General features: G+C 62.3%; 47 protein-coding genes and 1 pseudogene (1 of these 48 cut by a window edge). 17 read left to right on the top strand and 31 right to left on the bottom strand.

The features are described from left to right. Positions 1-145: 145 nt before the first annotated feature. Positions 146-787, bottom strand: a complete 642-nt coding sequence (locus tag ACFPOU_RS08465; RefSeq protein WP_379719450.1) for a DUF1780 domain-containing protein — start codon at positions 785-787, stop codon at positions 146-148. 41 nt (positions 788-828) lie between these two features. After that, positions 829-1,827 (bottom strand): hypothetical protein, encoded by a 999-nt coding sequence (locus ACFPOU_RS08460; RefSeq protein WP_379719444.1) that lies wholly within the window; start codon positions 1,825-1,827, stop codon positions 829-831. Positions 1,828-2,118: 291 nt separating this feature from the next. Here ACFPOU_RS08460 and ACFPOU_RS08455 point away from each other — a divergent pair, with 291 nt between their 5' ends. Further along, positions 2,119-2,832, top strand: a complete 714-nt coding sequence (locus ACFPOU_RS08455) for a hypothetical protein (RefSeq protein ID WP_379719442.1) — start codon at positions 2,119-2,121, stop codon at positions 2,830-2,832. A 13-nt stretch (positions 2,833-2,845) separates the two neighbouring features. Here ACFPOU_RS08455 and ACFPOU_RS08450 read toward each other — a convergent pair whose 3' ends face one another. Further along, positions 2,846-3,430: a hypothetical protein gene (locus ACFPOU_RS08450; RefSeq protein WP_379719440.1), complete on the bottom strand. Its 585-nt coding sequence runs from the start codon at positions 3,428-3,430 to the stop codon at positions 2,846-2,848. Between the two features lie 219 nt (positions 3,431-3,649). On the opposite strand from ACFPOU_RS08450, the pseudogene ACFPOU_RS08445 reads away from it, so the two are divergent. From ACFPOU_RS08445 to ACFPOU_RS08435, 3 genes and pseudogenes are all read left to right on the top strand, one after another. Further along, positions 3,650-3,871: pseudogene (locus ACFPOU_RS08445) on the top strand (site-specific DNA-methyltransferase); the annotation flags it as partial. An 85-nt stretch (positions 3,872-3,956) separates the two neighbouring features. Beyond that, a complete protein-coding gene (locus tag ACFPOU_RS08440) occupies positions 3,957-4,889 on the top strand; it encodes a DNA methyltransferase (protein ID WP_379719448.1) in 933 nt (310 codons plus the stop codon). Positions 4,890-4,984: 95 nt separating this feature from the next. Beyond that, entirely contained in the window at positions 4,985-7,561 is a 2,577-nt protein-coding gene (locus ACFPOU_RS08435) for a tetratricopeptide repeat protein (RefSeq protein WP_379719438.1), read from the top strand. 62 nt (positions 7,562-7,623) lie between these two features. On the opposite strand, the gene ACFPOU_RS08430 is transcribed toward ACFPOU_RS08435, so the two are convergent. The 6 genes from ACFPOU_RS08430 to ACFPOU_RS08405 all read right to left on the bottom strand — a co-directional run bounded on the left by ACFPOU_RS08430 (position 7,624) and on the right by ACFPOU_RS08405 (position 12,141). Then, positions 7,624-8,232 carry a hypothetical protein gene (locus ACFPOU_RS08430; protein WP_379719436.1) on the bottom strand — a complete coding sequence of 203 codons (609 nt, stop codon included), beginning with the start codon at positions 8,230-8,232 and terminating at the stop codon, positions 7,624-7,626. Between the two features lie 283 nt (positions 8,233-8,515). Next, a complete protein-coding gene (locus tag ACFPOU_RS08425) occupies positions 8,516-8,965 on the bottom strand; it encodes a hypothetical protein (protein WP_379719434.1) in 450 nt (149 codons plus the stop codon). 158 nt (positions 8,966-9,123) lie between these two features. Continuing rightward, on the bottom strand, positions 9,124-9,672 hold the full coding sequence (locus ACFPOU_RS08420) for a hypothetical protein (protein ID WP_379719432.1): 549 nt from the start codon (positions 9,670-9,672) through the stop codon (positions 9,124-9,126). A 13-nt stretch (positions 9,673-9,685) separates the two neighbouring features. After that, on the bottom strand, positions 9,686-10,093 hold the full coding sequence (locus tag ACFPOU_RS08415; RefSeq protein ID WP_379719430.1) for a hypothetical protein: 408 nt from the start codon (positions 10,091-10,093) through the stop codon (positions 9,686-9,688). Positions 10,094-10,138: 45 nt separating this feature from the next. Beyond that, the gene (locus ACFPOU_RS08410; protein WP_379719428.1) at positions 10,139-11,059 is read right to left on the bottom strand and encodes a DUF551 domain-containing protein; all 921 of its coding nucleotides are present in this window, start codon (positions 11,057-11,059) and stop codon (positions 10,139-10,141) included. 92 nt (positions 11,060-11,151) lie between these two features. Continuing rightward, entirely contained in the window at positions 11,152-12,141 is a 990-nt protein-coding gene (locus ACFPOU_RS08405) for a DUF6685 family protein (protein ID WP_379719426.1), read from the bottom strand. An 868-nt stretch (positions 12,142-13,009) separates the two neighbouring features. Between ACFPOU_RS08405 and ACFPOU_RS08400 the strand changes: the two genes are divergently transcribed. The 8 genes from ACFPOU_RS08400 (at position 13,010) to ACFPOU_RS08365 (ending at position 18,043) form a co-directional block, all read left to right on the top strand. Further along, positions 13,010-13,729: a YkgJ family cysteine cluster protein gene (locus ACFPOU_RS08400; RefSeq protein ID WP_379719424.1), complete on the top strand. Its 720-nt coding sequence runs from the start codon at positions 13,010-13,012 to the stop codon at positions 13,727-13,729. Positions 13,730-13,942: 213 nt separating this feature from the next. Then, on the top strand, positions 13,943-15,517 hold the full coding sequence (locus tag ACFPOU_RS08395) for a Fic family protein (RefSeq protein WP_379719422.1): 1,575 nt from the start codon (positions 13,943-13,945) through the stop codon (positions 15,515-15,517). Positions 15,518-15,627: 110 nt separating this feature from the next. After that, positions 15,628-15,909 carry a hypothetical protein gene (locus tag ACFPOU_RS08390; protein ID WP_379719420.1) on the top strand — a complete coding sequence of 94 codons (282 nt, stop codon included), beginning with the start codon at positions 15,628-15,630 and terminating at the stop codon, positions 15,907-15,909. A gap of 22 nt (positions 15,910-15,931) precedes the next feature. After that, a complete protein-coding gene (locus ACFPOU_RS08385; RefSeq protein WP_379719418.1) occupies positions 15,932-16,252 on the top strand; it encodes a hypothetical protein in 321 nt (106 codons plus the stop codon). Positions 16,253-16,261: 9 nt separating this feature from the next. Next, the gene (locus ACFPOU_RS08380) at positions 16,262-16,501 is read left to right on the top strand and encodes a hypothetical protein (protein ID WP_379719416.1); all 240 of its coding nucleotides are present in this window, start codon (positions 16,262-16,264) and stop codon (positions 16,499-16,501) included. Beyond that, entirely contained in the window at positions 16,498-16,869 is a 372-nt protein-coding gene (locus tag ACFPOU_RS08375) for a hypothetical protein (protein WP_379719414.1), read from the top strand. The genes ACFPOU_RS08380 and ACFPOU_RS08375 overlap by 4 nt, the downstream gene beginning before the upstream one ends. Before the next feature lie 145 nt (positions 16,870-17,014). After that, complete coding sequence (gene imuA, locus ACFPOU_RS08370; protein ID WP_379719412.1) at positions 17,015-17,734, top strand: translesion DNA synthesis-associated protein ImuA; 720 nt, start codon at positions 17,015-17,017, stop codon at positions 17,732-17,734. Positions 17,735-17,899: 165 nt separating this feature from the next. Next, entirely contained in the window at positions 17,900-18,043 is a 144-nt protein-coding gene (locus ACFPOU_RS08365) for a hypothetical protein (RefSeq protein ID WP_379719410.1), read from the top strand. A 136-nt stretch (positions 18,044-18,179) separates the two neighbouring features. On the opposite strand, the gene ACFPOU_RS08360 is transcribed toward ACFPOU_RS08365, so the two are convergent. The 6 genes from ACFPOU_RS08360 to ACFPOU_RS08335 form a co-directional block, all read right to left on the bottom strand. After that, on the bottom strand, positions 18,180-18,917 hold the full coding sequence (locus ACFPOU_RS08360) for a hypothetical protein (protein ID WP_379719408.1): 738 nt from the start codon (positions 18,915-18,917) through the stop codon (positions 18,180-18,182). A 79-nt stretch (positions 18,918-18,996) separates the two neighbouring features. Further along, entirely contained in the window at positions 18,997-19,479 is a 483-nt protein-coding gene (locus ACFPOU_RS08355) for a thermonuclease family protein (protein WP_379719406.1), read from the bottom strand. Positions 19,480-19,483: 4 nt separating this feature from the next. After that, entirely contained in the window at positions 19,484-19,906 is a 423-nt protein-coding gene (locus tag ACFPOU_RS08350) for a hypothetical protein (protein ID WP_379719404.1), read from the bottom strand. Between the two features lie 37 nt (positions 19,907-19,943). Then, the gene (locus ACFPOU_RS08345) at positions 19,944-20,174 is read right to left on the bottom strand and encodes a hypothetical protein (RefSeq protein ID WP_379719402.1); all 231 of its coding nucleotides are present in this window, start codon (positions 20,172-20,174) and stop codon (positions 19,944-19,946) included. A gap of 122 nt (positions 20,175-20,296) precedes the next feature. Next, positions 20,297-20,977, bottom strand: a complete 681-nt coding sequence (locus tag ACFPOU_RS08340) for a hypothetical protein (protein WP_379719400.1) — start codon at positions 20,975-20,977, stop codon at positions 20,297-20,299. 11 nt (positions 20,978-20,988) lie between these two features. Continuing rightward, positions 20,989-22,188 (bottom strand): hypothetical protein, encoded by a 1,200-nt coding sequence (locus tag ACFPOU_RS08335; protein WP_379719398.1) that lies wholly within the window; start codon positions 22,186-22,188, stop codon positions 20,989-20,991. Between the two features lie 143 nt (positions 22,189-22,331). On the opposite strand from ACFPOU_RS08335, the gene ACFPOU_RS08330 reads away from it, so the two are divergent. The 3 genes from ACFPOU_RS08330 to ACFPOU_RS08320 all read left to right on the top strand — a co-directional run bounded on the left by ACFPOU_RS08330 (position 22,332) and on the right by ACFPOU_RS08320 (position 24,232). Continuing rightward, positions 22,332-23,012, top strand: a complete 681-nt coding sequence (locus tag ACFPOU_RS08330) for a hypothetical protein (protein ID WP_379719396.1) — start codon at positions 22,332-22,334, stop codon at positions 23,010-23,012. Positions 23,013-23,129: 117 nt separating this feature from the next. Then, the gene (locus ACFPOU_RS08325) at positions 23,130-23,513 is read left to right on the top strand and encodes a DUF6283 family protein (protein ID WP_379719394.1); all 384 of its coding nucleotides are present in this window, start codon (positions 23,130-23,132) and stop codon (positions 23,511-23,513) included. An 11-nt stretch (positions 23,514-23,524) separates the two neighbouring features. Beyond that, on the top strand, positions 23,525-24,232 hold the full coding sequence (locus tag ACFPOU_RS08320) for a hypothetical protein (RefSeq protein ID WP_379719392.1): 708 nt from the start codon (positions 23,525-23,527) through the stop codon (positions 24,230-24,232). Between the two features lie 240 nt (positions 24,233-24,472). Here ACFPOU_RS08320 and ACFPOU_RS08315 read toward each other — a convergent pair whose 3' ends face one another. The 6 genes from ACFPOU_RS08315 to ACFPOU_RS08290 all read right to left on the bottom strand — a co-directional run bounded on the left by ACFPOU_RS08315 (position 24,473) and on the right by ACFPOU_RS08290 (position 29,351). Beyond that, positions 24,473-24,967: a hypothetical protein gene (locus ACFPOU_RS08315; protein ID WP_379719390.1), complete on the bottom strand. Its 495-nt coding sequence runs from the start codon at positions 24,965-24,967 to the stop codon at positions 24,473-24,475. Beyond that, complete coding sequence (locus ACFPOU_RS08310) at positions 24,942-26,084, bottom strand: hypothetical protein (protein ID WP_379719388.1); 1,143 nt, start codon at positions 26,082-26,084, stop codon at positions 24,942-24,944. Before ACFPOU_RS08310 ends, ACFPOU_RS08315 begins: the two co-directional genes overlap by 26 nt. A 420-nt stretch (positions 26,085-26,504) precedes the next feature. Further along, positions 26,505-27,074, bottom strand: coding sequence for an SLOG family protein (locus ACFPOU_RS08305; RefSeq protein ID WP_379719386.1), 570 nt, complete (start codon positions 27,072-27,074; stop codon positions 26,505-26,507). A 74-nt stretch (positions 27,075-27,148) separates the two neighbouring features. Continuing rightward, positions 27,149-27,508, bottom strand: a complete 360-nt coding sequence (locus ACFPOU_RS08300) for a hypothetical protein (RefSeq protein ID WP_379719384.1) — start codon at positions 27,506-27,508, stop codon at positions 27,149-27,151. Positions 27,509-27,570: 62 nt separating this feature from the next. Next, positions 27,571-28,641: a tyrosine-type recombinase/integrase gene (locus tag ACFPOU_RS08295; protein ID WP_379719382.1), complete on the bottom strand. Its 1,071-nt coding sequence runs from the start codon at positions 28,639-28,641 to the stop codon at positions 27,571-27,573. Next, complete coding sequence (locus ACFPOU_RS08290) at positions 28,638-29,351, bottom strand: metallophosphoesterase family protein (RefSeq protein WP_379719380.1); 714 nt, start codon at positions 29,349-29,351, stop codon at positions 28,638-28,640. Before ACFPOU_RS08290 ends, ACFPOU_RS08295 begins: the two co-directional genes overlap by 4 nt. 184 nt (positions 29,352-29,535) lie before the next feature. On the opposite strand from ACFPOU_RS08290, the gene ACFPOU_RS08285 reads away from it, so the two are divergent. Beyond that, entirely contained in the window at positions 29,536-30,291 is a 756-nt protein-coding gene (locus tag ACFPOU_RS08285) for an exonuclease domain-containing protein (protein WP_379719378.1), read from the top strand. Between the two features lie 123 nt (positions 30,292-30,414). After that, on the top strand, positions 30,415-30,840 hold the full coding sequence (locus ACFPOU_RS08280; protein ID WP_379719376.1) for a hypothetical protein: 426 nt from the start codon (positions 30,415-30,417) through the stop codon (positions 30,838-30,840). 51 nt (positions 30,841-30,891) lie between these two features. Here the strand turns inward: ACFPOU_RS08280 and ACFPOU_RS08275 are convergent, their stop codons facing one another. The 10 genes from ACFPOU_RS08275 to ACFPOU_RS08230 all read right to left on the bottom strand — a co-directional run. Beyond that, the gene (locus tag ACFPOU_RS08275; protein WP_379719374.1) at positions 30,892-33,171 is read right to left on the bottom strand and encodes a DotA/TraY family protein; all 2,280 of its coding nucleotides are present in this window, start codon (positions 33,169-33,171) and stop codon (positions 30,892-30,894) included. A gap of 105 nt (positions 33,172-33,276) precedes the next feature. Then, on the bottom strand, positions 33,277-33,903 hold the full coding sequence (locus ACFPOU_RS08270; protein WP_379719372.1) for a hypothetical protein: 627 nt from the start codon (positions 33,901-33,903) through the stop codon (positions 33,277-33,279). A 1-nt stretch (position 33,904) separates the two neighbouring features. Next, positions 33,905-34,945 carry a hypothetical protein gene (locus ACFPOU_RS08265; RefSeq protein ID WP_379719370.1) on the bottom strand — a complete coding sequence of 347 codons (1,041 nt, stop codon included), beginning with the start codon at positions 34,943-34,945 and terminating at the stop codon, positions 33,905-33,907. A 109-nt stretch (positions 34,946-35,054) separates the two neighbouring features. Further along, positions 35,055-35,756, bottom strand: a complete 702-nt coding sequence (locus tag ACFPOU_RS08260; protein ID WP_379719368.1) for an EAL domain-containing protein — start codon at positions 35,754-35,756, stop codon at positions 35,055-35,057. Between the two features lie 68 nt (positions 35,757-35,824). Then, the gene (locus tag ACFPOU_RS08255) at positions 35,825-36,475 is read right to left on the bottom strand and encodes a hypothetical protein (RefSeq protein ID WP_379719366.1); all 651 of its coding nucleotides are present in this window, start codon (positions 36,473-36,475) and stop codon (positions 35,825-35,827) included. Further along, on the bottom strand, positions 36,468-37,073 hold the full coding sequence (locus ACFPOU_RS08250; protein WP_379719364.1) for a hypothetical protein: 606 nt from the start codon (positions 37,071-37,073) through the stop codon (positions 36,468-36,470). Before ACFPOU_RS08250 ends, ACFPOU_RS08255 begins: the two co-directional genes overlap by 8 nt. 61 nt (positions 37,074-37,134) lie before the next feature. After that, positions 37,135-38,508 carry a hypothetical protein gene (locus ACFPOU_RS08245; RefSeq protein WP_379719362.1) on the bottom strand — a complete coding sequence of 458 codons (1,374 nt, stop codon included), beginning with the start codon at positions 38,506-38,508 and terminating at the stop codon, positions 37,135-37,137. Positions 38,509-38,519: 11 nt separating this feature from the next. Next, positions 38,520-41,645, bottom strand: coding sequence for a TraM recognition domain-containing protein (locus tag ACFPOU_RS08240; RefSeq protein WP_379719360.1), 3,126 nt, complete (start codon positions 41,643-41,645; stop codon positions 38,520-38,522). After that, a complete protein-coding gene (locus ACFPOU_RS08235) occupies positions 41,642-42,364 on the bottom strand; it encodes a hypothetical protein (protein WP_379719358.1) in 723 nt (240 codons plus the stop codon). The genes ACFPOU_RS08240 and ACFPOU_RS08235 overlap by 4 nt, the downstream gene beginning before the upstream one ends. Positions 42,365-42,375: 11 nt before the next feature. Beyond that, positions 42,376-43,152, bottom strand: the 3' portion of a protein-coding gene (locus ACFPOU_RS08230; protein WP_379719356.1) for a thioredoxin fold domain-containing protein. Its footprint extends 186 nt past the window's final position; only the last 777 of its 963 coding nucleotides appear in the window; the start codon falls outside the window, past its right edge — the gene reads right to left on this strand; the stop codon is at positions 42,376-42,378.

The following is a 43,152-nucleotide window of genomic DNA, read 5'->3' as shown; positions in this document are numbered from 1 at the left end:
TTGTTAAGCGCTCTTAAGACCTGCCCTCTGATCAATGGAGGTAAAACGGAGTAGCAAGAACCTAATATAGGTTAAACACACATCATGTAAAAATAATCTTTTTTTAAATATTTCTTTTAATCAACTAAAGCGGCAAGTCGATCCACTAGCTGGAGCCGCTGGGGATAAATAAACCAGAATTGTGAACGAGGTAATTCGGCGCATCCGGCGCTGTGTGAAGGACGATAGCACCGCTATTCAAGAGCACGCTGATCGAGCACCACCCATGCGTTGTAAATTGCGCCAGCTCGGGTAGCTGGCCCGGCGTGAAGAAACGGTTCGTAAGGTTGACGTAGAAGAGCAAGTTAGTCTTGCTCTGATCTGCTGACGCATACTTGGTATCCAACTTCTTAACTTGTTCAAGGACTAGGTAACAGACCTCAGCCAGCATGAGATCCTTTGGAATGAACGAAGAGAGAAGTTCATCCGCTCTTACTGCTACCCGCGCGTTAGCGAGCTGTTGCGCATACTCTCTCTGTCGGTGGCGGCCGGGATCGAGAATCTCTTTGCATTGAAATGCGGCGCCACCGAAGAATACGTCAGCAGGCTCCTGCTCGGGTGTCGCAGAACGAATGTCTCCGTCATTGAATGTCACTCCTAGCGTAGCAAGGAACGTTTCGACATCCCAACGCTCGCGCTCTGGTTTCTTCGGATTTGAAAAATATTCAACAGATTCTTCCAGCGCTTCAATGCGATCTTGGATGAATATTTTCTCGTCCATTCCGTTCATTTCGTCCATTTCGTTCATTTCGTTCACGACCTTATCCTTTCAAGTGCTTCATGGTGACGCTATTGCGCTGTCAACCGGTTGTTGGGTTGCGCAAACCAGTTGACAGCATAGTGAGCGACGTCTGGGTCTACTGTTGTCGGCGTAAAGACGATACCGCCTAACGGCTTGAACCATGTCATCTTGTTCGGTGACACAGCAATCTCATCAGCGCGGTACTCTTTGCTGATACCGTTGAGTGCCCCGTAGTTTACGCCAAGTAGAATCTCGCCGGATTCTCGGGCGCTTTTCAAGTTGACCCGCATCTCCTTTGTCTCCAGATGCCCATCCGCGGTGAGGAAGACACCGGGTTGGGTTCCAAGTATGCCGGGCTTGTAGTCTACAGATAACCGCACGCGGCCTTCTTTTTTGAGGCGCTTGAATAGGTTGAGCACTCGGTTACTGAATGTTGCTTCTGCCAGAGCCGAGCCGAAGCGGTGGATTGCTGAGTGTCGTTTATCTTGGAAGTAAGTTTTATTTTCGTTCAAATGAATGGTTGGCCGATTGACGAAGCTGACCGTGCAGTATGTCGACTTGCTCATACGAACAAGGTTGAGCGAGTTAGTACTGGCGCTGCATTTGACTGAGGATACATCTGATAGCTCGACATGCTCCTCGCCAATTCGCAGATGGTCGGAATAAAGCTGGAACTCATCTATAGCTGCAATCCCCACTGATCGAGCAACTGGCTTCCGCTCGACCGGAGGGTTGTATCTGCTCACGAACTCAGTCGGCGTAATAACTCCTCGCGCCAACGCATAGTCCAGCTCTTTGAGTTCCTGCTCGGAGAGCCTCGTGCTTTCCGACAAAGGCATGTCCGTAAAGGATTGTCTTTTTAGTAGCAGCGCCGACTGTATGAACTGAGCAGTCTTGATGACACCACTGGCTTTGCCAGCTTCCAATACTTGCATCGGTGTTTTTGCCGCGCCACCGGGGAGCTGACAAATCAAGTCTTCCAGCGATTTGAAGTCTCGCCCGAAATCATCAAGTTGTGCATCGCCACGTTTCTGATTGTCGCCCATTCTCTGGTCTCCCGTTTGAAATTGCTTTGTCTATATAGGCCAGTGAGTTTTCACCGTAAACACGGTTCACATTGCCGAAGATGATCGATGCCCGCTTTTGGCCGATTGCGGAAGTTGGTCGCTGCCAGTGTAACTCAGTAAAAAGGGGTGGACTTCGCTACTTCACGCAAGGTAGTCGCAGTAATTCTAAAACGTCGCATCTATTTCGGAGCGTTACAGTGCGCACGCGAGCTGCAACCACGCTCGGCGTCCTGCGGTAGCCTGCAGTTCTACTCATTCAGGAGCCAAGCCATGTTCGATAGCACCGTCACCCCTGCCGAATACCAGTACTTCACCGTAAGCCGCGCCAAGCTGGTTCGCCAGCTCCTGGTCGAGGCGCTGCAGGATCACGTGCCGCCGGGGTATACGCTGTCGACCGACCCGAAACTGATGTACGGAAACGCGCTGCTGGCAATGCGACCGGTGAACGCTACGCCTGGCACGAAGATGGTGTGCTTCATGCACGCAATCAACTACCGCTCGCAACGCGAAGGCGACAAGATCATATACCGGCTGACACTGGAGGAGGTACGGGCGTGCGGCGACGTCAAGGGTGTAACGATGTGGGGCTCCGACAAGACGTTTGGTACCGAAGGCCGGATTGCCGTAACCAGCGCCGACGCCGGCCACCTGGCTGCGATGGTTCGGAAAGTCGCGGCCGAGGTGTGCGCATCAGAGCCCATGACGACCTTCGAGTGGCGCCGGTGTGCGCACGATGATGGCGGGAAGTGGGAGCTTCTCAGCGGCGAGCGCCGCCTGCAGACGGTTTGGAAGTCTGGTAGCCGCTACGGCACCCTGATGAGCACCTGCCCGACATCGCTAGGCGCGGCGAAATCGGAGGCGGAAGCCGCTGCGCGCTTTACCCTCAACAGCGAACACCAGGAGCGCCTTGCTGGCTTGGGCGAGCCGCTGGCCCATACAAGCGCCGACGACGAAGGCGAGGAGTCGGACGCCCCCGCAATGTAATCGCGGTCGTGCCCTACTTCTCCTTGGGGGCCTCGGCTACCATCGTCAAGAACCCGCTGTTGTCGACATCCTGCCAGCGGGTCGACTGCTCCCAGATCTCCAGGTCGCTCAACCGACCCATCTCCTCGATCGCCGCCAGTTCGTCGATCCGTGGCGCTTGCAGCATCCCCTGTCGGGCCATATCCAGCAGCCGCGGCGGCAACCCGATGGTGCGCTGCGCCCGGATGATCTGGGTACCGGCGTCGACCAGCACCACGAGCGCGTCATTGGTCTCAACCTCCGCGTTCGCCCAGGCCCGCATTCGCGCCGCATCGTCGAGGAACGGCACGCCAATAGACCAAACCTCCGTCTCGCTGACCTTCAGCACCAGCAGCAGGGTGCCCGAAGGGAGAGCGGCCGAGCGGCGCAGCGCGACCGCGTGTGGCGGCGCCATGATGTTGGCGATGTCGTCGTCCGCCACCTCCGGCAGGCTGACGATGATGACGGGGATCGGATGGGCCAGCGACATCGCGACCGTCAGCTGGTCGGCTGGTAGCGGCGGGAATGGCGACATTTCGCCGACTGTAATCGCGAGAAAGCTCGTGGGCGTGGGAGGCATGTTCTCTCTAGTCCGTTCAGTTGTAGTCGTCATGACTACTGTTTCAGGCTCAAGAAGGACGCTGCGCAGTGCAGTGTCCTTCCTTGGTGTCGAACCGGTTACCGGCATACGGTCAGAAGATAGCGAATTCTACATCCTTGCTATAGAACATCACACCTTTCGTTGCGAGATCAGCGTGCCGATCCATACAATGGCCCATCGAAATCTTCGCTCCTTACCATGAATCAGCTCGACCTCTTCACCCACATTGCCGGCGCATATGCGAGCGCCCACGACGGCGAGCTCACGAACCAGTCGCTCTACCAGGACGTTGCCAACCGTGCTGGGCTCACGATCGATCAGCTAGACGCGACGGTGCCTATCGGGAAGGCCGGGACAAAACGCAGTCCAATCAAGCGCGCAATTCGCTGGTACCAGCAGGATCTCAAGGCCATGGGGGTGATCGAGAAGGCCTCCGACGCGCGCAGCGTGTGGCGCTTGACGGAGGAAGCCGGCCGCAAACTCAATCAGCCAAGCCAGTGTGAAGATGGTCGCCTTCTCGACAAAGCTGGGCGTCGCGATCTGGGGCTCGAACGAAGCCGTGTTCCCGCACCTGGGCGAACCGATCATGCTGGCGCTGACCAGCCCGCCCTACCCTCTACGCTGCGCTCGCGCATATGGGAACGTCGACGAGCAGGAATATGTGGACTTCGTGATCCGCTCCTTGGGGCCAATCGTCAAGAACCTGGCGCCCGAGGGCTCGGTCGTCCTCAACGTGAGCCAGGACATTTTTATGAATTGGAGCCCCGCCCGCTCGACCTACAACGAGCGCTTGGTGCTGGCCATCACCGATCGCCTGGGCCTGCACCTGATGGATCGTTTCGTCTGGTACAACGCCTCGAAGCCGCCCGGCCCGATCCAGTGGGCGAGCAAAAAGCGCGTCCAGCTCAATGTCGCCTACGAGCCGGTGTACTGGTTCGCGGCCGACCCGCTGCGTGTGAATGCCGATAACCGGCGCGTTCTGCAGCCGCACTCGGAAAGGCATGCAGCCCTGATCGCTCGCGGCGGCGAGCAGCGCCAGGCGGTGTTCGGCGATAGGGCGTATCGCATCAATCACGGCAGCTTCGGCAACCCGACTGCCGGCGCCATCCCGAGAAACGTGCTGGCCTATGGCCACCAATGCGCAGACTCGGCCGCGCACCGACGCCACGCCCGCGAGCTGGGCTTCACGACCCACGGGGCACCATTCCCGCACTCGATCCCGAGTTTCTTCATCCGCTTCCTTACCGAAGTGGGGCAGCTGGTCGTGGATCACTTCGGCGGCACGCTCAAGACCGCCCTGGCTGCCGAGCGTCTCGGCCGGCGCTGGCTTACGACCGAGAACATCCTCGACTACATCCGGCCCAGCGCGGAACTCTTCCGTGACGCCCCAGGCTTCGAGATCAGCCCAGGATTCGACGCGGTGCGCGGCCGCGCCTAACGTCGCACGATTCCCGCCGCCGGCATTCGCCCGCGGCCGCCGGATACGGGGTACCATTTCGCGACGCCCCTGTTGAGTGCAACAACCCCATCACCATGACCCCACAAGAGATCGAGCCCGCCCTCCTCGCCGACATCCTCGGCGGGGCTTATGTGCCTCCGGTACCGCCCGTCGATGCGCCTGCGCGCCTGGCGTGCGAGCTCGCTGGTGACGCCGCGCTTGTCCAGCGCCAGTATGAGGACGCCTTACAGGCATACAAGGCCGCCAGGGGCACCTCGTGGCGCGTGCGCAGCAAGATGGGCCTATGCTGCTACCAGCTCGATCAGTGGGCTGCGGCAGCACGCTACCTGGAGGACGCACCGCGGCGCGGGGAGGCGCCGGCGCTGGCTATGCTCATTCACAGCCTGGCCGAGCAAAACGGCCGAACGGGAGAGTACGACGAGCAGCTCGACGCTCATGTCCGGGCGCTGCTTGAACTACCCCACCCGCAGCCTTACTTCTACGAGCTGGCCGACAGCTACCTGATCGACCCCGAGCTGCGGCTGCGGGCCGTGCGTTCGGGGTATGAACGATTCCCCGGCCAGGCCGATCTGCGTCGACGGTACACCCGCGCGCTGTGGGCGGCCGAGCATCAGGAGGACGAACTGCTCGCCCTGGTGCGCGAGGCGGCCGACGCCGAGGGCGCGGCACCGGAAGACCTGTGGCAAGGCGCGGAGATCCTGCAGCACGCGTCCCGGCATGGCGAAGCGCTGGCGCTGGTGCGCCGCTTGGGCGCCGTGAGCAGCGTTGAGACGCAGCGCGCGCTCACCCTGGTCGAGGCGGACATGCAATTCCGGGCTGGTGAGCTCGACGCCGCTGCGTGCACGTTCAGGAAGTTGCTCGGCACGGTCGACCTGGATGACGGCGAGGCGCGCGAGCAGGCGCTGCACGCTGCGAAAGGGCTCCTACAGGTCACGCTGGCGCAGAACGATCCAGGAGCGATCGAAGCCGCGGCTGACTCGGTAGCGACCGTCCACTGCCACTACGGCATCATGGCCCTGGTCGACCAGTCGTCGCCCCTCGACCCGGATTGCTTCCGCTTCCACGTCGGCGCTCAAACCATTGCGTATAGCCCACTGGCCGACCTGACGGGGCTGCAGGAGCGGATCATCGGCGCCATCGCAGATCCGGACGTCCGCGCCCTGTTCCGGGTCTTCTACGGCACCCATGAAGGCCCCTACGCCACCATCTCCCCCGAAAATGCATCCGCTCAGATCATGACCGCCGGCCGCGAGAGCAAAAGCCCCTACATCCAGCACCATGTCGCCTGGGCGATGATGGAAGCGGGGGAGTTCGAGGAAGCGGGCCGGTCGTTCGCCCGCTTCGACCTGGCGCGAGCAATCGAGGCGCCTGCCACCTGGTCGGCCTATAGCGACGACACGATCTTCGACGACTCCCCTTTTAACGATGAGACGGTCGTTGACCAATTCGCGAGAGGCATGATCAACGAGCTTGTGACGGCAGCGCGCGGTAGCGAGGAAGAGATGGGCGACCACCTCTACGAGATTGGCGCCACGTACCTGCGCGCACCGCTGCTCCATTACCAGCTGCACACGCGCTTCCACTCGCTGATGAGCGGGATTGTCGATGTCTACCGCGCGGCCGGCTTCAGTCCGACCGAAACAGTCTGGTTCGATTACGGCCTTGCTTGCTATTACGCCTCCCGCCCGAACGAGGCGATCGCAGCATATAAGGCGTGTCTGGCCAAGAATCCAAAGCATTCGGCCGCGCGTTCCAACCTGCTGGCGCTGCTGCCGGCGCCAGAGCGCACGGCCGCCATCATTGGACAGGCGATTCAGGGCTTCGGCGGCGCGGAGCCACCCGCGTCGATCGGCGAGATCACGCTCAAGCAGGCGGTCTACCTGCTGGCGTTGTACAGAGCTTGTGGTGGCGCGGAGCAGGATCTGGTGCTGCTCCCCTTCGGACTGACGGAACAGCCGTTTGCGCCCACTCCCGAGCTGCTGCAGCCCTTGTTCTCGCTCTTGAGGGCGGGCTTGGTGCGGATCTCGCCGAGAAGCCCGGCGGAAGCGTTCACGATCGAGCAGGCGCCCGCGCGGGTGACGGCCTATTCGCCTCCCCTGCTGTACTGGGAGTTGCCGGCGCAGACCTTGGACAGGATTCGAGAGACCGAGGAGGCTTGCCTGACCGGGCGCTGGCCGGAAGCATGGCGCGAGCAGGCGCCCGACCTGGCACGCGAGATGGCGCGCCACGAGTGCCTGGCGTACCTGCGCTTCTTGGCGGAAGAGCGCGGCCTGCCGATGACCACCGGGGGGAAGACCTTCCTGATGATCGACAACGCCCTGACGACGTACTCGGTTGGCCAGACCTATGCGTTCTGCTGGCAAGGCGCCAAGGCCGCGGTGGATTTCCGGGCGCGCAAGAACGTCTCGGCCCTGCACGCGGCCAACACGATTGTGGGAAGCTGCCAGCGCAGCATCGACGTGGCCCGCACCAAGCAGTGGGCGGTGGAGAACTACACCCGCCCGAGCCAGGTGAGACGATCGCACCTAAGCTATGTGCTCTACGACGCGTTCCTGGGCTTTGGTGACCGCTCGTTCACGGTACCGCTGGCGCAGCTATTCGACGAGGCGCGGGAAAGCGGAAGCCTATGGGGCACTGGGGAGACCATTTAACACCAGCTCAAACGGCCCGCCACGCCACGCGCCCTCTTCTTCATATAGCTTGTCGACGGCGCCTAGAAATTGTTGAGAAGCAGGTGGCATCGATTCCCACCGCTCGTTATACATATCGCAAGAGAGTTCGACGCCTCGATGCTCACGATGCCTGCGGTAGCATGCATGGCGTAAAGGTCGACCTCCCGACCTTCGCTTCGATACATCAACGATTCAACGCAACGCTCAAGCTGTTTGAGCGCATGCACGCCCGCCGAGAATCCAGAGGGTAGCTCACCGATGCGTAGTGCAGTGTTCCGAATTGCAAATGTCAGGTCTTCCCTATAAGTCTGATCCTTCAGCGCAATAGCGGGGACGTTTAGAACCAGCGGCACACCTCTCATCGGGTGCAGCGCTTTTTTAGACCATGCACGTGCCAGGAAGCCGATCAGATCCTTTTCGCTATCCTGCTCGTGATACTCGCCGTAGACGGAACCGGTATCGACGTCGAGCACTGCCAATCGAGTGAGAATTCGTTTGGCCCCTGCTAGGCGAGCGTCGATCGCCTTTTCTTGCCGGCGCAAATAGCCGGCTTTTGTCAAATAGAGGTGCTTCGACTGGCTAATAAACAGGTTCTGCTCGCGTCCTGGCCCGCGCCCGTTTTGGTAGTGATTGAAAAACACGTTATTCATCGCGTCCTCAAAAAGCCGTCTGTGATTCCAGCATTGTAAGCTCGGCGAACGGGGTCACGGAAAAGCCCTTGATCGCTGCACGCGACAAACCTGGGATTCGGCGATGGCAGGAAAAGCTCTTGGCGCCGTCGACGATCAGGGGCGAACCAGACCGATCCATTCACGACGCCATTGGCGCAACTATTCGCGGAAGCACAGGCAGGTCAGCAGCCCGAGACGGCGCCCTGACCAGCTGGGTGGCACTTGGCCAGCGGCCGGGCATCACCGCCGGCCGCTGGCTGCGTCATGCCGCGATGGCCTGGAGGATGGTGGCCACCACCACGAACGCCAGCGCAGCCAAGCCTACCGTAGCAGCATCCTGGTCGAAACGCGAAGCCTCGTCCATAGCCTGTGTGGCCACGTCCCTCCGCTCGTCCAGGCGCGTCAGCTCGTCCGCAATCGCGGCCGTGCGCGGCCCGGCCGCAAGCCGGTTGGAGACTTCGGTGCAGGTCACAATCTCGCGCTGCGCCAGGAAGAGCTTTCGCCTGTTCTTTTTGCCCCAATTGATACTATAGGCGCCCAGCGCCACCGCTGAGAGAGCGACAGCTGCACTGGCGCGGACAATGATGCGCTTTGTTTCCGGCGACACCTTCAGCTCGGGGTTGATGATGCACAGGAAGGCAATGACCAGCAGCGTCAGGACGATGGCGTAGGCAATGTGCGAACCAGCTTTCGGGACTTTCGGATATTTCATTCGTGCTCCATGGGTAGGTTGAAATCGTGCTTTTAGTATAGGCACGCGTAGTGGCACATCAGGGCCGTAGGCAGGCCCGATACACCACTTATTTGAGGGTAGAAACGGAAAGTTATATTTCGGCGGCACCAGCGAGAAAAAATTCGCCAGGCGCGCTCTTACGGGGCTGGGTGCTGCGCTTCGTCGTCGACGAGCGAATCGGTAGAAGGCTGTGCATGTGGCCAGCCTGGTGTGTAAGAGGCGAGGCGCGCCTCCAGATAGCGCTCCATGGCAGCGCCGTGGTGCTGGCCACACTCCTGCCAGATGCCCAGGACGGTTTTGTGCCGGGTTGCCGACGCCGCGAGCTGGGCCGCTGCCTCCCCTGGCACGCCGATGGCCTGCATGTCGCGCACCATGTCGTCACGGAAGAGTCCTACTGCGTGGATCCATGCCAGCTGGCCAAGCGTGTATCGAGGAGCGTCTGGCCGGGCTGCACATGGCTGCAAGGCGATCACGGAATCGAGGTATCGCTCCAGCTGCGGGCCGTAGGCGCCACCATAGTCCCAGTACAGGCGAACGATGTCCCCGGCTCGGGTCGCCTCGGACGAGCAGAGGGCATAGATCGCATCCTCGCCGATTTCCAGGGCTCTCATGGCGCGGATCATCGGCAAGCGCTCAAGCCCATTCAGGACGACAGAAACCAGCTGGTCGAGGGTGTACGTGCGCATGGCCGTCGCAGAATCAGGCGCTGACCATGTCGGTCAGCTCGCGGGCAGCGTGCTCGGCTTCCACCTTCGCGGTGACGCCCAGCACGGCCGCGTAGCGAAATGCCGCGGCGTCGTCCTTATGCTCGGCCAGCGGCACCGCTATGCGCTCACCAAAGCCATCAGCAGCCGTCCAGCGCGCCACCATGACATCGGCGCCCTCGGACGTCACTTCGGCCGCCACAAAGCAGCGGTGGGCCAGCATCAGTTTCAAGCAGTCCTCGCTGCAGCGCGCCCAGGCGGGGATATGGGTGCGCTCGGTGCTGCCAGGCGCCACGCCCTGGGCACGCCCGCTGCGGGTGCCGTCCAGGCCAGAATAGTCGGTGCCCGTCCAGGTGAGCGCGATCGCCAGCTTGTGTTCGGCGTTGATATAGCGAGTGTCCATTTCAGTATCCCTTATGTGTGCCGGCGTGGGCCGGCAGGTCTGTTTTCAGTCTTGTGGGCCGGCTGGGGCCGCAATCGAGCCGCCGGCACCATCAGCGCCCGGCCCCGCCTGCGGGAGCTCCATCCAGTGTGTCACCGGCTTCGGTACCGGCTGGCCACCGTGCGTGTAGCGCCACACCCTCGCTTCATCCTCGGCAGTGGCGCCGGAGCGCCCGGCCATGAAGCCGCGACCGAAGAAGCAGTCGTTCCCGGTGTCGTTTCCACCAGTCGAGGCCCAGACGCGCTCACGGTCATCCGGCATCGCGCTGGCCACGCTTGTCCACCGGCCAGCAAACGCCGGCGCCGGCGGCAGGATCAGCGGGCCGAAGGCCACCAGCTGCTCCACGGCGCCCAGGAGCTTGCGCAGTTCCGCCTGCAGATCAGGATGGATTCCACCCCAGTGCGGCATCTCCGAAGCGACGACCTGGGCTTCCTGGGCGTCCAGCAGCGCCAGGCGCGCCTTCTCGACTGCCACGAGGCGCGCTCGCGCGCGCTCGACATCCGGCAGCCCGGCCGCAGCCCGAAAAGCGGCGTCGGCCTCGCGCAGGTGCTCGACCGTCAGCTCGTGTTCCACCATCTCGCCGTCGGCGCCCAGACGTGGCCAGGAGACGATCAGCCCCGTGGTCGGCACATTCGCGCGACGCTTCTCGGGCGCGAACAGGTGCGCCAGCTTGGCGAACGGCTCCAGGGCGGCCACGGCGCGCGAAACCGCCGCGGCGTCGGGGGACTCCATTGCGGAGAGGGCTTTTGCGAGCTGCCAGGCGAAGTCGCCAGCCAGTTCCTCGCGGATGTGGGCCGAGAACGTCCGGTCGGATGGGAAGTGCTCACGCATCCATTGCACGAGGTACTCGCGCGCGCTGTCGGTGTCGGTGATCACCACTGCTTTCTGGGTTTCCATCGCTGCTGGCTCGCTTCCTTGTTGGGTCATGGAAGCATTGTAGAGAGCCGCCCACCGCTCTCACAAGGAAACGGCGGGCTTTTTGAAGCAACCGGCGCCAGGCCGGCTGCTGGCGCTGCCTATCAGCCGCGTGGGGCCTCGTGCTCTTCTTCAGCGTCGACGTCGGCCTCGCCATGCGACGGTGCCAGGTACTTGCTGATGACCTCGGGCACGTCGCGGTTGGCTATCTCTTCCAGGTGCGCGCCCAGCTCCTCGAAGCCGGCCGCCTGGAAGGCCTGGGACACCTTCAGCGACGTCGGCTCAGCGCGCGGCAGGAAGATGGCCCGCTCGCCCCAGTATGGCTCGGGCAGGTCGCGCCAGAACCAGGTGGCGCCGTCGTCCTCCATTGCGGAGAAGAAGATGTTCGACACCTCGGCCTCGTGGCTGACGACGTAGATGTCGTATTCGGCGCGCAGCGCCGCTACAGCGTCAGGGTCGATCGAGTGGTAGTGCAGTGGCGCCATGAGCTCCACGGGCGCCTGGATGCGCGCGGCGATGTACTTGGCGGCGGCCAGGTGGTGCGAGCCGCCGTCGTTGACCAGGTACATGCGGCCGTCCCATTGATGCACGTGCAGCCAGTCGGAGCCGGCGCGCCAGCCGGTGACGCTGATCTGGTCGTGGGCCAGGTTCGTCTGCAGGCCGGCCAGCGAGACGTCCTCGATCATTTCCTGGGAGTTGGCCACGACCATGTCGTCGGTGCTGACGAAGGTGCGCAGGTCGGACTTCGAGTTGGAAAAGCCATGCAAGTCCTGCAGGTCGCATTTCCAGTCGTCGACGACGACCTTCTTCACCAGGTTGTTCAGGGCCGGGCCGGCGACGCGGTAGTCGCTGTAGCGGCCGTTTTGCAGGCGCCAGCCCATGAGGATGGCTTGGCGCGCCTTCGCGGGCCCGGTGCCGCCGCCCGTCTCGCCGAAGGTCTCCCACTTGGGCACGCTGTCGAAGTCGATGCTGTTGGAGCTGCGCACGGCAGGCACACGGAAGTCCGGCCGGCTGGCCAGGAAGCGTTCGACGTGGACGGGATGGCCAAGCGTGCTGCGCACGGTGTCGGTGATGGCTTGGATGATTTTGTTCATGGGTACGGAGGGGAGGAGAGATGTGGTTGTTGGTAGGAGACATGTTGCGGCAGGGCAACGCAAGAGTTATTTGCAACCACGCCTCCCCTGTATCCGTACCATCACACCAGCGCCAGAAAGCCGCGCGCCTTCTCTCTTGGACGTGCGAAGCACGTCCCCTCTTGCTGCCTTGGGTCTTCGATGACCACGCAAGGTGATAATGAAACTGCAATTAACGGTCGGATAAATACTGCTCAACAGGCAGTACGACTTGCCGAGGCCACGGATTCCTGCCGAGCCATGGGTTGGACGAATCCTGGCTCCCCACAAAACCATGGTTCCCTACAATCCAAAAGGCTCGCCGCACCCGGCCCAAGGATTGGCCCGATCATGGATTGGACAAAAACTGGTTCTCCCCAAAACCATGGTTTCCCCCGAATCCATCCTCCCCCCAAACCAGTTCCGGACAAGCCATGGCTCCGCAGGACACCAGGATCCCGGCGGAGGGCGGCCAGCAGGACGGCTACGGTAGAGCTCGCCACTGGTTGAGCTAGGTAGACCGACCGTTAATTGCAGTTTTACCGCTGTGCTGGCGCTGGTGGCGGCCATTAAGACCAGGTGCCGGCACAGCGCCGGCCGGCAGGACACAATCACCAACGTCGGCGCGAATTAAGGGCGGTTCAGCCCTGACGGCCGGCCCGGATCTTTCAACTGACCGTTAATTGCAGTTTCAAAGCTCTGCCTGCATCGCCCTGGGTTGGTGCTTCATAGCGTTACCGCACGACGGCGTGGTGCTCTTTACGACCAAGCGATCTCTAGCGCTTCGCTCCCACCCCGTCCCTGAGTTGTGAGAAAGTACGTTCTGTGGCGACAATTCAAGGAAAAGAAAATGGTGCGCATGAAATATTCAGGTGATCTGTCGAGGGACGCATCGAGCCTGTTGAACGAGCTGGAGCCAACCGTCCGCGTTGCGTTCAACGGCCTGGGCAGAGGACCGGTAACGCCACAGGTGGTGCGGTTCTTTCGAGCGTTTGACGAGATGACTGCGCTGTCACCGGGGGCCACGAGTTGCCAGGCGGGATGCACGTATTGCTGCCATTACCACGTGATGGTCTCTGCTACTGAAGTTTTCGGTGTCGCCGAAGCGATTGGTAAGCTGCCTCCGGCAACACGCGCTGTCATCGCAGCACGCGTTCATGAAACAGCTGCTCGTACAAAGAGCATGGGCCGCGAAGTCTATATCCGTACGAATGTCGAATGCGCGATGCTGCTCGATGGGAAATGCTCTGTGTATGCAGCGCGACCAATCGCGTGCAGAGGCCACCATTCAGCCGATGTCGCAGTGTGCAAGGAAACCCACGACAATGTCCATTCCAATGCCCTGGCTCCCAAAGACTATCAGCGTGAGGTTACGTTTCGAGCATTCGACAACGCGCAATTGGGCGCTAACTATCAGGCTGGCGTCGACGCCACTAAGTATGAGCTTCACGCGGCACTGGCCACTGCTATGAGCAACCCAACAGCCTTCAAGCGGTGGAAGGCAGGCAAAAGCGCCTTCCCGGATGTCGCTGACAAAGTGACGCTTGCCGAAATGATGCAGTCGGGTTGAGGCAAAATCCCCCATCAAGGGCTAGACGGTGCCTCGAAACAACTGAATCTGCCGGCCTACTCGCTGCAGCGAGCGGGCGGCAGTGCTCGCACCGATGCAAGGGTCATGCATATGATGCAAAAAGTCAGATAATTCACCCAAGAAACTTTGTAATCGTTTTTCTTTGTGCGACACTTCTTTTTAAGTGAAAAAAAAGAGGGTTAAATCGAAAAAATGACGGATTACATCGGTTTTAAGTGGCTTGCGCAGCACTTGGACATCAGACCTGTCCAGCCCCTCGTCGTGGAAAGCCGCGTTGGTTCTGCGCGCCGAACGGTCATCAATCCGACCAGGGAAGAGACCTACCCCATGGCCGCCCGGCCGGAGCCGACGATCGTCGGCCACCTCATGTTCGGGCTCCGGCACGAGCTGATCAACCTGGAGTTCCTTGCGCGCCTCTTTAGCGTGATCGATGCGCGCGTGCTTGAAGAATGGATCCGCAGCGAGCCGACGGGCGCCTACGCGCGCCGGGCCGGCTTCTTCTTTGAGTGGCTGACCGGCCGCCGCCTTGATGTCGCCGACACCCTGACCGGAAACTACGTCGACGCGCTCGACCCCGAGCAGTACCTGGTGGCGCCTCGGCCGCCCAACGTCCAGCGCTGGCGCGTGCGCGACAACCTGCCGGGGACACGCGATTTCTGCCCGACCATCCGACGCACCGACGCCGTGCGTGCTATCGAGCGCTATGACTGCGCGGCCGCGCTGGAATCCCTTGAGGTCGAGTTCGGCGCCGACGTGCTCATGCGCAGCGCCGTCTGGCTCTCGATCAAGGAAAGCCGGGCCTCGTTCGCGATCGAGCACGAAGAGAAGCAGGTCGACCGCGTCAAGCGCTTCGCTGCCGTCATGGAGCGCAGGTGCGGGCATAACGCCGATCCGCTGGCGCTGACCGCCCTGAACGAGCTACAGGCCGAAATTCTGGGCACGGCGACCCGCTACGGCATCAGGAAGTCCCCCGTCATCGTCGGGCATACCCATGGGTTCGACAACGCCGTCGACTACATCGGCCCGCCCTGGGAGCGCGCCGGCGAGCTGCTCGATGGGCTGCGGGGAAGCATGGCACGGACTGTCGGCGCCGCGCCGATTCTGCGCGCCTCGCTCGCCTCCTTCGGCTTCGTCTACATTCACCCGATGAGCGACGGCAACGGCCGGATCTCGCGCTTCCTGGTGAACGACGTGCTGCGCCGGGATGGCGCCGTGCCGGCGCCTTTCATCCTGCCGATCTCGGCCACGATCACGAACAAGGCAAAGGAGCGGGCCGGTTACGACCGCGCCCTGGAGGTGCTGTCGCGGCCCCTGATGGACAAGTACAAGGACGATTACAACTTCGGCATGCAATACCTGTGCGACGACGGTGTACGCTCGAACTTCTTCTTTGTCTCGTACGACGACGCCCTGCTCGCCTGGCGCTACCCTGACCTGACACAGCAGAGCGAGTACATCGGAGACGTGGTGCGCCTGACCATCGAGGTCGAAATGAGCAAGGAAGCGAGCGTGCTGCGCGACATGGAGCTCGCCCGCGAGGCCGTCAAGAACCACCTGGAAGGCCCCAATTCCGACATCGACCAGATCATCCGATCGGTGCGCGAAAGCGGCTGGCGAGTATCCAACAAACTCGTAAAGGCCTTCCCGCCTCTCGCCGACGCGAGCCTGGCCGCCGCGGTGGTATCGGCCGTGCGTGACGTGTTCGAGCCGCCGCAGGAATGGGTTCCCGACGAGGACACGCTTGAACCCGACACGCCGACCGGATAGCAGTGCGCACGCGCTGCGCGAGTAAAATATCTTACTCGGCCCAGTGAGATTTCTTACTCGCGGCATGCGCCGTCCTCGCCCAGAATTTCACCGATCGGAAGGCTCGACCCATGACCGACACACCAAAGTACCCCGACCGCTGGGAGTGCGTGCACCTGGCAAAGGTCATGGAAGGTCGCGCCGACTGCCAGGTGTCCGGCCGCTGGCTGCAGTTCCCCGAGGCTGCCTTGGAGAACCCGAACGGCGCCGGCACGCACGCGCTGATGACCGTCGACGTCATGACGGCCGACATCGACGGCAAGGTGCGCAAGCTCTGCGAGCTGGTGCTGGCGCGCGAGGATCTGCTGCTGATCCTGAACCGCATGCCCGTAGTGCCGCTGGGCTCCCCCTAACCCCCAAAAACAAGACCACCACATGAGTAAGAACGTCATTTTTATTTATTCCGGCATCTCCGGCCTGTTCTGCCAATGCGGCAATGCCGAAGTCATCGTCATGAACAACCCGCTGTATCACCGCTATCGCCACTTCTCGACCGGCCGTGATACCTCTGGCGGGCCTGGCCAGATGCTGGCGGCTTGCCAGAAATGCGACAGCAACATGCACAATCCCGAAGTGCGGCCGCAACCGGCTGACCTCCGAGAGCGTCTGCAGGCAGCCTACCCCGGCGTGGACGTCGACGATCTGCTGGCCCAGTGCAGGTACGACCAGGCGCCGGGCACGGCCACCCCGGCTTAGGCAACGACGATGACAAGCAAGCTCGACCCCAAGGAAATCGACGCGCTGCGCGCCGCTGGCTATCACGTGGAGGCTGTTGCCGGCCAGGGCGATGAACGGTACGCCTGGGGCAATTCCCAGTCCGGAGCGAGCCAAAAGGACACCCAGCAACCTCCACGCCGCAGCAGGGATCAGGCCTGGCGCGACTGCCAGGATTACGTCGACGGCGAAGGCGCAGCGCCAGCGCAGCCGGACTGGCTGGACAAGTGAGCACTGGGCACGCACCTGGCCTGGCCGCGCCGCGCGCCGGGGGCGACATGCCCGAGCTCGACATCGACGAGCTGGCGCTAACGCCCGAGCACCGCGCCGACCCGCTGGTCGTTCGATTCGCCCAGCTGTGCGATCGCACCACGCGCGCCGAGAAGGTCAGCGACCCGAAGGAGTGGACGCCGGCCGAGCGCGCCGCTGACCAGAGCGAAGACTGGGAGACGTTCTCGCGCCTGCGCGGCTATTCCAAAGAGGATATTGCGGACTTCCGGGCGTACTTGGAGGCGGCCGCCGACGTCGCGACCAAGTACGGCATCGACGTCGCCTGCTCGATCGACTACTTGGTGCACCGACACTTCGGATCGTCCTAAGCGTCCGGCCCGGCTGCGGTACCACGGCCAGGCAGCCTCAACAGCGCCTAGCGCCCACAAACCGTGGCAGAAGCACAACCGAAGCACCCTTGCTACGTTGGCTACGATAGGATACTGTACATATATACAGTACACTATCGGCCCCATGCCACACGACAACAAACCGGCGCTTGAAGAGCTCCATCCCTCACTTTGGCGCGCCTCCCAGCTGGCCCGCGGCAGCTCGCGCTGCATCGACAGCGGACATCCCGTGTTGGCCAGCCAACTGCCGGGCGGCGGCTGGCCGGTAGGAGAGTTGACGGAGCTGCTCGTCAGCCAGCCGGGTCTCGGCGAGATCCGACTTTTAGGCCCGGCGCTGGTCGCTGTAGCCTCACGCGGGATCATGCTAGTGCAGCCGCCCCACCCGCCCCAGGCCATCGCTTTTGCAGCCCTCGGGGTCGCGCCATCACAGCTCACCTGGGTGTGCCCGACCAAGACCGCCGATGCCCTCTGGGCTACGGAGCAAATCTTGAAATCCGGCTCCGCGGGGTGTGTTCTATTTTGGGCGGCACATTGCCGAAATGACAGCCTCAGGCGTCTCCATCTCGCGGCGCAAAGTAGCGAGACGCTTTTCTTCTTGCTCCGTCCCCTGCAGTCAGCCCAGGACTCTTCGCCCGCGCCGCTGCGCCTCTCGCTTCAGCCTGCAGCCGATGGCATCAATATCGGGTTCGTAAAAAGGCGCGGCCCAGCGCGTGAGGCACCCCTGTTTTTGCCGCTCACCTTACCTGGGATCATCAAGCGCCCTACTACGCCCGGCCGCGTGCCAGCGCCAGCACCAGTTATCGAGGCACCGCGCGCCTGGGAAAGCTATGCGGAGCTTCCGTGAGTCCGCCGGTCACGCTGGCGTGGTTGCTCGGCTGGCGCTTGACGATGCCCGTTGTCACGTGGAAACTCTGTGTGCTGCCAATCCTGCCGCGCCCCCTCACCCTATGATCGAGAGGAATTCATTGTGCTGAAGTCGTCACTCAAGTATGCCAAACGCGTGATCCGAATGACGTCCATGCTTCGCAGCGGTACCGTGCGGTGGTCGAGCTACAAGATGGGCCTTCGGCCGGGCCAGATGGCCGTCTTGGCTGCCGGTGGTGGCTTCGTCTTTTGCGACGAGGCGACGGAAGACATGGCGTTCCCGGAATAACCTCTGCACTCAACACCGATGACCACAAGCCCTACCTTCCCTATCGTCCGATCGCCGATCAAGTCGCTGCCGCACGTGCTGGCGAGTAGGCAGGCGAGACCGAGGAGCAACGCCTTCAGCGCTGCATTCCTTCTAATCACGCACCCGCGGTGCGCGCGGTCCGGTAGCCGGCGACTTCGATACCTCGGCCCTGCGCGACACGATGCCATTCCCGCCCCATTGGTGTGATCAACAGCAGCATCCCGTCGAGTCGGGTTTTCGTGATCGAGACTAGTTCAATCTCGACGGCGGGGAACGTCGTACGGAGCACTTCGCCCAGCTGCTCCAGCGTCGCACCATGGCGGCCGTGACCGAACCACGGGCTGGCCAGGGTCAAGGTGGAGACCTGCGTCGGCAGCTGCCGGGACAACTCTAGCGCGCGACGAATCTCCTGCATCCCTTGGCGAACAAGGCGCGCTCGCCGCCGCTTGCCAGTAAACAGGTGCGAAAACATCACCGGGCCGCGCACGTTCACATGCAGGCTAACCTCGCCCGCGCGCTCCCATCGGAAGACGAACGTGAAGTTCTGGGTGAGGAACGAGACGCAGCGCTGGGAAATGAGCCAGATCAGGGCGAAGACGATGGCGAAAAGGACAGCCGTTGCTGCGGCCCATGGGCCGCCCGAGTTTTGGCTTCCGGCCATCACGAAACTCGTCACAAGCAAGGCGGTTGCCGACCAGATAAAGCTCCACATGCGCCCGAAAGACAGACTGCTGAGAATCGGCCGCCGGCCGATCATGCGGTGGCTCATCAGGCGGTGGCGCAGGGTGGCGCCGACGAAAAACATGGAGATGGCGGCGCCAGCGAATAAGATATGGGGAAGCAGGTCGTACATGTGAAGCCTTAGAGTGGTGGAGACTTCATCATACGAAGTGCAGACCAAGTCTCGCAATAGTAGGGCCAGGCGGCGGCGCTCAGCGGTAATTTACTGCTTTCTCATTGCGTCGGAACGACCAGGGTGGCGTCGGGTTGGAATCCGACCACAGCCCCAGGCGCTGCTGTCGCGCGGCGCTTTCGGCCTGGCTGTACGCAGCATCATGCGAATAGCGTTTGTAGTGCCATGCCATGCCTCGCTGCAGCTGCAGCTTATTGATGTCGACGCCGTTCAGGAAAATGCGGCAGACTGACCGACCATGTTGATCCTGGTCGAGAATGTCCACGCTCACCATTTTCTGGAAGATCGCGTCGGACAGTGCGGCTTTCGACCGTTGGCCATAATCTTGGCTCGATTCCGGGGCGTCAATTCCAAACATGCGGCACTTGATCTGTTGGCGATCGCCGCTCGAGACGCGGATCGTGTCGCCGTCACTTACCCCGACCACGCGGTACTGCTGTGACTGCGCGTGCACCGTGCCCAAGGCCAGGGCCAACGTAAAAGCGAGTTTAATGTTCTTCATGTAATTAGCCCGCCGGCTGCGGCTGCCCTGCGCGCACCGCATCTTGATCCGCCTCGTAGAAGCGCAGCATAAGATGGCAGGCGACGTCATTGATGAGCTCAATGATCGGACGAGGCCCGTCCGGCTCCTTGTCCGGCATGTGCCCGACGTTCTGGAGGTACCAACGGTTTAGCCCCTCGCGGCCGTCGACCTCGATCGAGCCGAGCGTTTCCTCGATCGCCTCGTCGAAAATGGCGATCGTCAGATCGTCGGTCTCGGGCGCCGGGGGAATCGTCAGGCCTTGGCCATCGGAGATCAGTGCGAACAGGCCGGGCGCATCGGGCTCGGTCACGCGCCAGGCGCTGGTGGTTTCGCTGGGTCTGTAGACCGAAAGCTGCGCTGCTTCGCGCGGGTGCTGCGGCGTATTGCCGTCATTCGTCAGGGGCATTCTGCCTCGCCTTTTTTATCGTTGACCGGCTCGGTGCTTAGGCCGGTACCGCAGCCGCCGCATTCATTGCGCTGGCCACTTTATCCGCACTGACCGTTGCCAGCGTTTCGGAGCATTCATCGCAGCCGAGGAAGAAAATGCACTCGACATCGTTGGTGTTGAGCCGGCCTTGTACGACGTTCGAGCGGTTGATGATGGAGGTCTGCCACGTCAGGGCCGTGCTGCCGCATTCTTTGCAGGACGTGATTGGTGATGCGGTAATGTTCATGTTTTTTCTCGACTGTTAGCCGGACTGGGGTGAGACCGGCACCGCGCCGACCTGCTGAAATCATGATACAAAGCGACAGCCCGGTCTCGCAACGAAAAACGTGAACTTCACGCGCGCCGTCCTTACCCGCCAGGAGCCGGCGAGAGCGGCTCTTCCTCGTCCTCGTCTGCCACGACTTCACCCTCACCCTGCAGATCACCAAGCTGCGATAGGTTCATGGCTGGAGTCCACACCCCGGCATAGGGCCGACCACGGCAAGCCGCCAGCTCGGTCAGGTTGCGCACGATCGGATCCTCGCGGTCGCCCATGCGCCCTGGGCACAGCCGATCGAGCGCGTACACGACAGCATTGCCGTTGGCGATGTCGCGCGTCAGCAAGTGCCAACCAGACGCGGTGCTGTAGCTGATATTTTTCAGCGTGTGGCCGGCGCGTACGCGCAGCTCGTAGTTGGACAGCTCGCGGACTTCCCAGTCGATCTCGTTCGTCGTGAGCTTAACCACGCCCAGCCGGCGCGCCAGCTCAGGCACGATTCCCCAGATGAGGCGGGCGTCGTACGTGCATTCGCCGGGCGCGCGCTCGGGCGTGGCTGCTTGCGCCTCCCTCGCCGCGGCCAGCAGCGCCGCCGCCAGCCAGGCATTACCAAGGCCATACAGGCGCAGCGCCTCGCGACGATCATGCTCCATGCGCGCCCGCGCCTCGGCCGAGAACGGGAAGACGAAGCCCTTCCTGGTCGGGCGGACGCCCGGCCCGGCCCCGGCGCCGCGCGAGACGATGTCAATTTCTTCTTCAGTGAGTTCGTGCATCGCTCCGCTCCTCAGCAGCCGGCCATGCCGACAGCTTCTTCCTCGGTCTCGTCGTCCTGTGCCGGCTCATAGTCGGGACCAAGGGCGATTGCTTCGAGCGGCAGGCAGGCGTCGGCCGACTTGTACTTTAGCTGCGAGACCACGCAGTGCTCCAGCTGGCGATCGTTGCGAACGCCCTTGTACCGCGGCTGGGCCAGGCCGCCGGTTGCATGGGCGTACAGGTACTCGACGTCGACGATGGCGCCCACCGGCGGGATGTCGTAGTTCGCAGGGATCGTGACCTTCTTCAAGGGCATCGACTTTCCATCGGCATCCAGCACCGCGATATGTACGCTTCGCTTCGAGCCGTCGTGGCTTTCGACATACACGGTCGCGCGTTCGAGGTACGGGAACTTGAACTGGTCTTCGCTGACACCTGGCGTGTACGGCGCGTCCTTCCGCTTCCCGACCAGGCCTTCGCCGCCGGCGTGAAAGACAGCCTTGTTCATCGCCTTCGCGGCCGCCGGCGTGAATGCCGTCGCGACCGCAACCCAATACGGCGACGGAGCCGCGCGCAGCAGCGAATGCAGCGCCAGGTAGCGATCCTCGCAGCGACGCTGGCCGGCCGGGTCATCGGGCGTGGCCACCAGGTCGAAAGCGGCATAGCGCCCTTGCCCCATGTCCTCGCCATCGAGTACACAGAACGGCAACGGCAGCGCCGCTACAGCGTCGGCCAGCTCTTTCGGGATTGGCACGATCAGGCCATCCCGGTTGGTGCCGATCACCGTCACCTTGGCGGCGGCGCCCTCGCCTTCGGTCGTCTTACGGATCATGCGGCGCTCGCCGTCTTTTTTCTCCTGCCACATCCAGGCGGAATCGGCCATGCGCTGGTGCACCAGGTCAGTCGAGATGGTCTTGAGCAGCTGTGGCTCGATGCCCGAGACGCGATCGGCCGGCACCACATCCTGGTATGCCACGCCGGCGCCCTGGGGCATGTATCCGCCCGATTTCATCTTGTCCTTTACCGACGCATCGAAAGCGGCCTTCGCCTGCTCGTAAGGCACGGAGCCCTCGATCTTCTCCTTGCGCTTGAGCGCGGCGCCATGTTTGCCGTTCTCGTAGATGAGGCGCCACTGCCCTTGGCCATCCGGCTCCAGGTGCAGGTTGTAATCTTTGTCAGCACCGTTTTTCGTCGAGTGCATGTACACGTGTTCTTCGCGCGGGTCGGCCATGATTAAATCCGTTAGGTAGGTAAAGACCCAATGGTATTGACCCGGCCCGCACGTGGTTGCAGAACATCGAGGCTACCCATCAGCTTGCAACCACGGGACAAAGGCGGCTATACACTCGGCGCTTCATCGACAACGGAGGAACCATGCAACCTGCTGTATTTGACCCAGAGCACGCCACAGGCACGCTTAAATTCGCCGATCGTGCCCGCCTGACAGCGGTGATCAAGGCCCTCTTGGGCGCGCTGGCATACGATGCGGCTGGCATCTCGGACGCGAGCCCAAACCTTGCGTTCTCGGGCGAACGCAGCGCTACCTGGGGCGACGTCCTCAAGCACCTGACGGAGCAGGGCCGCGAGCTGGGCGTCACGCTGCCGGCTGGCGCGCAACAGGACGAGCTCCTGTTCGAGTGGATCTACGCGCTCGCAGACCATATCGGCAAACACGACTTCGACATCGTGCCCGTGCTCGCCCTGGGCAACTTCGCCCTGGCGGAGCGCGCGCCGGTCGACGTCCTCGTGACCCTGGCCAAGCTGCTCGACGATGACCACGGCTTGAGTTCGTACAGGGTCGAGGAATACAGCGTCAACGTAACCGTCGGCGAGTGCTGGCCCTGGAACCCCTTCGAGGCGAATTTCCCATCGCACGCGGCTGCGCAGGAAGCCGGCGAGCAGTACCTGCAGGAGAACCTGGACTGCACGGAAGCGATCATCGGTCGCGTGGTCATCGAAGACAACCAGATCTGCAGCGAAGACGCCGACGACGAGCTGGAGCGGATTCGTCGCGACGAAATCGAACCGCAAGACGCCCCGGCGGCCGGCGCCTGACTTCTCGGTCCACCTGATGTGTGCTGATCACGTCAGGTGTCTTTTTGACGGCGAACCGTGTTGCGCTCAACACTCCGATGCTTATAATGATCAGGTTCGCCCGACGTAGGCCGCCCAGTGTCCATCCAGCCCCTCCCCACCCTTCCCCAGCCCTGCCCCTCGTGCCCATGGCGCGTGTCGACCGCCGCTACCGATATTCCCCACTTCGACATCGAGCTGGCCGAAGACCTGGCCGAATGCTGCCCCGACGAGGATGGGCATGGTCCGGATCTGGACGCCTCCATGTTCGCCTGCCACCAGTCTCGCCCTGGAGGTGAGTTTGCGTGCGCGGGCTGGCTCGCAGTTGTCGGGCACAAGCATCCGCTCGTCCGCCTGGCGGTAAGGGATAAGCGACTGCCGGCGACGGCACTGCTGCCGGGCCGGGACTGGCCGCCGCTGCATGCGACCTACCCGGAAGTGATCGACAAGCTGCATGCAACCCTGCCCGCAGACGCCGACTGATCAGAGAAACCATGAAACAAGAAGAACATACGTGGGATGGCGCCAGCGCCAGCGGCGAGGATCCGTCCGGCGACGCACCAGAGGTCCGTAGAGGCCGCAAGGATGCTGGCGCCGCCAAGTCCTCAACGGAGCGCGGCGCAGCCGCTGACAAGGCCCTGATCGACGCTGGTGGCACCATCGTGAGCCGGCTGCGTCTTCGCCCAATCGCAGCACGCGCGCTGGCGCTGCTGATAGAGCGAGAAGACCAGACACACGGAAAACAGCGCGCGGCGATCGAGCGCGCGCTGATCGAGGCTGCCGGCGGCGTGGAGGCACTGGAGCAGATGGCTGCGGCCGAGGAAGCAGCTGCGCAAGCGGCGGCAGAAGCAGGTGCTCTGGCCCAGGCCAAAGCCCAGGCGGCAGCGCTGGCACAGGCCCAACGCCCGCGGCTTTCGGCTATCGAAACAGAATTGGTGGCGCTGCTGGAAGTGAAGGGGCCAATACACGGCACCGCGCAGGTCGGGTATGCGCTGTGGCCCGATCGCGAAATGCAGCCGCAGGGCGCCGCCATCGCGGCCGGCGGCATCCTTCGCCGCCTGCTCGACCGTGCCTATATCGCATCCGCACTGGCGGACAATCGTCGCTCGTATAGCGTTACCGCGAGCGGAATCGAGGCGCGTGAGCAGGATCGGATCGATGCCATTGATCCACGACAGCTGACACTACTACCCGCGCCTTAACAACTGGAGAGCTAAAAATGAACAGACAGCGGGAAAAGAAGAAGCGGAAGAAAGAGCAGGCAAAAGAGCAGCAGGTTGACTCGCGTCTCAGAAAAGCGGGAAGGCACGCCGAAGCGCAAGCGCGCAAGCTGGAGCGGGCTATGCGGCCTGGCATTGCGGGCGGGTGGAACGCTCCGTGAGGACAACTTAGGAAATACTTGTGGCCTGCGGCCCTGCCGCTGGCGTGAGGCCCCGGACAGGTTACCGCGGGGCCCCGTGCGGATCTAATTCATCATCTGGATCGTGCCGTTCTCCGCTGGCTTCGGAATCGCAGTCAGCCACCGCCGCCTGCCCCAGCCTCCCTGGACGCTCGACCACACGGCAACCGGCGCGGCGCCCCTCGCCATATGTGTGCACGAGCTGCGTCCCATCTCCTGTCGTACCTGTCGAGAGCGTAAAGTGGTCGGCACCAGTCTCCATGAAAGCGAAATCGAGCAGCTGACTGGCCACCGCTCGGCCCCGGTAGATGTCTTGCACGCCGATCCCCGAAATATCGAACCGGCCGTCGACCTCGCGATAGAGAAGCAGCCGGCCGATCTGCCGACCATCAACGTGCGCAGTGAATTCCTTCTTTACCGTGCCTGGAGGCCCGACAGCTGACACCCACTCAGGCGAGATGATCGCCACCTCCAGTCGCGGGCGCCGCGGCGTGCCGTCTGGCCGGCGGTGGTCAACCACGTGGGCAAGAGCTGTCATCGTCGCTTTCCGTATCGGCGGCATCGTCATGCTGGCCAGGCTCGCTGGCCACGCAGAATATGCTGTGCATGCGCTCCTCAGACGGCTGCTTCATACGGCTGCCATCGGCAAGCGTGACGTCGTGAAAGGTGAGGGGAAATCGTGCGAAAAGCTTTCCGCGTGTGCTGTTCGCGTAGACCACGTTGTTATCGACCAGGAATCGGGAGCCGTCGCTGAACTCGATTGCGAGCATCCCGCTCAGGCGCCCGACCTGAATCGTGTTGCCGATCTCGCGCATGCCGGCCAAGTTGCCCTTTGCCTCGACGATCGGCGCGAGCTTGCTAACGACCTTGTAAATGAAGCTGTCGCGCAGCTCGATCGCATCCTTCTGCGCCAGGGCGACAAGCGCATCCTCGAAGTCGGTGCGCAGAATGTATTCCTCGTGCGGGGACGTGCGCGGCACCGTCGCGGCGTCGACCGCGGCGCGGTTCTCGTAGTGGCGGAGCAGCTTTTGACGCGATGCTGGGCCAAACGACATAAACAGGTCGACCCGCTTGGCGTGCTCGCGGGTCAGGTGCTCGACCAGCTGCTGGTGGTTGCGCTCGGTGACCTTGGTGAGCACTTCCCACACGTGCCTGGTAGCGGCCGGCGTCGCCCGTGTAGGCACGAAGCGCTGTTCGGCCTCCCGCTCCTCTGGGGATTTCACGACTCGCTTGACGATACATTCCTTCAGGTGCGTGACGCGCTGCGCCACCGGCACGAATTCGGCTAGCACCCGCCGCATCGCGTCGACCGCCGGGTGCTCGACCTTACAGGCGCTCACCTTGCGCAAGTTGCCTTCGACTCGGTGAAGTGCTGCCATGCTGCCGTAGTAGAAGTCCCATAGCTCTTCGGGTATGTCGGCGCTGCCGCCCTGGCCATGGAAGAATGGTGCCGCAACGTGTTTGTCCCATAGGCGTTCGAGCAGTCGATTGGAGTGCTGCTTGATCTCACCGTGATCCACGTTCGCCAGGGCGCCCTTGGCAACGCTTTCGTTGAGCAGATGCAGGAAGCGCGGGTAGGCGACCGAGGTGGCGGCCATCGCGGAGGTGAGGGGAAGGTCTGCGGCCGTCAAGACCGGATAGGCTGGAGTAGTCATGCGGCGATGCTACCTGGAGGCCACAGGCGTGGTAGCAAAGCGCTGTCGTGATCTGTATAGGGATCACGGGTGAGCTAAGAGGGATCACAGGTTGAGCTACGAGGGATCATCTGTGATCCCTATACAGATCATTTGGCACGCGGCGCACCCTCTACCAGGCCGAGCGGCAAGTACTCCAGTCCTTCGCCCACTTCCGCAGGTTTTCCCGTATTTTCTGCTCAGTTATGTCAACGGTCGCTGCTTCAGCAATAGCTCGATCCACGACGGGAAGCGAAGTCTCATCAAGCAACACCATCAGGTGTGCATGAAATTGCTCAGGCGCTTCTCCGGAACGAAGCATTGCCGCTAACAGTTCCGCGGTGACCACGTTCCTATAGCTCGTGCTGATACTGCGCGCGGCCAATGCCAAGGCACTCATTCTCATGTTTGACGGGCCTTCCAAGGGTGGTCTTCTTCGGCCTCCGCGCAGGCCTGCTGGGGTGTGAACGCATACCGCTCCCAGGCACCCCACAGATTCACAATCTCGACCTGGCGCGTGCGCGCGTACTCAATGCAGTTGCCAGTACCGCCGCCGCTGCCGTTCCAGAGCGCCAGCACGCCCGTCGCGCGGTCGATCATCCACTCGTTCCGAGTCTGCATCTTCCAGACCGCATACCCGCCTGGGCTGACGATGGCGACGGTAGTGGCCAGCGCCAGGATTGCCCGGAACTGCTCCTGCTGCTCCGGCCGCCACTTGCGCTCCTGCCCCTCGAAGGGCACGGCGGCGGTCAGCGGGATGCCAAGCTCGATAGCGGCCAGCGCCAGCGCGGTATCCCAGCCCAGGGCCATGCCCGAAATGACCTCGTCCGGCTGATGCTTCACCAAGGCCGCGCGCGCCAGGTCGACCAGGCGGGCAGAAACCCCAGCGCCGTAGCCCCCGAGCTTGTCAGGGCGGTGGCCGGTACCGGCCAGAACTTTGCGTGCCGGCGCGGCCGGCGGCGAATGACTCATGGATTAACCCCAAATCGGCGCGTGCGCGCCCCGTAAACTATGGCAATACCGTGGATGCAGCGACACGAGGCTGCTCAAACGCCCAGCTTCGACTGGATCTCTTTACCCTGCATGCACCAGGACTTCGGCGGCTCCGCCTTCGAGGCCGGGTGGACCGCCTTCAGGCTGAACTCCCCGACGTCGCGCTCGCACACGGATTTCGATTCGCTCCAGATCACCAGTGGCTTCGCACTGCCTGGCGCGCTCACAACCATATACCAATCGCTTTTCTTGATCGCACCGAGCACGGTGGCGTTCGTGTTCTTCGGCGGAGCGTAGGCCTCGATCACTGGTGCGGCCTGCGGGGCGGGAGCCGCCGCCTGCTTCCCGCAACCCGACATCGAAGCGCCTAGCGCCAGCACCGCAGGGACAATGAATTTTCCGTAATGCTTCATGCTCTTTCCTATCGAGCCGCCTGTCGCGCCCTCTTGCGCGGCCGTGCGGCCCTTGTTTGTTATCAGGTCTCAGCTGGCGCTGCTTGTGCCGTGTGCAGCTGCGCGGCTCGCTGGCCAAGGTAGCGCTCCACCGAGCGGCGCTCGTGCAGCCCGAGATACTCGCCGAGCTCATCCAGCGACGTGCCTGCCTCCAGCTCGCGCTGGGCGAAGGTATTGCGCAGCGTCCGGCCGCCCTCGCGATTCAGGGTGATCTTCGCGGCGGCGAATGTGGCGCGCACCTGGCGATACAGCGTGGCCGCTGCTACCTTGCCGCCGGTGCGCGTGGCCGGGAACAGAAGGTCGCCTTTCACTACCATCGTTGCCCGTTCCTCCAGCCAGCGGGTAACTTCTGGCACGGCGAAAGGGCGTAGCATCGTCACGTGCTTCCGGCTGAACTCACCACCTGGTGTCGGCCAGATCGTGACCGGTACCGACCCCGACTCGGCCGCCTCGCCGATGTTCTCGATGTAGAGCTCGATCACCTCGGTCACCGTCAGGCCGGCGCCGATCATCAGGGCCATCATGGCGCGATCGCGCCGGCGGCGCCATGCTTTGGCAGATTCCTCGGCCGCTGCCGACTCGCGCGCCGGCAGCGCTTCCATGAAGGCAGCCTGTTGCTCGACGGTTAGCCACTCTTTCGGCAGATCGCGGCCGCGGCCGCCCGGTACCGACGTCAGCGAATAGGCAGCCAGGCGGGCCGGATTCGGGTTGGCGCGCAGGTGGTCGTAGACCCGCTCCAGCAAACGCACGTAGCGCGCGCGGATCTCGCTGTTGAGATCCTTCGCGCGCCCTTTCTTCTGCGGCTCCATAGCCGCGTCCAGGAAGCGAAGTACGTGCTCGTGGGTGACGCGCGCCATGTCCAGGTTCTCGTCCTTCATCCACCGGACAAATTTCGAGAACATCGCGGTGTAGCCCTGAACCGAGCGGCGCCCGAGGGGCTGCGGCTCGGAAACAGCGCCATCGGCTGTGATGCGTTTCGGACGCTTGCCCAGCTCAACGAACTGCAGGCTCGTGACGAAGCCGCCGAACGCCGTCATCGGCTGAATGATCCAGTCGGGCTTCTTGTCAAACAAGTGGGTTTCAGCAGTGGTCATGGGTGCGCTACCTCTCGGCCTTGAACTAACTTCAATGGGGCCATCATATCCGCGGCCACGTGCAAAAACGGCCCTGGTGTTACCGCGATCGTGTTCGCATGGCGATGCGTCAATTCCCACTCGGGCGTGTAGCAGCTGAACACGTGATCCACGCCTTCGACCTCGATGTCGCCGCCCGTGCCGCGCAAGGCGGCCAGAAGGCAGCTTTCGTCACCGCGCTGCAGGCCGCGCAGGAACTCGCCCCAGGTCGTCGTGCCAGGCAGCCCGCCGTGGACATAGCCAACGCTCGGCCCGCCGTCGCCGACTGAGATCGCCACCGGCAGCATCCGCATGGCGGTAACGAGCTGCATTCGCTGCTGGTGCCCGCAGCTCGCGAGCCATGCCATCCCATGAAAGTCCATGCCGGCCAGCGCCTCGATGCTCTCGTCGTCGGGCACGCCGTCGGCGAACAGGTCTATGAGGTCTTGCTCGCTGTTGCTGATGACCGCGAATACTGAAGGGGTGCGGAGGAAGCGGATGCAGTTGGTCAGGGAGTGCTCGCCAGCCAGCAAGTGGCCTACGGAGAGAAGCCGGTCGCGGCTCGGGTCGAAGCCGGCGTCGCGCATCGCCTCGAATACCTGGTCGAACGCGCCGCCCAGGTCGCCCACGATGAAGTCGCGGCCGACCCGATTGCGAGGCAGGCACAGGACGTTCTTGCTGCCCGTGCTCACGCTATTCCCTCGGCCGATCGCGCCGTTCTCTGCCGCTGGACGACCATTTGCAATCACGCCTTTATCCGCTGGTTGTTCTATTTTATGCTTATTCTACGTCAATCATACAGAAAGTCAGATCGTTATGGAACCAGCAGCCGTTGCAACCGGGAAACAACTAGACCCTCTGGTCGGCGTCGCTTCCGTGATCGATACGGAGACCACAGGCCTCGACCCGCGCACCGACCGGATCATCTCGTTCGGCCATGTCCGCCTGCAGGATGGGAAGATCGGCGAATCGATCGAATGGTTCTTCAATCCAGGAGATGTTGAGATCCACCCCGAGGCCCTGAAGGTGCACGGCATCACCAGGGAATTCCTCGCCGACAAGCCACCGATCAAGGGCTACCTGGCGCGCATCGTCGAGCTGATGGTCGAGGCAATCGTCTGTGGCCACAACGTCAAGTTCGACATCGACATGCTTAACGCCGAACTGGCGCGCCACCGCTTTCCACCTCTGGAAACATTCATCCAGGGCGTATTCGACACCATGCACGAAAGCCGCAAGCGCTGGCCAGGCAAGCCGGCCAAGCTGGACGCCGTGTGCGAGCGCGTCGGCGTATCGACGGCCCATCGGGTAAAGCATGGCGCCCTGGTCGACGCGCAGCTGTGCGCCGAAGCGCTGCTGGCTATGCATCGAGAACAGCGCAGCTTCCTTGATATGTTCGTAGAGACGGGGCCGGCTGTTGCACTCAACGAGGAGGCGGCCGAACTGCCACCGGTGCTGGTGCTGGCAGCGTCCGCCGAGGAGCTGGTTGCGCACACGTCCTACCTAGCCGGCATGTCCGGAGACACCCCGATATGGCACACCTACACCGCGGCGCCGGCGGAAGCAGCCGAACACCAGGAAGACCAGGCCGACGAGATGGAGGCGGCCGAAAGCGCCGTGGCGCCGTGCTGAACAACACCGAACCGGCCGCCCGAGCACTATTTTCGCCCGTAATTTGACAGACTCGACATCAGATTGATTTAATGATTGTACGGGCAGTGACCTTCGCTGCCGAGATAACAGTGAGGTAGCAAAATGAGTATCTGGGAATCCTTCAGGAACACCGAAACCATGGGCCTGGTTGATAACGGGGTCGCCATCGGCGCAGCGATGCGTGAACGCAAGGCAATCGCCCAGGACGAGCGCAAATTCCGTGAGGGGTATGCCACGGCGCTCGCAAATGCTAAGCAGACCGGCGTGATGCCGACCGAATATCAGCGTACCGTGCCGGTTGATGAGATGGGGCGCCAGATCGGTGTGAAAGTCGTGGCGTTGCGTGAGCTCGGTAAGTTGAACGCCAGCCACCCGCTGGTAGCGTCAGCTCAAGTGCGCGCAAACATAGGCACCCAGACGCTCGTCAACTACAACAAAGCGGAGCGGCCGGATGGCGTCGACCTGAACGATTACGCTCCAAGCGACACGGCGGCCCAGAAGATCTATGCCTTCACACTAAAGGGATAACGGGACACCGGCCGGAAAGAAAAAGCCCCCAGTTGCTGCTGGGGGCTTTTTTTATACCGACTGGCTTCCTTGCTGCTTGCCAGTCTGTGCGCTCACCGCAGAGGCAAGCCCTCCTGCTGCCAGGCGTTTCTTATTCGCCAAGTCCATTGCCGAAGTCACTGCACCGCTACCGCCACGAGCCGCGCTGATGAACACGCCTGCGACCTTGTTCTCGACCTCATGGCCGATGGCCGAGTTCTGGTTGTTACCGATCCAACCGATCATGCGATCAGGGAGCTGCAGCATCATCGCGAAGGTCGAATTAACCAGGGTGGTGCCCAGCACCGTGAAGATCACCAGGTACGCCACGATCGACATCAGGCCCGTCAGGCTATTGCCTTGGGCGCTGCCGACAGCGGCGCCAAAGTAACGGAACAGATAGGTACCCATGACCGTCACGGCCGCTGATGCGATGAAGAAGGCGAAGGTCATGATGATCGGCCGGGCAAAATTGTTGAGCATATACGTGTAGCCGTAGCTCGTACGCTGGCCCATGCCTTCGCCGTCAGAATCGAAGTGCGCCATCGCCCAGAGCGAGGAGCCGATCAGCGACTCGATCACGGTCGTGAACCACTGGATCAGGGCCGCAAACCACTGGATGAACGGAACCATCGGAATGTAGAACGCCATAACCGCCGCGGTGATGAAAAGCAGAAGGACGACTGGAACCAGAAGAGCGCCAGCATCGGATGCGATAGAGCTCAGTGTGCTGGCAATGCCGCCAACGACCGGAACATTTGAGAGGCCCGACCCAACTTTACTGACCACGCCACCAACAGCGCGCCCGACGGCGGTGTCTGCAACTGCATCAATGGCCTTATACGCGAAATAGAGAGACTGGGCAGCCGTCAAGGCATTGTCACCCATGTTCTTGAAGGCGATGATCGGGTTGATCGTATTGCTGGCACCAGTCGAGTTCGCGCCCATGGTCATGTTCATCACGCCTCCCATGATCCACTGCCCGAGCGACGTGTTGCCTGTCGAAGTGGCCAGCGCACTCTGGCTCTTCGCCGCGGCCATGCGTATCGCAGCCTCCAGGCCAGCGAGTAGGTCGCTTTTCGTGGAAGACTCGCCGTCGCCTTCTGGTATAGCCTGGAACGTCACCACCGGGTCGAGCATTTCGTTCATCGCTTCACCAACCTCGGCAAACACGCTGTACCAGATCCCCAGCGTCGCCCACCCACCATCCTTCATTCGCCCCACGAGCTGATCGGAGATGGCGCCCGCATTACTGACGCCATTCGCCTCGGCCGCGAGCGCACCGAGCTTGCCCTGGAACGTATTGGTGTAGAGGCCGAAGTAGCCATCTCCGATTGCTCTGACCGAAGCATCTAACTGGGCCGGCGTGCTGCTCGGGGAGAGGCCCTGGATCATCGCCTGTGCTGCAGCATACGTCGTGTTCAAGGTGCTCGCGTGCGCTTCCATCGCGCGGGTGCGAATACCCGTGTAGTTGACGTCGGCAATGCGGAAGCCAAACACGCTGGCCACGCCGGTGTTCGAGCGCGGCGAGAACTTCAGCTTGATCTCGCCGCACGTCGCGGCGCCGTACTGACCACTGGCCTGACGACCTGCGAACTTCATCACGATCGCAGTGCCGGCGTCGGCCGCTGCGTTGAGCGTGACGGGGAAGTCCGTGGGCGTCGCCTGGCTGCCGGCCTGCATCGCAGCAGCCATATCGTAGGATGCGCGCTGGCACGCGGCGGCCTTCGCCATGTAGAGCTCGATGTTCTTGATCTGCGCCGCCTGCTTGATGTTGCCCATCGGGTTGACCGTGGTCTGAAAGGCTGCGGTGCTCTCGATCGCGGTGGTCGCCACCCGGTTCGCGCCAGCGATACCCAGCAAACTTGCGATAACCATCAGCGCCTGACAGAACGCCCATCCTCCAAACACGGGCATCAGGCTGACGGTACCGAAGGCGACGCGCACTGGCACCCAGACGGTTGACATGCGCTTACCGAGCACCACCCCTTCGTGCATCGTCTGCGCCAGGCCGGCAATCATGTTGTAGGCCATCCAGATACAGGCGGCCGAAAAGATAAACATGTTGAATTCTTTGAACATCGAGGCCATGAGCGACCCCGTCGACCCATCCGAGGTGCGGAACGGATCGAGCGCGAAATCGCCGAGAACCGACCGAAGCATACCGAAGGACTCATCGGTTTCCCGGTTGATGGTCGTGAGAAGGCCTGCCACATCGTCCATGAGGCCAGCATGGGCAACGGCCGGCGCCATAAGGAAGACCATGGCCATCAGACCGGTACGAATGGAGATCGGGTTCTTTTGCTTACGCATGAAATGTCCTGTGAATACTTGTTACGCGGCAACATCATAAAACAGAAAATCCGAGATGTCGCGATGCATCTCGGAAATGATCTATTTCTGCTCAGTTACTGCGCTTTATGCTGCAGGCGCGTGCACTGGTGTTGTTTCTTCGTCCATCCGGCGTGCGACCGGGATCGGCTGGAGGCGCGGGCCGCTTTGGGCGAGCTCGGCGCGCACCTGCTCGTAAGCGACACGCATCTCGGCCGCGATACGGTCGACGTTCGCACCGATCTCGGTGGCGCGCAGCGATGCCTGGGCCAGCTGGTTGCTCAACGGCGGGTACCGGCCGGCAAGCAACGTCGCCATGGTGCCGATGTTGTGGCTCATCGCCTCGACGTTTTCCGCCACCAGGGCGGTCGTCTCGCGCACGTCGGTCGATTCGAGGACACGGATGCACGACTCCAGTGCGCGCCCGACCTCGGCTACTAAGGCGCGCCGCTGGCTTTCTTTTTCCAGCGGCAGGCGTTGCTCGGCAACCGCAAGCATGCGCTGCTGCATTTGCTGGCGCGAGCTGCTCATGCGCGAGGAGCGCAGCGCCAGGAGCCGGTACGACGCCGGGTCGTCCGATTCTGCGCGCACGCGGTTCACCGCTGGCGACATTTCCATCTCGCGGAACACGCTTCTGGCATCGTCACGCAGCTGCTCGTTCAGCACTTCTTGCAGGGCGCCCAGATCCTGGCCGTAGTCGTTTTCAATCATCATTTCAGCGCACTCCTGGTGCTGTAGGTTGATCCGATGGCGGCTGGAGAGAGTCGAGCTCGCTCATTCGGTCGGAAAGCGAACGGAGCACACGTGCCTGCAGGGCCACGCGCGCCCCGCCTTGGCGCTGCAACTCGGGGAGAAGCTCCTGGGCCTTCTCTGCCGCGGCGATCAACAGCATCGCCTTCGCGCCGACCGGCGTGGCGCCGGCTACCTGCGCGATCGGGCCGAGGGAGCCCATCGTCTTTTTCAGGAACGCCGCTTCGCTGAACTTGCCATCTTCCGTGAATTCGGCCGCGACCTTGCCGCCATCGGGCACGAGGTTCGACGCCTTCACCATGGAATGCGATGTCCGGCTGCCGTCCTTCATGTGGCCCAGGAAAGCACCGTTCGAGCTCTGCATGGCAGCGGTCAGAACCGCGCGCATGCGCACAGGATCGAGCGAGGCAATCGACTGGCCTGGGGCAATCACATCGGCGGCCCCGGACAGGTTGCGGAATACCGTCACATCGAAGCTGCCGCCGGTGGCTGCGCGGTCGACCTGGTCGCCGTAGGCCACGCCGACCACCAGCGCAGTCAGGGCCATTAGCTCGGTCGTCCGGTCAGGCATGACGCCTTCGGCCTGTTCGAGCACTGGCGCGCTACGCCCAGCCTCCGCCGGCCGGGCCGCTTCGAGCTGCTCGACGGCAGTGCGCGGGCGCGAGGTCGATGTGCCCTCTCCCAGCAGTCGCTTGTACAGGTCGGCGATGGGGCTGGTAGGCGTGCGCATGGCCAGCGCCACTGGCGCCGGTGCGGCCGCCGGAGCTGCCGTGCGCCGGGAGCGCGCCGCTTTCACGGCGCCTTCAGCCTGCTCACCCCAGCGCGCCAGAGGATTCGACGGCGACAGGACAAGAGAGGCCGCAGGCGAAGCGCCAGCCCGGTGTGGCGTGGCCATCAGGGGTATACCACTGTGGTGCGACGCCATCAGCATCGCCGCCAGGCGCGGCGAGGTTTTTACTGCCAGGCGACCGAGCACGTTCGCATCGGCCGTGAGTGGTACAGGCATATGCCCTCCGAAAATCTAATGAAATTGCTGACCAGCATCTGTTCTACTCGAACGGGCCTGGCGTGGTTGCAGGTTCTTACAATATATACATAAAACAGAACAAACGTCGTCAAAAAAAAGCGCGTGAAATAAAGGCTTGTTTTGGCGGAACAATCGTGTCGACATGCCACCCCTGGAGCAGCTCGAATCCAACACGCTGCGCGAAGGCCAGAAGCTCGGCCGATTCGACGCCCTCGGCCACCGTCGTAATGCCTGCGCTCTTCCAGCTCGCGACCGATGCTTCCAGCATCCGGGCGGCCTGTGGACGGTCGGCCGCGCTCATCAGTAGCCCACGGTCTACCTTGATCGCAGCGACGCTGTCGAGCGCGTACAGGCGGCGACTACCGTCCAGCCCGGCACCGAAGTCATCGATAGCGAACTGCATGCCCAGGCTGCTCAGGCGGTTCACCTTCTCGCAGACCTGGTCGAACAGGAGCTTTTCGGCAGCCGCCTCGCTCATCTCGAACCGAATGTCATTACGGGCGCAGGCCGCTGCAAAAGCCGTTTCCTCGGTCGTTAGAACTGATTCATGCGACAGGTTGATAAAGCACGGCTTCCCGCCGCCCTCATCGACCTGGGCCAGATAACGCAGTACCGCACGGTCTACGGCCATCCATTCAGCAACCGAGCCTGGCCAAACCTTGCCGCGATAGAGGAATTCGTACCCATAGACCGAGAGGTTATCGGCACGCGCGATTGCTTGCAGTTCAAAGCGGATGCCGGCATCCGCATTCGATGCATCGTTGATAATTCCGTTTTCACGCATCCCCATAAATACAACTCCTCTGCACGTCACATTTTGGCAGCACTATATCTGCCTTATTCGATCACCTCGAATTGTTACGCAAAACTTAGATTAACTTTAACATCCGGCTTAAACCGGACATCGGCTTCAGCGTTTTTCTGTGCGCTTGCTTTCGGAGCCACCCCAACCCAGCAAACGTCGGCCCCTGGAGGCATTGGCCTCATACGCATTGGCATGAGCATGCAGTGCAGGGCTGGCAGCCGCTTAAATATCTCGTTGGCCACCTCCGGGAACTCCAGCATGTACGATCCAGGCTGCGACCAATTTACGTTGGACGCTTTAATTTTCCGGGTGCCGACGATCTGGCGCGCTTCTTCCAGCCATATCTGGCCGAGATCGTGAGCACTCTCTGTCGAAAGCCGCCGAGAAACAATAAACGGGGTTTTATCCAGCAGGTGCGGCGGCAATTGGCCGTACAGCAGACTTTGAGACTCCGCTGGATCAGGCGCGCGGTATGTCAGGTCGACCAGGTAGAACGTCTGCTCTCGCTTTGTAAGTGCCCCTTTCTTGTCGGCCGCATCGTATGCGGTTGTCAGAAAGGGCTGCTTGGTAGAGGTACTCCCATGAAAACCGTAGAGGAGATCCGGATGCGCTCCGACCAACTGCATCCAGTCAGCCACCGGCGCCAAGGTGGTGGCATCGTTCGCCGCGACGACCGGCGTCGTCAAGACCATGGATTTAGTCAATTTTCACTCCATTCTCACGAAGGAAAGTCAAAATTTCGTCCATGTCAAAGCCCCGGCCCATGGCCATAGCCTGGGCAGCCCGCCAAAAATCAGCACGTGCAGTTTCCGGATTCATGGAGAACACTTTTGCGGACAAGCGCCTGGTTGGAGTAGCAACCGAATTTTCGGCATTCTCGGCCGCACGCAACCAGCGGTATCCTGACCCGCGATTCTTTCCTAAAAGCTTGGCCAGCAGCGATGCGCACTTTTTCCGACGCTCTGCAGCGTAGGTCGAATCATGGATCTGCAAACCGAAAAGGAAGTCGACCAAGTCCTGCATGTTAGGCGGCCGGAAATGCGCGGGGAAAGTAGGTTCGAGCATATACAGACGAACCAACAATTCCCGAGATTCGTCGACCGGGCTAGTTTGATTCGACTTTAGGAATGTGAGCAGCGCCTGGTAGGAAGTAAATCCCAAGGCAAACGTGGCGTCCCAATTAGTGAGGTTTTCCCTCATTTGCCAGGTAGAGACATCATATCCCGTTAATGCGCGCTTCTCGAACGCCGGGTGCTTTGCAGAGGCACGTGGCGCCGCTGGCTCTGAAATTGCTCTGACCATTCCATCCCTATTTATTGTAATTGGTATCCGGGTTATTCTAACTAACCCGGACGCCCTTGTATTAACCGCCGACGAGAGTTTCGCCTTCTTCTACATCAAACGCCGGATCTACAACATTCACATCGTCCATTTCTGCAGCGGTACGGCTGACAACCGCGGTGCCGCCGAACATACCGGCAGCAACGACAGACTTCACGGCCACCGCGGCAGCCTTAACCGTCGTGGCCGATGGCGCCAGCGCCGGCGCCGGCGCTGGCGCTGCTGCCGCCGGCTCCGCCACCTTGGCCAACGACACCGCCTCGGGTGCGACCTGGACTTCTGCCACCGCAGTTGGTGCTGCCTCGCCGTCAGCCTGCGCGGCCGGAGCGGCACTGGCTACCACCGGCTCCGTCGCCTCACCTGCCAGCTCTGCGGCTTCCAGCACAGCTGCTTCCGCTGCGCGCTTCTCGTTCATAGCGCTGGCCACATGGCCGATCGCCTCGCCGAGAGCATCGCCCACCTCTGGCAGCGTCTCCGGCAACACTTTGCCGCTGCCGTGCGCTGCGTGGCGTACGCGCAGCTTGTTCCTTGCCGCATCGGCCGCCTGCATCACTCTGTTCAACAGCTCCTTCCCGCGACCTTCCATTTCGGCTGCAGACTTAGCCGTCCCGATCACCGGCGCCAGCGCAACAGCCATCTGGCGCATCTGCAGCGAGAAGTCGGCCTCGATCTTGTCGCGCGATGTCAGGCGCGCCAAGAGTCGCTGCTCGGCTGAACCATCGCCGAACGCTGCAGCCGCTTCAGGCGACTGCGCCGCCGCGCGCACCATGTACTCAATCGTTCCCGCGCTCAGCCCGAGATACTTCGGGTCGGCGACAACCGCTTTCATTGCGCTATCGACCTCACGCGAAACCATGCGGTGCGCATAACGCGAGTGCTCAGCCGTGTCCGCCAGGGCGACCAGGTGCGCAGCTACATGCGCTTCTGGAGCATCCGACGGCAAATGCGTTTTCAGTATTTGGTCGATGTGACGTAACAACATCGGCAACACCGCGTCCAGATCCTCGGCCTTTCCCGTGACCTCGACGTCGAGCCCCCCATCAGGGTTTTCCGTAATCTGCTTCATCAAGCCGCCGAGCTCGCGCTCGTCACCCTGTGGCCCACTCTCGGGCGACAAAGCGCTGAGCGACATGTCGTCGTCCTTAGAAGCGTTTGCAGGAGCGGCCGCTCGATCAGCTGGGCCGGTCAAGTCGGCCGCGGGCAATACGCCGGCGACCTCCTTTGGCTTGAATAATACCCGAGCCACCAGACGAAATGGCGACAACAGCCAATTCATCATGCGGCGCACTGCCGCCAGCAGGCTGGACAAGCCTTCGCGGCCGCTGATTTCCTGCTGCTCGCGCAGCTGCTCGGCGCTCAAAAGTTGGGCCCGACGGGTTTGGGTGGCGGTGGACATCGTTTTCTCCGTTAATTGTTATCGACCAGATTGGCCAATTCTGAAAATAGGATCTCGATGTCGGCTGAAGACGTTTGCGTCTTGTTGTTGTCCAGCAGTGACAAGCCTTTGGCAACGGCTTTTTCCGTCCGCTGCGCCGCATCCGCGGCCTGCTCTGGCGTGGAACCCAGGGAAACCTCCAGATTGACCAGTTCATCCTTGGTCGCATCCTTCAGCCCGACAACTTCTGGCCCCATACGCTCGATCAATGCGGCCTCAACCTTCGTTCGAGATAGTGCTTCCAGCCCCGCGCGCATCTGCTCGGAGCCCTCGTTCGGAAGTGTAGAACCACTGGCCCCTGCAGTAGAAGGCGTGGTTGCAATAAGGGCCGCATCGAGCTCCGCCGCCTCGCCAAGCGCCTCCTCATCACCACCAATATCCATCACCATGTTCGCGTCGTCGTCCAGGTCGCCCAGGCCTGCATCGAGAAGCGCGTCGCCTTCCATGCCGTCGCCGTCGCCGTCGATGACACCTTGCGCAAGAACCGGCGCGGGCTGCTCGGCGACATCGTCTCCAGACAAGCCCATTTCGTCGCCGAACACGTCCTCTTTCGGGCGGCGGATGATCGGCGGCGAGACACGCATCACCTCGTCGAATGGGTCAAAGCCCATCAAGGTCTCCTCGCCTACTGCGTCATCACCAGCGTCGCCGCCCGCGGTGTCGGCTGCCAGCTCGGCGGTGAGTTCCGCCGACAGGTCAGCTGCGCTCGCATCGTCGCCCAAGGCAATACCGCTGATCGCGTCGAGCTCGGCCGCGACAGCTGCGGCTGGGTCTACAGCACCACCACCGAACATTCCTGCCGAACCGGCAGATGGCCCCGCGGCAGCAACTGCCACTGCCATCGCGGCGGCGGCACCTGCTGGCGCTGCTGGTGCTGCTGGTGCTGCTGGTGCTGCTGCTGGCGCCACGGCCGGCCGGACACTACCAGCACCATTGCCGCCGCCCAGGAGCGAAGCCCCTGCACGTGCGTTGTGCAGCGCCTGCACGCCAGCCTGGTAAAGGACAATCCCGCGCTCGATCGCCGGCGTGTGTGGGTTCATGGCCGTGGCAGCCCGCGAGATGCTCTGGATGATGTCGCTGGTCACCTGCTCTGGATAGGAAGGCGTTGCGCCGGTCTCCAGGATGCCGCGAATTTTCTCCATCACCCACTTATCGGCGTTCGGCGCCAGCTCGACCGTGCTGGTGAGCATGGTGGTCTCGCCAAGGTCGTGGATCTGCAGGAAGCGATTCAGCCGTGGGTACCGCACGCGGGGCACTTCCGGGGATGGATAGAACGTGCGCATCACGTGGGCGCGCTCGCGGTAGGCGAAGGTCGCGAAACCGGAGGCCAGCTCTTCCAGGGTCTTGCGGCCGATGCGCGGGCGCTTCTCGATCTTGTAGTTGATGTCGCGGCGAATCCCGCCAAACAGCGAATCCGTGTTCGTCTCGAAACCGGAAACCACTGCAACATCGGCTTCGCCCAGGGTTTTCTGCGCCAGGTCGTGGGTCTTGTCTGAGCCGACGATCTTCATGAAGAATTTCGTGGCCTGGTTCGCCATCATGGCGCCGGCTTCCGCTGCGCGATCGCCCTCGGTCAGCTTCTCCAAGTCCTGGGCCAATGCGCAAAGGAAGAAATTCAGGCTTCGTGCCTGGGCCGCGGTCAGGGCGATGCCCTCGGCGAACTGGTACGCGAATTCATCAAGGAACAGCGCGAACGGCGTGGCCGAGGCGGTGATCTTGGCGTCGACGTTCTGGTGGACGTCGCCTTCGATCGAGGAGCCCAGGGCGCGCGCCATCATGACGCGCAGAAGCGCCAGGTTCAGCTTACCCAGGCTCTCCTGCTCCTGCGCACCCTTTTCGAGGGACGGGATGAGGGAGATACAGATACGGTTGTTGACGACCACATCCTGCATGTCCACCTCTGGATGCTTGCGCTTGAAGATGTGGCCGTAGGTGTCGATCAGCAGCGAAAGGGCCGGATACACCTGGTCGGCGCGGTAGCCGTGCTGGTTATAGCACTCATTCGTCTGGTTGGTCGGCGGCTTCTTGGCCGGTGCAGCTGGACGGACGAATGCCTGGTTGAGCGCTTGCGCTTCGTCCTCGGCCTCCTCTTTCAGGCAGCCGTGCTTGCGCAGCATGTTCTGCAGCTGGAAGCCAGGCAGGCCCACTTCCAGGTAGGACTTCACGCCCAGGTATGGGGTCGGCCAGGCGCCGCCGTTGGCCAGCTTCCAGCCCTCGACGTAGAGCTCCTCGATCTTGTCCAGTGCAAGGTACTCGCGCATCGTCTCGATCGACAGGGTCAGCTCGCCCAGGTCACGCTTGTGGGTCAGCGCGCGGCAGATACCGCGGAAGAGGTTCAGGCCTCGATCCTGCCAGGTCTTCGAGTCGCCCGATGCCTTCACCATGATGTTCGACGTCATCTGCACGAGCGTGTCGGCGTCGGCCGCCGTCGCCGGCTGCAGGCCATTCGACAGGCGCTCACGCATGTTAGCGATCTGGGTCGGCGACAGGCCGCCGAGCAGGTAGTTCACGACCAGGTAGTCGTAGTCGCGCGCAAACATGCGAACCTGCGAGTACATGTCGGTTGGCAGCTTGTTGTCGGCCTTCGCATCAGCTACGAAGAACCCGCTGGCCCAGCAAAGCACGCAGAAAGTCATGCCTTTGAGGAATTCTGACTTCCCGCTACCGGTAGTACCCAATACAAGCATGTGCCGGGTCAGGTCATCAGCTGAGAGGAAAACCTGCTTGCCGCGCTCGTAGGGATCTTGCGCATCAATGACGCCGAAATACATGATGCCCGTCGCCTCCATCGGCTTGTCGGTACCAGGGTGCAGAAGACCTGGGTCTTTCACCTTGCACCAGGCCGGGTAGCGCATCGGCGCGTACTGGGCTGCCTTCTGGTACTCGTCCAGGAAGGCAAGGAGAACGAAGAGCAGGATCGGCAGCGCAAACGGGAAGATCACGCACAGCAGCGCCAGGCCGACCATCACCTTGCTGAAGTTCGTCGGGTACACCATCCAGTCTTTGAAGAGCTGACCGTTGGAGCGGACGTCGACGATGATCCGGCGAGACGATACCTCCTGGCCGCCTTCGATAGTCGTATAGCGACCGTGCTTCATTTCGTTTCCTTCTGCTCGGGTTCTTGTCCGGACATGTCCACCTTCACGCCGGCCGCAGCCTGCCGGGCTCCCACGTACTGGCCCAGCGGCAGGATGACCGGCTCGATGACGCTAGAGAGCAGCTTCATGTGGTCTAGGCCGTGCTGCTTCGCCGCATCCGTCAACAGCTCGTAGGTTCTGGCCGGGTGCGCGCTGATGAACTTGGTGTCGCTCGACGCATGCGCTTCCTTCGCAGCGGGCGTGGTGCCGCCCTCCAGCCACTGCGCGGCGATCTCGACCAGGCCCTGCAGCGCGATCGAGCGGCCGTGCTTCTCGCGCATGACCACCTCCGGCGCCAGCAGGGCCGACCAGACCGTGGCCACGCGCCGCTGGTTGTCCAGCTCATTCATGTGGGGCACGCCAACGCAAAAGAGCCGGATCAGCTCGCTCGCGATCCCATCCGGATCCAGTGTCGACGCCGCCTTGGCAAACTGGACGCTGACGGCGTTGACGTTTCCCGCGATGTCCCGGCTGGCCAAGGCATGCTTTTCACCCTTTTTCGGCCGCTTCTCCATCAGCTGGCGCGTGGCCTGGTAGCCCTCGATCACCGCGCGCTGATAGGCCAGCTTTAGCTCGGCCGCGAGCTGTGCGCCAGCAGGGGAGCACGTCGCCGGCAGGTATGCCGGACGAAGCACGCGCGCCGCGGCACAAGCCATGAGGCCGGCGACAGCGCTGAACATGGTTCTGGCGCTCATTTGCCGAGCCAGCTGGTGATCGCTTCGGCCGAGTGAAGATCGCCTTCGTACATCTGGCCGTCTGGCTTCATCAGGGTCGGCGTGGCGCGCAGGCCGGCGCGGGCGAAAAGCGAGGTGTTTGCGTCGGCGACCGCAGGGCCGGTCTCGCACTGCTGGGTGACGTCGATACCTTTCGGCTCTTCCGACATCAGGTTCTTCCAGCGCGCGGCGCGGTCGGCGGGCGAGCTCGCGCAGGCGGCGTACGAAACCAACGGGCGCGAACCGTGCTTGAACGAGACGGGGATCACAGTCACACCCAGGTTGGCCGGCAGCTTCGCGAGCATCTTCTGGTCGAAATCACGGCAATTCGGGCACAGGGGATCAGACCAGACGATCAAGGTCTTGCCGCCGGCGCCGGCGGCGCGCACCGCGATGTAGGACGCCTTCGCGAGCGCTTCCTTGACCGGCATTGGGCTGGCCTGGGCGTCGGCGGCAGCCTGCGCAACCGCGGCCGACGACATCCCGGATGCTTCGGTCGGCGTCAGCTGCGGCGCGGCCGGCGCCTGGAGAGCCGTCACGTCGGCCTGCTGCGGCGCCACGCCCGGCGCAGTTGGAAGCCGCTGGTTGCTACCCGAGAGCGAGGTCACCAGTGCGTACACGGCAAAAGCCACTATCGCGGTGCTGGTGCGGCTCTTGAGCTGCAGGGAGATACCGCGGGAGGTGCGGTGCAGCGAAGAGTCGACTTCGGCGCGCACCGCCTCGCGCATCGCCACTGGCCATTCCGGGCCGAGGAG

This window comes from Massilia jejuensis, assembly GCF_042656795.1.
Classification (GTDB): Bacteria; Pseudomonadota; Gammaproteobacteria; order Burkholderiales; family Burkholderiaceae_D; genus Telluria; species Telluria jejuensis.
The sequence above is the reverse complement of the archived record's forward strand: the minus strand, read 5'-3'. Positions and strand labels throughout refer to the sequence as shown.

Coding starts and splice junctions, on each gene's coding strand:
- ACFPOU_RS08460 (WP_379719444.1), bottom strand. CDS start 1,827: ATGGGCGACAATCAGAAACGTGGCGATGCACAACTTGATGATTTCGGG.
- ACFPOU_RS08275 (WP_379719374.1), bottom strand. CDS start 33,171: ATGCGTAAGCAAAAGAACCCGATCTCCATTCGTACCGGTCTGATGGCC.
- ACFPOU_RS08425 (WP_379719434.1), bottom strand. CDS start 8,965: ATGAAATATCCGAAAGTCCCGAAAGCTGGTTCGCACATTGCCTACGCC.
- ACFPOU_RS08300 (WP_379719384.1), bottom strand. CDS start 27,508: ATGAAGCATTACGGAAAATTCATTGTCCCTGCGGTGCTGGCGCTAGGC.
- ACFPOU_RS08390 (WP_379719420.1), top strand. CDS start 15,628: ATGACCGACACACCAAAGTACCCCGACCGCTGGGAGTGCGTGCACCTG.
- ACFPOU_RS08365 (WP_379719410.1), top strand. CDS start 17,900: ATGACGTCCATGCTTCGCAGCGGTACCGTGCGGTGGTCGAGCTACAAG.
- ACFPOU_RS08260 (WP_379719368.1), bottom strand. CDS start 35,756: ATGGGGATGCGTGAAAACGGAATTATCAACGATGCATCGAATGCGGAT.
- ACFPOU_RS08340 (WP_379719400.1), bottom strand. CDS start 20,977: ATGCACGAACTCACTGAAGAAGAAATTGACATCGTCTCGCGCGGCGCC.
- ACFPOU_RS08380 (WP_379719416.1), top strand. CDS start 16,262: ATGACAAGCAAGCTCGACCCCAAGGAAATCGACGCGCTGCGCGCCGCT.
- ACFPOU_RS08455 (WP_379719442.1), top strand. CDS start 2,119: ATGTTCGATAGCACCGTCACCCCTGCCGAATACCAGTACTTCACCGTA.
- imuA (WP_379719412.1), top strand. CDS start 17,015: ATGCCACACGACAACAAACCGGCGCTTGAAGAGCTCCATCCCTCACTT.
- ACFPOU_RS08415 (WP_379719430.1), bottom strand. CDS start 10,093: ATGGACACTCGCTATATCAACGCCGAACACAAGCTGGCGATCGCGCTC.
- ACFPOU_RS08400 (WP_379719424.1), top strand. CDS start 13,010: ATGGTGCGCATGAAATATTCAGGTGATCTGTCGAGGGACGCATCGAGC.
- ACFPOU_RS08395 (WP_379719422.1), top strand. CDS start 13,943: ATGACGGATTACATCGGTTTTAAGTGGCTTGCGCAGCACTTGGACATC.
- ACFPOU_RS08405 (WP_379719426.1), bottom strand. CDS start 12,141: ATGAACAAAATCATCCAAGCCATCACCGACACCGTGCGCAGCACGCTT.
- ACFPOU_RS08335 (WP_379719398.1), bottom strand. CDS start 22,188: ATGGCCGACCCGCGCGAAGAACACGTGTACATGCACTCGACGAAAAAC.
- ACFPOU_RS08345 (WP_379719402.1), bottom strand. CDS start 20,174: ATGAACATTACCGCATCACCAATCACGTCCTGCAAAGAATGCGGCAGC.
- ACFPOU_RS08465 (WP_379719450.1), bottom strand. CDS start 787: ATGAACGAAATGGACGAAATGAACGGAATGGACGAGAAAATATTCATC.
- ACFPOU_RS08240 (WP_379719360.1), bottom strand. CDS start 41,645: ATGAAGCACGGTCGCTATACGACTATCGAAGGCGGCCAGGAGGTATCG.
- ACFPOU_RS08305 (WP_379719386.1), bottom strand. CDS start 27,074: ATGAGTCATTCGCCGCCGGCCGCGCCGGCACGCAAAGTTCTGGCCGGT.
- ACFPOU_RS08330 (WP_379719396.1), top strand. CDS start 22,332: ATGCAACCTGCTGTATTTGACCCAGAGCACGCCACAGGCACGCTTAAA.
- ACFPOU_RS08360 (WP_379719408.1), bottom strand. CDS start 18,917: ATGTACGACCTGCTTCCCCATATCTTATTCGCTGGCGCCGCCATCTCC.
- ACFPOU_RS08430 (WP_379719436.1), bottom strand. CDS start 8,232: ATGAATAACGTGTTTTTCAATCACTACCAAAACGGGCGCGGGCCAGGA.
- ACFPOU_RS08245 (WP_379719362.1), bottom strand. CDS start 38,508: ATGTCCACCGCCACCCAAACCCGTCGGGCCCAACTTTTGAGCGCCGAG.
- ACFPOU_RS08355 (WP_379719406.1), bottom strand. CDS start 19,479: ATGAAGAACATTAAACTCGCTTTTACGTTGGCCCTGGCCTTGGGCACG.
- ACFPOU_RS08435 (WP_379719438.1), top strand. CDS start 4,985: ATGACCCCACAAGAGATCGAGCCCGCCCTCCTCGCCGACATCCTCGGC.
- ACFPOU_RS08350 (WP_379719404.1), bottom strand. CDS start 19,906: ATGCCCCTGACGAATGACGGCAATACGCCGCAGCACCCGCGCGAAGCA.
- ACFPOU_RS08450 (WP_379719440.1), bottom strand. CDS start 3,430: ATGCCTCCCACGCCCACGAGCTTTCTCGCGATTACAGTCGGCGAAATG.
- ACFPOU_RS08295 (WP_379719382.1), bottom strand. CDS start 28,641: ATGACCACTGCTGAAACCCACTTGTTTGACAAGAAGCCCGACTGGATC.
- ACFPOU_RS08320 (WP_379719392.1), top strand. CDS start 23,525: ATGAAACAAGAAGAACATACGTGGGATGGCGCCAGCGCCAGCGGCGAG.
- ACFPOU_RS08440 (WP_379719448.1), top strand. CDS start 3,957: ATGGTCGCCTTCTCGACAAAGCTGGGCGTCGCGATCTGGGGCTCGAAC.
- ACFPOU_RS08310 (WP_379719388.1), bottom strand. CDS start 26,084: ATGACTACTCCAGCCTATCCGGTCTTGACGGCCGCAGACCTTCCCCTC.
- ACFPOU_RS08410 (WP_379719428.1), bottom strand. CDS start 11,059: ATGACCCAACAAGGAAGCGAGCCAGCAGCGATGGAAACCCAGAAAGCA.
- ACFPOU_RS08280 (WP_379719376.1), top strand. CDS start 30,415: ATGAGTATCTGGGAATCCTTCAGGAACACCGAAACCATGGGCCTGGTT.
- ACFPOU_RS08265 (WP_379719370.1), bottom strand. CDS start 34,945: ATGCCTGTACCACTCACGGCCGATGCGAACGTGCTCGGTCGCCTGGCA.
- ACFPOU_RS08385 (WP_379719418.1), top strand. CDS start 15,932: ATGAGTAAGAACGTCATTTTTATTTATTCCGGCATCTCCGGCCTGTTC.
- ACFPOU_RS08270 (WP_379719372.1), bottom strand. CDS start 33,903: ATGATGATTGAAAACGACTACGGCCAGGATCTGGGCGCCCTGCAAGAA.
- ACFPOU_RS08235 (WP_379719358.1), bottom strand. CDS start 42,364: ATGTTCAGCGCTGTCGCCGGCCTCATGGCTTGTGCCGCGGCGCGCGTG.
- ACFPOU_RS08315 (WP_379719390.1), bottom strand. CDS start 24,967: ATGACAGCTCTTGCCCACGTGGTTGACCACCGCCGGCCAGACGGCACG.
- ACFPOU_RS08250 (WP_379719364.1), bottom strand. CDS start 37,073: ATGGTCAGAGCAATTTCAGAGCCAGCGGCGCCACGTGCCTCTGCAAAG.
- ACFPOU_RS08420 (WP_379719432.1), bottom strand. CDS start 9,672: ATGCGCACGTACACCCTCGACCAGCTGGTTTCTGTCGTCCTGAATGGG.